Annotated in this window: 34 protein-coding genes (2 of these 34 cut by a window edge); 18 read left to right on the forward strand and 16 right to left on the reverse strand. The window is 42.7% G+C overall.

Annotated elements, in window-relative coordinates:
• On the reverse strand, positions 1 to 1,146 hold the 5' portion of the coding sequence (gene nagB, locus F0361_RS18190; RefSeq protein ID WP_154920824.1) for a glucosamine-6-phosphate deaminase. It extends 780 nt beyond the left edge of the window; only the first 1,146 of its 1,926 coding nucleotides appear in the window; its start codon is at positions 1,144 to 1,146; its stop codon lies beyond the left edge, outside the window.
• A 196-nt stretch (positions 1,147 to 1,342) separates the two neighbouring features.
• On the opposite strand from nagB, the gene F0361_RS18195 reads away from it, so the two are divergent.
• Both F0361_RS18195 and murQ read left to right on the forward strand, forming a co-directional pair.
• Positions 1,343 to 2,092 carry a DeoR/GlpR family DNA-binding transcription regulator gene (locus F0361_RS18195; RefSeq protein WP_138259432.1) on the forward strand — a complete coding sequence of 250 codons (750 nt, stop codon included), beginning with the start codon at positions 1,343 to 1,345 and terminating at the stop codon, positions 2,090 to 2,092.
• 8 nt (positions 2,093 to 2,100) lie between these two features.
• Complete coding sequence (murQ, locus tag F0361_RS18200; protein WP_154920825.1) at positions 2,101 to 2,910, forward strand: N-acetylmuramic acid 6-phosphate etherase; 810 nt, start codon at positions 2,101 to 2,103, stop codon at positions 2,908 to 2,910.
• Positions 2,911 to 3,017: 107 nt separating this feature from the next.
• Here murQ and F0361_RS18205 read toward each other — a convergent pair whose 3' ends face one another.
• Positions 3,018 to 4,139, reverse strand: a complete 1,122-nt coding sequence (locus F0361_RS18205) for a PQQ-dependent sugar dehydrogenase (protein ID WP_154920826.1) — start codon at positions 4,137 to 4,139, stop codon at positions 3,018 to 3,020.
• 138 nt (positions 4,140 to 4,277) lie between these two features.
• On the opposite strand from F0361_RS18205, the gene F0361_RS18210 reads away from it, so the two are divergent.
• The 3 genes from F0361_RS18210 to F0361_RS18220 all read left to right on the forward strand — a co-directional run bounded on the left by F0361_RS18210 (position 4,278) and on the right by F0361_RS18220 (position 15,285).
• The gene (locus F0361_RS18210) at positions 4,278 to 12,875 is read left to right on the forward strand and encodes a T9SS type B sorting domain-containing protein (RefSeq protein ID WP_154920827.1); all 8,598 of its coding nucleotides are present in this window, start codon (positions 4,278 to 4,280) and stop codon (positions 12,873 to 12,875) included.
• A gap of 189 nt (positions 12,876 to 13,064) precedes the next feature.
• Positions 13,065 to 13,784: a carboxylesterase family protein gene (locus F0361_RS18215; protein ID WP_154920828.1), complete on the forward strand. Its 720-nt coding sequence runs from the start codon at positions 13,065 to 13,067 to the stop codon at positions 13,782 to 13,784.
• 28 nt (positions 13,785 to 13,812) lie between these two features.
• The gene (locus tag F0361_RS18220; RefSeq protein ID WP_154920829.1) at positions 13,813 to 15,285 is read left to right on the forward strand and encodes a sulfatase family protein; all 1,473 of its coding nucleotides are present in this window, start codon (positions 13,813 to 13,815) and stop codon (positions 15,283 to 15,285) included.
• A gap of 31 nt (positions 15,286 to 15,316) precedes the next feature.
• Here the strand turns inward: F0361_RS18220 and F0361_RS18225 are convergent, their stop codons facing one another.
• From F0361_RS18225 to tsaD, 9 genes are all read right to left on the reverse strand, one after another.
• Positions 15,317 to 16,828: an FG-GAP repeat domain-containing protein gene (locus F0361_RS18225; RefSeq protein WP_161598260.1), complete on the reverse strand. Its 1,512-nt coding sequence runs from the start codon at positions 16,826 to 16,828 to the stop codon at positions 15,317 to 15,319.
• Between the two features lie 113 nt (positions 16,829 to 16,941).
• Positions 16,942 to 20,259 (reverse strand): VCBS repeat-containing protein, encoded by a 3,318-nt coding sequence (locus F0361_RS18230; protein ID WP_154920831.1) that lies wholly within the window; start codon positions 20,257 to 20,259, stop codon positions 16,942 to 16,944.
• A 212-nt stretch (positions 20,260 to 20,471) separates the two neighbouring features.
• Positions 20,472 to 22,217, reverse strand: coding sequence for a RagB/SusD family nutrient uptake outer membrane protein (locus F0361_RS18235; RefSeq protein WP_205123424.1), 1,746 nt, complete (start codon positions 22,215 to 22,217; stop codon positions 20,472 to 20,474).
• Positions 22,218 to 22,291: 74 nt separating this feature from the next.
• Complete coding sequence (locus tag F0361_RS18240) at positions 22,292 to 25,600, reverse strand: SusC/RagA family TonB-linked outer membrane protein (protein WP_154920832.1); 3,309 nt, start codon at positions 25,598 to 25,600, stop codon at positions 22,292 to 22,294.
• Between the two features lie 377 nt (positions 25,601 to 25,977).
• The gene (locus F0361_RS18245) at positions 25,978 to 27,171 is read right to left on the reverse strand and encodes a class I SAM-dependent methyltransferase (protein WP_154920833.1); all 1,194 of its coding nucleotides are present in this window, start codon (positions 27,169 to 27,171) and stop codon (positions 25,978 to 25,980) included.
• A 6-nt stretch (positions 27,172 to 27,177) separates the two neighbouring features.
• A complete protein-coding gene (locus F0361_RS18250) occupies positions 27,178 to 28,278 on the reverse strand; it encodes an AI-2E family transporter (RefSeq protein WP_154920834.1) in 1,101 nt (366 codons plus the stop codon).
• 3 nt (positions 28,279 to 28,281) lie between these two features.
• Positions 28,282 to 28,929, reverse strand: a complete 648-nt coding sequence (locus tag F0361_RS18255) for a DUF4159 domain-containing protein (RefSeq protein WP_154920835.1) — start codon at positions 28,927 to 28,929, stop codon at positions 28,282 to 28,284.
• 64 nt (positions 28,930 to 28,993) lie between these two features.
• Positions 28,994 to 29,701, reverse strand: coding sequence for a 16S rRNA (uracil(1498)-N(3))-methyltransferase (locus F0361_RS18260; RefSeq protein ID WP_154920836.1), 708 nt, complete (start codon positions 29,699 to 29,701; stop codon positions 28,994 to 28,996).
• A gap of 3 nt (positions 29,702 to 29,704) precedes the next feature.
• Complete coding sequence (gene tsaD, locus F0361_RS18265) at positions 29,705 to 30,772, reverse strand: tRNA (adenosine(37)-N6)-threonylcarbamoyltransferase complex transferase subunit TsaD (RefSeq protein ID WP_394349880.1); 1,068 nt, start codon at positions 30,770 to 30,772, stop codon at positions 29,705 to 29,707.
• 54 nt (positions 30,773 to 30,826) lie between these two features.
• Here tsaD and F0361_RS18270 point away from each other — a divergent pair, with 54 nt between their 5' ends.
• From F0361_RS18270 to F0361_RS18285, 4 genes are all read left to right on the forward strand, one after another.
• Positions 30,827 to 35,251, forward strand: coding sequence for a translocation/assembly module TamB domain-containing protein (locus F0361_RS18270; RefSeq protein ID WP_317131750.1), 4,425 nt, complete (start codon positions 30,827 to 30,829; stop codon positions 35,249 to 35,251).
• A 173-nt stretch (positions 35,252 to 35,424) separates the two neighbouring features.
• Entirely contained in the window at positions 35,425 to 36,411 is a 987-nt protein-coding gene (gene pfkA / locus F0361_RS18275; protein ID WP_154920838.1) for a 6-phosphofructokinase, read from the forward strand.
• Between the two features lie 27 nt (positions 36,412 to 36,438).
• Positions 36,439 to 37,440 (forward strand): type I glyceraldehyde-3-phosphate dehydrogenase, encoded by a 1,002-nt coding sequence (gene gap, locus F0361_RS18280; protein WP_154920839.1) that lies wholly within the window; start codon positions 36,439 to 36,441, stop codon positions 37,438 to 37,440.
• A gap of 82 nt (positions 37,441 to 37,522) precedes the next feature.
• On the forward strand, positions 37,523 to 38,374 hold the full coding sequence (locus F0361_RS18285; protein WP_154920840.1) for an N-acetylglucosamine kinase: 852 nt from the start codon (positions 37,523 to 37,525) through the stop codon (positions 38,372 to 38,374).
• A 1-nt stretch (position 38,375) separates the two neighbouring features.
• On the opposite strand, the gene F0361_RS18290 is transcribed toward F0361_RS18285, so the two are convergent.
• Entirely contained in the window at positions 38,376 to 38,759 is a 384-nt protein-coding gene (locus tag F0361_RS18290; protein WP_154920841.1) for a RidA family protein, read from the reverse strand.
• Positions 38,760 to 38,770: 11 nt separating this feature from the next.
• Positions 38,771 to 41,500 carry a putative LPS assembly protein LptD gene (locus F0361_RS18295; RefSeq protein ID WP_154920842.1) on the reverse strand — a complete coding sequence of 910 codons (2,730 nt, stop codon included), beginning with the start codon at positions 41,498 to 41,500 and terminating at the stop codon, positions 38,771 to 38,773.
• Between the two features lie 144 nt (positions 41,501 to 41,644).
• Here F0361_RS18295 and F0361_RS18300 point away from each other — a divergent pair, with 144 nt between their 5' ends.
• The 9 genes from F0361_RS18300 (at position 41,645) to F0361_RS18340 (ending at position 52,651) form a co-directional block, all read left to right on the forward strand.
• Positions 41,645 to 42,904 carry an N-acetylmuramoyl-L-alanine amidase family protein gene (locus F0361_RS18300; protein ID WP_154920843.1) on the forward strand — a complete coding sequence of 420 codons (1,260 nt, stop codon included), beginning with the start codon at positions 41,645 to 41,647 and terminating at the stop codon, positions 42,902 to 42,904.
• Positions 42,905 to 42,959: 55 nt separating this feature from the next.
• Positions 42,960 to 43,922 carry an MlaD family protein gene (locus tag F0361_RS18305; RefSeq protein ID WP_154920844.1) on the forward strand — a complete coding sequence of 321 codons (963 nt, stop codon included), beginning with the start codon at positions 42,960 to 42,962 and terminating at the stop codon, positions 43,920 to 43,922.
• A gap of 5 nt (positions 43,923 to 43,927) precedes the next feature.
• Positions 43,928 to 45,253 (forward strand): 4Fe-4S dicluster domain-containing protein, encoded by a 1,326-nt coding sequence (locus tag F0361_RS18310; protein WP_154920845.1) that lies wholly within the window; start codon positions 43,928 to 43,930, stop codon positions 45,251 to 45,253.
• Between the two features lie 10 nt (positions 45,254 to 45,263).
• A complete protein-coding gene (locus F0361_RS18315) occupies positions 45,264 to 46,055 on the forward strand; it encodes a (Fe-S)-binding protein (protein ID WP_154920846.1) in 792 nt (263 codons plus the stop codon).
• A gap of 32 nt (positions 46,056 to 46,087) precedes the next feature.
• Positions 46,088 to 46,570 (forward strand): ABC transporter ATPase, encoded by a 483-nt coding sequence (locus F0361_RS18320; protein ID WP_154920847.1) that lies wholly within the window; start codon positions 46,088 to 46,090, stop codon positions 46,568 to 46,570.
• Between the two features lie 95 nt (positions 46,571 to 46,665).
• Positions 46,666 to 49,575, forward strand: coding sequence for a glycoside hydrolase family 3 N-terminal domain-containing protein (locus tag F0361_RS18325; protein ID WP_154920848.1), 2,910 nt, complete (start codon positions 46,666 to 46,668; stop codon positions 49,573 to 49,575).
• Between the two features lie 196 nt (positions 49,576 to 49,771).
• Positions 49,772 to 50,911 (forward strand): N-acetyl-alpha-D-glucosaminyl L-malate synthase BshA, encoded by a 1,140-nt coding sequence (gene bshA / locus F0361_RS18330; protein WP_154920849.1) that lies wholly within the window; start codon positions 49,772 to 49,774, stop codon positions 50,909 to 50,911.
• 61 nt (positions 50,912 to 50,972) lie between these two features.
• Positions 50,973 to 51,344: a hypothetical protein gene (locus F0361_RS18335; RefSeq protein ID WP_154920850.1), complete on the forward strand. Its 372-nt coding sequence runs from the start codon at positions 50,973 to 50,975 to the stop codon at positions 51,342 to 51,344.
• Positions 51,345 to 51,466: 122 nt separating this feature from the next.
• Positions 51,467 to 52,651: an OmpA family protein gene (locus F0361_RS18340; RefSeq protein ID WP_154920851.1), complete on the forward strand. Its 1,185-nt coding sequence runs from the start codon at positions 51,467 to 51,469 to the stop codon at positions 52,649 to 52,651.
• 214 nt (positions 52,652 to 52,865) lie between these two features.
• Here the strand turns inward: F0361_RS18340 and F0361_RS18345 are convergent, their stop codons facing one another.
• The 3 genes from F0361_RS18345 to F0361_RS18355 all read right to left on the reverse strand — a co-directional run.
• Positions 52,866 to 53,552 (reverse strand): hypothetical protein, encoded by a 687-nt coding sequence (locus F0361_RS18345; RefSeq protein WP_154920852.1) that lies wholly within the window; start codon positions 53,550 to 53,552, stop codon positions 52,866 to 52,868.
• The gene (locus F0361_RS18350; RefSeq protein ID WP_154920853.1) at positions 53,549 to 56,653 is read right to left on the reverse strand and encodes a PQQ-dependent sugar dehydrogenase; all 3,105 of its coding nucleotides are present in this window, start codon (positions 56,651 to 56,653) and stop codon (positions 53,549 to 53,551) included. The genes F0361_RS18345 and F0361_RS18350 overlap by 4 nt, the downstream gene beginning before the upstream one ends.
• A 94-nt stretch (positions 56,654 to 56,747) precedes the next feature.
• Positions 56,748 to 57,671: the 3' portion of an FAD/NAD(P)-binding protein gene (locus F0361_RS18355; protein ID WP_154920854.1), read on the reverse strand. 633 nt of this gene lie beyond the right edge of the window; 924 of the gene's 1,557 nt are visible here — the last part of the coding sequence; the start codon falls outside the window, past its right edge — the gene reads right to left on this strand; it ends in the stop codon at positions 56,748 to 56,750.

Consider the following 57,671-nt stretch of genomic DNA (forward strand, 5'->3'; position numbering starts at 1 on the left):
GACGTCATCGTCTGGATGCGGGCTAAAAATAATGACCCGTTTTTTGGCAGGTTCCGCCCGTTCCGGTCTGTAAGTGTCGTCCGCATTCGGTTTTCCGCCGGGCCATCCCGTGATGGTATGTTGTAGTTTGTTGAAGATCTGTATGTTGAGGTCATACGAATCCTCAATGGCGAGTAGATCGGCCATGCCGTTGTCGTTGTAATCCTTATCGGTGAGACTCAGAACGGTCTTGCCTGTCTCTTCGCAAAGCCAGATGATGGCCTTGGCCTTGAGTTCTTCCGTCCACTCGCAGGCATCTACCAGCCACGGGGTTTTGTTTTTTGTCAATTCCGAGGCTGCACCGGTATCCAGGATAAAGGTGCAGTTGGGATGGTTTTGTAGGTAGGTTGCCGGCACCTGCGAGGAAATTTCCCCTTCAATGGTTTTTTTGATGATTTCAGCCTTGTTTTCGCCCCAGCCCAAAAGCACGATCCGTTTGGCCTTGCGAACTGTGGCGATACCCATGGTGATGGCCTTCCTGGGAACGTTGGTTATTCCAAGAAACGCTGGTGCGGCGTCCACACGCGTGATGTGGTCCAAGGTGATCACCCTTGTCCCGGAATTATAATGGGAACCGGGTTCGTTGAAACCAATGTGTCCCGTTCTACCGATACCCAATAACTGAAAATCGAGTCCGCCGTAGTCCTTTATTTTCCGTTCGTAACCCAAACAATAGGCTACCGTATTCTCAGGGGCTACGGTACCGTCCGGAATGTGCACGTTTTCTGGGTCAATGTCGATATGGTTGAAGAGATGTTCGTGCATGAAGTAGTGATAGCTCTGAATATTGCTTTTTTCCATGGGCAAATATTCGTCCAAATTGAAGGTGACTACATTTTGGAAGCTAAGACCTTCCTCTTTGTGCATTCGTACCAGTTCAGAATACACACGAATAGGAGAGGAGCCAGTGGCCAGCCCCAAAACACATGTTCTTCCCTGATTTTGTTTTTTTCGGATGAGTTCCGCAATCTCTTCCGCTACGCGAATGGACGCTTCATTGGAATCCGAAAAAATTACGTTGTGGATTTTTTCAAATCGGGTTTCCTCAAATTGTCCAATGGGTTGGTGGCTTATGTCCCTCTTTTTTTTGACCATGGTGGTTTTCATAGAAAATTGGAATTATACTTTTTAAATTCATGCAAATATAGGCAATAAAAATATATTTTGCTGTTTTTTGCAATTTTAAATTGCTGTTTTTTGCAATAATTAAGATTAAATTAATATTTTAGATACTATAACGGAATAAAACGGCATGTTTAAATTTTAGTTATCTTTGCCCCAATTTCTATTTATTTGAATACCTATGTTAAAGGAAGAACGCCAACAAATCCTATTGAACGAAGTAGAATTGCACAATAGGATTCTATTGACGGATATAGCAGAAAGCTTGGATGTTTCCATTGATACCATCCGTAGGGACGTTAAGGAACTGGATGCCGAGAACAAATTGAAGAAGGTTCATGGTGGTGCCATTTCCTTGGGTTTTACCAATAGTAATAGCAGGAATACAAACATCTATGCTCTGGAGGAAAAAGTAATCATCGCCCAAAAAGCCGTTACTTTGTTAAAGGACGGTGCTGTCATTTTTATCGATGGGGGTACCACTTGTATGGAGTTGGTACGGCTCATTCCGGATAATTTGAATTTGACCTGTTTTACCATCAGTCTACCGGTAGCCATGGAACTGTCCCACAAACCAAATGTAACGGTCATTTCCATTGGGGGACAGATTTCCAAGGAGGCCCAAATATCCATCGGTGCGAACGCCATTCATAATCTTTCTGAAATTAGGGTCGACTATAGCTTTATAGGTACTGGATATGTGGATGCCGTGTATGGGCTTACGGAGTTTGATTGGGATATCGTACAAGTAAAAAAGGCGGTCATAAAGGCGGCAAAAAAAACGGTTTTATTGTCCATTTCGGAAAAGCTAAATTCGCAGCATCGGTATAAAACCTGTGATATCAATACCATTAATACCATGATAACGGAGTTGGAACCGTCCGACCGAATGTTGGAGGTCTTCCGCAACTGTGACATACGCATCTTATAAGAAACTTTATGGAATACAAAAAAATTACGGAGTCCCCCTCCAATCATGATCATTTGGAACAATTGGATACGGTTTCCATCCTCCAAAAAATGAATGAAGAAGATAAGAAGGTTGCCGATGCGGTCGCCTTGGTAATCCCCCAGATTACTCAGTTGGTGGATGCCCTTGCCGAACGTTTCATACAAGGGGGACGTTTATTTTATATTGGTGCGGGAACCAGTGGCCGCTTGGGGATTTTGGATGCTTCCGAAATTCCTCCCACTTTTGGTATGCCCCATGAACGTGTTATTGGACTTATTGCAGGAGGTGATACGGCTATTCGAAAGGCGGTCGAGAATGCAGAGGATGATACCCAACAAGCTTGGCTGGACCTAAATGAACATACAATAAATGAAACCGACGTTGTAGTTGGTATTGCAGCTTCGGGCACTACACCTTACGTAATCGGTGGTCTTGAATCGGCACAAAAAAATAATATCCTCACGGCTTGTATCACTAACAATCCGGGTTCGCCTATTACAAAGGTTTCCGATATTCCTATTGCTGTGAACGTGGGTCCTGAATTCGTTACGGGAAGCACGCGCATGAAAAGTGGTACCTCCCAAAAGCTGGTGCTCAATATGATCTCCACGGCACTGATGATAAAGATCGGACGTGTAAAGGGAAACAAAATGGTCAACATGCAACTCACTAATAACAAATTGGTGGATCGAGGAACGAGATATATTGTAGAGGGTCTTGGTGTAAGTTATGACGAGGCCGAGGCTTTGTTAAAAAAACACGGCTCCGTAAAAAAGGCCTTGGAGGCCGGTAAATAGTAAAAGTGTTTGCTTTCCTGGATTTGAGAATTAAAAAATTCAAAACACTAAAACCAAAATGCCCAATGTCAAAATCCCAGTGAATAAATGGCTTACCCTAAAGGTTTTTATTTTTTGGGGTTTAGCCGATAAATCCCTTTTCCTTCCACTCCCACGTAAATTAGTCCGTCAGGTCCTTCTTCAATGGAACGAACACGTCCTATGCCGTCCATTAATTTTTCCCTTCTGGTAACTTTGGTTCCATTTAGTTCCAAGCGTTCCAGATACTGAAATGCCAGGGAACCTACAAGGACACTGCCTTTCCATCCGTTGTATTTGTCCGTAGTTATAAAGACCATGCCACTTGGGGCGATTGATGGTACCCAGTAATGAATGGGTTGTTCCATGCCTTCCATCTTGTTCTTATCCGTAATGGGCGTACCGCTATAGTTGATTCCATAGGTTATCACCGGCCACCCGTAATTGGCTCCCTTTTTGACGATGTTGATTTCATCACCGCCTCGAGGACCATGTTCGTTGTCCCAAATTTTACCGGTTATAGGGTGTACGGCAAGCCCTTGCGGATTTCTATGTCCGTAGCTATAAATGGCGGTTTTTGCTCCATTTTTTCCAATGAAAGGATTATCCTTTGGTATACTACCATCATCGTTTAACCTATAAATTTTGCCACCGTCCCTAGTGATATCCTGCGGATTGACGTCCCGTTCCCCGCGTTCCCCTATTGAAAAATAAAGAAACCCTTTATCGTCAAATACTATTCTTGATCCAAAATGTTGCCCTTTTGTGGTGTTGGGAACTGCTTTGTAGAGCACTTGGTTTTGGACCAGTTTATCACCCTCCAGTTTGGCCCTCATGATGGCCGTATTTCCACCTTTGCTATCTCCTTCCGGGGAGGCATAGGATATATAGATCCATCCATTTTTTTCATAATCGGGATGCAGTTCAATATCCAAAAGACCACCTTGTCCCCGCTGATAAATTTTGGGTGCGTTATCGATTTTTGTCTTTTTTCCATTTAAAAATCGGATTAAATCACCGTTTTTTTCGGTAATCAGCAAACTTCCATCCGGAAGAAACGTAAAGCCCCATGGAACCTGTAGGTCATCGACGAATAGCTCTGCATCGAACGGAACGGTTTCTGGCGTAGAAACCTTGTTTTCAGTGTTTTGTGCGCAAGAAAAATTGAGCAATACAACGAAAAAACAGAAAAATAATACACTTTTTTTCATCTTGGAACGTTAGAAGAATATTAATGAGTGAAGATAGATTTTTTATCCTAATACCGAGAATATAAGCAAAAAATTTTACACCAAGGAGGGATATTGACACCCAAATCATTGTCCTTCTTACCAAACACTACTTAACCTATGCACCCATCACAACAGCGAAGATCGCTGTATGTACTCCTGCTGATACTGCTATCGGTGGTTGGCTCTACGGCACTTGCGGATTCAAGCATTACCAAGATTTTTAGTGAGGTAACCCTTGCAGTGGAAAGGGTGGTCGAAAATACGGTTTCCAAGAAGAAAGTCGAAACCTCTTCGGATTTTGATATTTCAAAGACCAAAGACTCCAACACTAAGTCGGCCACTGCCATGGCTCCAATGTTCATGACCATCATCCAAGGCGCGGACGAGGAGGTAGGTTGTAGCAGTAACGGATTCACGGTAGCCCGGTTTAACCTTTGTGGGAACAGCGATGATCGGATTATTAGTCTATCCGGTGGACCATACGGTTTTGTCTCGTGGCAGACGTTGGGCGGTTCCTGTTCTCCGGATATCAACAACGACTGTCCCAATACGGGTTCCTGCTACACACAAGTGGCCACGGGGCAAACCTTCAGTTTGGATGCGAGTTCCATCCCATCGACCATTGGTGCCGAATATAGGGTGGTCGCAGACGGACAAATATATTATTTCAAGGTCAAAAAGAGTACCATCAACCAAACCTTCGTTAAGGAGGATTATATCTGTGATGTACCTGGACGGATACAAATAACCAACTTGTCCAGCGCCTACGAATTTAGTATTGATAGTGGAAGCGGTTTTGGGCCATGGCAAGGCGCCATTTTCTCAAATTTGACTCCAGGTACCTATATTGTAAAGGCCAGGCTGAGAAATATCCCAAATACCTGTGAGTATCCTTACGAGCCTATTGAAATATTGGAAAGAAATTTGGATTTGTCCGTAAACTTTACGGATATCAACTGTCCCGGGGAAACGGGCACCATCACCGTAACGCCCACACCCGGCCTTGGACCGTATAAGTACACCCTTCTTAATAATATGGGCGTGGCGCAGGAATTTACCGCCTTTATACCGGATGAGACCTATACCTTTTCCGCCGTGGGTTCCGGTACCTATATCGCCCAAGTTGAGACCCAGCAATGTACGGGTGATCCATTGAACGGAATCAATCCGCCAAGAATTGCGGTTGATACTTTTGGAAACCCCATAACCATTGGATCCGGAATAAGTCCCCTAGATGCCTCCACGGAGGTAAATTCCAGTTTTGGATGTGCGACCATTTCCAGTGTGGATATCACGGTGAATACATCTGGTGGTTCCGCGCCGTATACATTTACGGTTAATGGTGGGCCTGTACAGCCTTCTTATGGGAATGCGGCGACCGATACCGGAACTACGACCTATACCGTAAATTCACCAGGAACCTATGACTTCGTTATTACCGATAGCAACGGTTGTATCATAACGGCCTCGTCCAATGTGGAAGACTTGCTGCCGCCGGATGTTACCGCATCGGGAATTGACGGAACCTGTAGCAATGGGGGAGCCAGAATTAATTTCACTATAAACGATGCCCGGGGATATAACCTTTCCTATAGGGTGAATTCTGGAGATCCTTGGGTGACGGCACCACAGATTTCTGTTCCCGCAGGAACTTATAACAATATTGAAGTACGATATCAGCAAGGTGGTTTTGAATGTACCATTACCCTACCTTCGGTAACGGTGACCACGGTTGGGAACATAAATGGTTCCGCGACCAAAATTTCCGATGTTACCTGTGATGGTAGTGGAGGTACCAATGGTGGTAGGATTGACTTTGTCGGTCCCTTTACCGGTGGTTCGGGTAGCGGATATCAATTCAGTATTGACGGGGTGAATTTTACGGGCATCACTTCGTACACCAACTTATCGGCTGGAACATATATCCCGATTATCCGTGATGGTGGTGGATGCCGATTGGAACTTACTCCGATCGTTATTTTGGATGTAGATCCGCCCACAAATCTGGATTTCGCACAAAGCAATATTAGTTGTGCCGCCGGTACATCGGATGTTACCCTTACACCAACATCCAATGCGGCCATCGTTAACTACTCGGTCGTTAGCCCTGTGACCATCAATAATGGAAGCAACCCAACCTTTGTTGGGTTAAGCACTTCCACATCCTATATCTTTCAAATAACCGATGCAAATAACTGTACCTATACGGAAGGCTTTAGTCCGGCCGTAATAAGTTCCATTCGGGCCCGTGTAAAATCCGGTGGGGACTTACGAGTCTGTAATGGCGCTACGGATGGTACCGGCACTTTTATCATCGACGGATTTGCGAACAACTATACCTATAATATAAACGGAGGTCCCGAAAGTGCCCCGCAAAACAATGTCGAGGTCGACTTGCCGCTATCGGGAATAGGAACCTATACCATCACCGTAACCGATGCCGATACCGGTTGTACGGATACCGCTACTTTCGACATTGTGGACGCTCCCCCCTTGGATATCAGTGGAAGCACCTTCACCCCAATGAGCTGTGCCAATGGAAATATAGGTAGCGTTCGTGCCAATTTTACCGGAGGTTGGGGCGGAAACAGGTATACCTTGACGCCACCTTCAGGGCCAGCAATAGGACCCAGATCGGGGAGGACGTTTAGCAACCTAACGATTCCAGGAACCTATACCTTGACCGCTGAAGATGCGGAGGGTTGTACCGATACTTTTGTTTTTGTTCTTACCCAAATTGACGCACCTACGGTAAGTTTGGACAATGCGGCATCCGATTTTTGTTATGTTCCCGGTACCGGAGCAACCGCAGTGGTAACTTCCACGGCGGGCACAGCGGTATTGGGAACGCATGAATTCCGTATCAATGGTGGAGCTTTGCAACCCACAGGTACCTTCAATGGATTGACTCCCGGTAATTATACCATAGAGGTGGTAGACGGCAACAATTGTAGCGATTCTATAGTAATCACTGTTGCTCCACAACTAAGGGTCAATACTGCGGTCGTCACGGAAATCCCTTGTGGGGGATTGCCCGGCCAGATTCGGGTGGACGTAAGCGGAGGGTATGCTTCGGCTACCGGTCTCTTTGAGGTAAGCTCAGATAATGGGGCAACGTTTAGTGCGCCTGCACCCTATACCTCCAGTACCTTCTTCTACGATACTGCCATTGATGGCACCTATATATTTAGAATAACCGATAACAATACTACCAATGCAGGTTGTGAAGCCACATCGGCACCGCTCATATTGAATCCGCCAGCGAACATTGCCGCTGCTTCGGTAATAACAAGGCCTGTAAGTTGCGGTGCTCCAAATAATGGGGTCGTAACCATTATACCCGACGGAACCAGTGGCGTGCCGCCGTACGAAGTCAACTTCAACGGTATGGGATGGAGTTCGCAAACAGTGTACTCAGATTTACCTGCAGGTACATATCCTTTCTTGGTTAGGGATTCCAGAGGCTGTGAAACCGTACCGGCAAATGCCGTCATAGGTACCGATACCACCTTGCCACCGGATGCATCGGTTACCCAAGATGCGGCTATTTGTGACGGTAGTGGTGTCGTGAGCGGAGGAATCACCATTAACGGCGTTACCGATGGAACCCCAAATTTCGACTTTAGGATCGAGGACGGTACGGGAACGGAAATCACACGTTTGGAAAATCAGTCGGCCTTTCCAATTACCATTAGCGATACCAACTTGATTCCAGGGAACTATACAGTGATTACCTTGGATGCCAATGGTTGTACGGACATAGATACGGTAACTATCACTTCAAATGAAGTTGTGATTACACCTATTTTGCCACCATTGCCACCATCCTGTGACGATAGTAGTTTTACATATGCCGTTAGTGTGAGCGGCGGTTCCGGTTCTTATGAAATCAAGTTGGCGCAACAGCCTTCGTTTTATCCCTTGAACAATACGCCGGGCATTAATGACCATACCTTTAGTAATGCTACGGACGGTATCCAATATGGTATTGCCTATACCGTACAGGTGAGGGATGTAGTAACAGGTTGTTTGTACGAGCAGGAAATTCCACCAGTTGATGCGCCTTCAACACTCGAAATTACGGCATCTTCAACACCTGGAGCCTGTGATGTGAACAGAAACGGGGAGATTGCCTATGAGATCATTGGTTATAATTCTGGGGATGTTTTAAGAATTGAGTTGCTGAACAATGATACAAACACCACAACGTTGATTGTCCCATCATTTTCGGCCCCTGCGCCACCATATACCAACACGTATCCAGAGTTGCCCGGGGATTATCAAATAATCGTGGTGAACGAAACGGATACCTGTAGGGACGCTACGAGTGTTATTATAGATCAGAATCTACCGGCAATTGATGTCATCTCCGATGTTCCCGCGAATTGCAATGCCTTCGGACAGATAACGGTACAGGGCCGTGGTGGATCGGGAGGTCCGTATCAATATGCCTTTGTGCCCGATGGTTCCCCTGAACCGGCCTATCCTGCGGATTATGTAAGTACCACGACTTTTGTGGGCCCTGCTGGAGACTACGATATTTATGTGCGCGATAGTGGTGGCTGTATCTCGTTTGATATTGCCACGGTAATCCAACTGGATCCGGATCTTCCCGTTCCCACATTTACAGTTGTGAACCAGTGTAATCCCAGTTCAACTTCCTTTGATATTACGGTGGCGATGCCAAATTCGGTCAACACACCTCGTTTTACATTGGCAGGAGATGAACAAATTCCAACGGATAATGGAACCAACTGGGTATATACCTTTACGGTTGCCAGTCCGGGGGATTATGTGGTCGATGTGGTCGATGCAAATGGATGTACCAGTCAGGGTACCGCGACGGTATATAACTTCCTTTCGGCTACGGGAACTTTTTCTACGGATTCAACATGTAACGATGCCGATGGCGAGATTACGATTGCGACTTTTGGCGGCAGCGGTGATTTTGGATACATCCTTTCGGGAACCGATTACACAGGTGCTTCGGTGGGACCCATTACCCAAGAGGACGACCCCGTTTTCACCGGATTGGCTCCCGGTACCTATGATGTTTTGGTGGTGGACCGAATTATGTTCGACGGAACCAATTTCTGCGAATATAATGTGGCCGGAATCAATCTGAATCAGGCCGCGCAACCAGTTATCACTTCAGAATTGGCTACCGATATCACTTGTCGTGACAACAACGACGGTACGATTGAAGTGGTCGTGGGACCTGCAAATGCTTTGGTGCCATTTACTTCTCAGGATATGCCCATTACATATATTTTGAATAACCTTACAACTACTTCGGAACACGACCGAAACAATACGGGTACCTTCTCCAATTTACCACAAGGGGATTATCAGGTTCAGGTGGTGACACAACGAGGATGTGAGGTTTTATCGGTTGTTCATACGATAACGAATCCGGCCGACTTTAGCATAACGGCTTCGGCTCCAGATTTTGCCTGCGAGCCTGGGGCAAATCGCTATAGTTCAACCATAATTACCGTGAATGTTGTAGATCCGGGAACCATCGGCTCCGGATATCAGTATAGTATCACCGGTTTTTCCAACTATCAATCGGGCAATACCTTTGAAATTGTGGACAATGGTTCACCGCAGGATATCACGGTATATGCTATTGACGGAAATGGATGTCAGACTACCTTTGACCTGCCAACTATAAATCCGCCCACGGATGTTGTACCAACATTGACAGTTGTGAGTCCATTGGACTGTGCCAATGATGAACGCGTTCGCATCGATGTGGTAGGTACGATGGATTTTACCATTGTCACGAACTCTGTCGTACCGGTAGCCAATGTAACTATTAGTGGTGCTTCCTTTGGGTTTGTAGATTTGCCGGCATCGGGCGATTATATCATGGAAATTGTGGACAATACGGGTGGATGTACTTATCCACTTCCTATCCATACCGTAAACGACCCACAATTGCCGTCGGTATTTATTACGGAAGCCAAACCGGTTAGCTGCTTTGGAACCAATGATGGAGAATTGTTCATAACGGTATCTGATTATGTAGGAACTTATAACTATACGGTCTATATGGCCGATGACATCACCAAGAGTACGCCCATAGCCACCGGAAGTTTTGATACCACCAATTTTCCCGATGTGAATGGGGAGGAGGCTAGGATAACCGGACTGCCAGGAGGTAATCTTATAGTTGAGGTGGTTTCCACGGACGTTCCATTCTGTAGTAATGACAGCAATGTGGCCAATATTCGTACCCCTAATGGACCCCTACAAGTTACGGCCAGTTCGGTCGGTAATGTTGGCTGTGGTAATGACAGTGGCGAGATTCAGGCGACCGGAACCGGTGGTTGGGACGGTACGCCGTATGAATACCGATTATTGTTCAGCACCGATGGTGGTACGAGCTACGCCACTGAAGCAGCGCCTTTTTCCAACAACAATACGTTTTCCGGATTGGAATATGGTTTCTACCGAGTGGAGATTCGGGATGCTGAGCTTTGTACGAACATTTTTGATATTCAATTGGATGAAGTACCACAAATCGATGCGGGGATTAGGCAACCGCAAGGGCTGGATTGTCCCAATGGCAATAATGCCGTTTTGGAAGCTTATGATCCCACAACGGGTGATGCTACCACAGCGACTGCCGGAGCCACGGGAGGATTTCTAGGCGCTGGTTATAACTATCGATTACTGTATTTGAACGGCAACGACAATATGGATATCGCATCTACCAGCGGATTACAGAACACGCCAACTTTTATTGGTGCCAGCGGTGGTTTTATCAGTGCCGGATGGTATGCCATAGAGGTTTCCTCTAGCTTTGGATGTTTGTTCGTTACGGAGCCTTATTTTGTGGATCCGCCACCACCAGTGGCCCCGTTACTGGTTCAGACACGGGTACCCGGTTGCGGCGGTGATGGTGAAATGCGATTGTCAATCCAAAATCCGGAACCTTCTTTTACGTATGAATATGCGCCTGTGGAGAATGGGGTTGTGGTAGGGCCTTATCAAACCATGGTGGGAACTTCCGTTTTGGTACCAGGCGTACAGGGAATCACCTATCAATTTGATGTAAGGAAGACCAATGCGGCCAGCACCTGTTTAGCAATAAGATCTAACGGTATAACCATGACCAATGCCACGGGTATTACGTTATTGCCCAATTTACCGGACGATATTTCCTGTGCTTCGGAGCTGGACGGTAGGATAGAATCTTTCGTAAATGGTGGTGTGGGTGACGATACCTTTTACCTCTATAACGGAGACCCGGTAGACGCGTTTAATCCGTCCGCATCGGCAACCTTATTCAGGGGACCACAGGATAATGGAACTTTCGAAGGCTTGCCCGAAGGTACGGACTACTATATTGCCGTAACCAGCGGGGCCACATGTATGGACATTACAGGGCCTTTCCAAATTGTGAGGCCAGACCCTATCGTATTCGATGCAGCACCTACAACGGTAAGTTGTAACGGGGAGCAGGATGGAACTATTACCGTTGAGGTGTTATCAGGAGGTATCGGTTTGATTCAGTTCGCCATAGGCCCAAATTTCAATGAGTTCTTTAGTGATCCGGCAACTCCGGGAACTTATACCTTCGAGGATTTGGTACAGGGTACCTATGAAATATTGATTCAGGATGAAAACGGCTGTTTTGAACGTGATTTCATCACTGTGGACGAACCCGAGGTGCTCCAGGCCGTCAACATTCAAACTACGCCGGAATTGTGTATAGGTGCAAATGATGGCACTATGACTTTTGAGATAACCGGCGGAACACCCTTTAATGACCCCATGGTAAGTGCTACGCCTTACTATGAGTATAAGGTAGAAATGATCGACCCCATCGACGAATCGGGTACTGGAACTTTTGCTCCATATGTGCCTGGTCAATTGATTGAGAATTTACAGGGCGGTGCCTCCTACGCCATTCATATTAAGGATGCCAATTTATGTACTGGATTGGAATTGTTTAATATCGGCATTGGTGTCGATTTAACTGCCGAACCGTTGGTTGTGTATGGATGTGAGGGAATCTTCCCAAATAGCACGGTAACCATTGACATGTTGGGTAATATAAATATGGATGATTTGATGTTCGCCTTAAATCCCGTAGATGCTACCGACGCCATAACTTCCAATGCGGGAATGGACTATCAATGGGGAGATCTTGCACCAGGCGACCATACAGTTTACATCTACCATCAGAACGGGTGTACCAATTTTGTGGAATTCACGGTCGATGCGTATGATCCATTGACCTTATCAGCAGAAAAAACAGGTCCCAATGAACTTGTGGCCATGGCACAAGGCGGTTATGGCGATTATGAATATTTCTTTAATGGCGTTTCCTATGGAAGTGAAACTACCTTCACCACAAATCGAAGTGGAATGGTAAACATTCGGGTAGTAGATGCCAATGGTTGTGTGGCCGAAGTCGACCTTCCTTTTGAATTTACAGGAATGTTGGAAATTCCCAATTTCTTTACGCCGGACGGAGACAGACAAAATGATGTATGGCAAATACGAAATACGGAATTCTTTGACGATTTGGAGGTAAAAATTTATGATCGTTACGGTAGGGTAGTGGCCGTATTGGACAAGGTGACCGGATGGGATGGAACCTATGAAGGCAAAGAAGTGCCTACAGGCGACTACTGGTATGTGGTCAATGCCCTGGGAGAACGGAAATCCCGTTATGTGGGACACTTCACATTGTACAGATAACATTTAGTAAGGGAAGCTGGGAAAGCTTCCCTTTTTGTTTCATACGTTTAAAATTAAATCAATAGCTTTTAATTTAAACATTTCCTCTTGTAATGGTATTCGACTTCCCGAAACGAATCTCTCGAAAAGGGTTTCACTCATTTTTTAAGCCAAAAAATATGTATCTTCAAAGGATATAATTCGCCTGATTTGTATAAAACCATCTTATTTGTTTTCCTGATACTCTTGGTAAACAGTTGTGCCTCGCAACCTAGTTATACCTTGGTAGATGGAGAGTTGGAGACATCGGTAACGGAAACCTTAAAGTATTACCTGTACTATCCACCGGAATACGAATTGAAACCTGAAAAAAAATTTCCTGTTTTATTGTTCTTGCATGGAGGGGGAGAGGTGGCCGAAGATTTAGGTCCCAATGAAAGAATTCCGCCACCAAACCTCATTTTACAAGGTAGAAAATTTCCATTTCTGATTTTAGCCCCTGAAAATTCATATGCGAAAAGTTGGTGGAACACCCGTGCCGTAAAACAGCTCTTGGATTCCGTGGTTTCAAAAAACCGTATCGATAGGAATAGGATTTACCTATCCGGGATAAGTCGTGGCGGGGGTGCGGCCTGGGAGATGGCGGTCCAATATCCAGAAACTTTTGCTGCCATGGCCGTTGTCTGTGGGATGACACCGTTGCCCTATGCTTCATGGATCAATAAGAAAATGCCCATTTGGGTCTTCCATGGCGAAGACGATGACGTGATTCCGGTCGAAGAATCCGAGTCCATGGTGAATAAACTCAAGGAGTTTGGGTACGATGTCCGGTTCACCAAATATGAAAATGTGGGCCATGAGGCATGGTCAAAAGCATATGCTACGGATGAACTCTATGCGTGGTTTTTAAGGCAACAATTACAGAATTGATGGTACCTCAAACTAAAAAATACATATTATGAAAATAGCACATGCACTAGTTTTTTTGACTTTCTCTTTGTTTTTTCTTGGGAGAGGAAATTCCATGCCCAACAAAAAGCAGCCTAGGAACGTAATTTTCATTCTTACCGATGATCATCGGTATGATTACATGGGTTTTACAGGAAAAGTTCCCTGGTTGGAAACTCCAAATATGGATAAGCTTGCCAGGGAAGGAGCTTATTTGCCCAATGCCTTTGTAACGACTTCCCTGTGCTCACCCAGCAGGGCTTCTATTTTGACGGGTATGTTTTCCCATAGCCACACCATAGTGGACAATCAAGCACCAGATCCGGGCAACCTTACTTATTTTCCCCAGTATTTGGAGAAGGCCGGATATCAAACCAGTTTTTTTGGAAAGTGGCATATGGGCGACCATGGGGATGAACCACAACCCGGATTTACGCATTGGGAGAGTTTTCCTGGCCAGGGTGTGTATTACAATCCCACCTTGAACATAAACGGAGAAAGAATATCCTATAAGGACTCCACGTATATTACCGACCTATTGACAGAACATGCCATTGATTGGCTTGATAGCAGGGATAGGAAAAAGCCCTTTTTTATGTATCTATCCCATAAAGCGGTTCATGCCGGATTTCAGCCGGCCAAAAGACACAAGGGAAAGTACAAAGGAAAACGGATCGACCTCCCAACAACCTATGAGCAGACAAAAACAGGTGCCTATCGTGACCTAAAATGGCCACAATGGGTAGCGGACCAACGGGTAAGCTGGCACGGTGTGGATTATATGTACCATGAAAATAGGGATATCCATGAGATGGTGGTGGATTATTGCGAAACCCTTTTGGGTGTCGATGAGAGCATAGGTACCGTGATGGATTACTTAAAAAAGCAAGGATTGGACGAATCGACCTTGGTTATTTATATGGGGGACAATGGTTTTAGTTGGGGGGAACACGGATTGATAGATAAACGTCATTTTTATGAGGAGTCCGTAAAAGTGCCTTTATTGGTGCGTTGTCCGGAATTGTTTGAGGGTGGAATCCGTCCGAAGCAAATGGTCCAGAATATTGACATTGGACCCACCATTTTGGCCGAAGCGGGAATTAAGCAGCCCGAGCATATGCCGGGTACTTCGTTTATTCCAATTCTTAAGGGGGTGGCCAATGTAAATACCCGAAAAGAGGTGTTTTATGAATATTATTGGGAATATGATTTTCCAATGACACCCACCGTTTTTGGGATGAGGACGGATAAATACAAATACATGAAGTACCATGGCATTTGGGACCGAAATGAATTGTATGACCTGGAAAACGATCCCGATGAAATGTATAACCTAATTGCAGATCCTGACAAACAGGAGATAGCCAAATCCATGTCCGCCGCCATATATGATTGGTTGGAAGAAACAGGAGGCATGCAGATTCCCTTAAAGCGTACTGTAAAGTATAGGTGGGGCGATTTTAAGCATCAGAATGAGCATTGACTTCTAGGGATTCGCAACCCCCTTTAGAAAATCACGGGTTTAAATTGTTTTCAAGAATCAAGAGATCCACTTCAGATTTTCTCCAGGCCTCGTTGAGATAATCCGGAACGGGAGTGAAGGAGTAACTAAAGGCGCTAAGAATAATATCCGTATCTCCGTCCTGATCCACATCTCCCGCATCCATTAACATCCATCGGCCCAGATCGCCAGTGTCCATACGATAGGGTTCAAATTGGAATGAATTGGCATTTTTGTTTTCCAAATAAACAAAGGAGTACGCAGGGGTTCGTTCATAATCAGGAAAAGTGGATAGAATTCCAAAGTCGATGTCCCCGTCTTGGTCATAATCATTGGAAACGACCCTAGTGGCACCGTTCATAGGATAAAAATAAGCTTCGGTAAAATTATTGTGGCCATCGTTGATATGGATTCGTAATCCGTGATACGGCTTGTGAACATAGCTTTTATCGGCATTATCGCCCTGAACTGTTACTATGTCGTTATATCCATCATTATTATAATCAATAATCTCAAACCAACTAGATCCGTACACCGGACTGAACTGTATGGGGGTTTCCATTCTAAATTTTAAATCGGCCTCCTGATAAAAAATGGTAATGCCCTCCCTACCTTGTGAAGTTAGCACCACCAAATCATCTAGGCCATCTTTGTTCATGTCCTTGGCCATAGCCCTTGTACTTCCTGGTTGGTTCAATAATATCTGGTCTTTATAATTAAAATCCCCATTATGGCTTAGAAGGGTAAGTTTCCCTGTCAAATCCCCAAATTCACAGACTACAACTTCGTCATTGCCATCCTTGTCAAAATCATGGACAAGGCTATGAACAGGTCTATGTAACTGAATATTGGCTCGGTTTATTTTTCTTTTGCTGGGTTCGATAACACTTAAACTGCCCTGAGAGAGCTCAGAAGGGTCAAGATAACCAACATAGGTGAAATACTTTAAGGTGTCCCTTTGGGAGTAGGAGGTAAGTACTTGCTCCGTACGTTCTGTTTTGGTGACTTTTTTTAAAATAGGATCATAATGAATTAATCTGCTATTTAAGTTGCCGGTTATTATTTTTTTCTGAACAGAATCAAATTTTAAAAATGTAAATAACGCTCCCTTGATACTATCCAGAACTATTGGTTGCAACTTAAATTGGGACATCCTATTGGTAGGTGTCTTCACAATGCCCAGATCAAGGGAATCACCGGCCATTTTAAGAATATAGTCTTTGAGCAAATTCCAATCCTCTATGGATATACTAGGTTTTTCAGGATACACCCCGGACTGAACAATGGCAAATTGTTCCATGCGTGAAATACCCTCATAGGGATCGTATGCCGTGTCCTTGATTCCCATACGCGCGCCCATATCCGGTAAAATGCCATCTTTCCAAATATGTTTAGGTAAGTTATCGATATCCGGAAGCAGATGGCAACTCGCGCAATACGACTCATAAAGTACTACAGCTTTTTTCTCCTTCGGCTCACATGAAATCAGGGATGTTGTTACAGCAAGCAAAAAAAGGAGTTTCATGTTTGAAGACATTGTCATACTATTTAAAAGAAGAAATCTTTCCTTTGGTTCAATCCTAATTAAGGGGAAGTGCTATCCATACATATTTTCGATAAAGGCGGATAAATTAAATACTACTCATTTTTAAGAAAAACTCTTAGCGGGCCCCTGTTCTGCGAGACCACAATGAATGGATTACTCTCGTTGGCATTATTTACAATGGTAATATCCTTGGTATCACCTTGAGCTACAAACCCACTTTTTTGGATATCGACAACAGAAAAATTACCCTTTCCATCCCCTTCCAACAAAAATCCGTTGGAGGCATCATATTTTCCAATAAATACCTCGTTGCCATAGTCGTTCCCAACCAATAGAACATCGTCATTGCCATCGTTGTTGTAGTCCGTTACCGCGATGCTGTTGATCGGTGCCATTTGTGTTTCCCAAGGTAGTTCCTTATAACTGAACGTGCCATTACCTAAATTTTCCACGTATATACTTCTATCAAAATTTCCTGTCAATGTAAAGGCACCGTCCATTTCCTCTTCCGTGAACAATGTGTTGATATCCGCATTTGCAAAGCTTTTATATGTATTGTATTTAGAACGGAACAAAGGACTCTGACCATTTAGATCGCCCCAAAACTTCAAGGGAAACGACCTGTATTCCGGATTGTCAAAGCTATACTTAAGATAGGTGAACATCACAGGGTCAACGGTACCATTATTGTCGAAGTCTTTGGAGACAAGCTTGGTAGGTCTTTCAGGGGAAGGTTGGTAAAAATTGTTGGCCCCTAAATTCCCAACGATAAAATCCAAATCCCCATCCTTGTCAAAATCATGGGCAACGATGCTTTCCCAGAAACCGTATAAATCATCCATACCGGTCCCCTCCAATTTTGTTAGTTTTTCCCCATTGTTTTTGAAAACGGTAATTGGCATAAATTCCCCAATAACTATCAGGTCATCAATTCCATCGGAATCCACGTCTGCCCAAGTAGCATCGGTGACCATACCTATATCACGTAATTCGGGACACATTGAATCGGTTACATCCACCAATGTACCATTTTCATTTTTTAAAAGATAGCTGCTTTCCGGAATGGGGTATTTCGCAAATGGTGTTCTGCCCCCTACAAATAAATCTATAAAACCATCTTTGTTAAAATCATTTGCGGCAACTACGGAGCCACTCTTTTTGATTTCAGGCAATTTATCCAAGGCAAGGGAAAAATTACCCTTTCCATCGTTAACAAGAATCCTATCCAGATAATAGCTGTCATCCGGTGTAAATTCATTGCTTCCGGACACGAAGTAAATATCAAGATCCCCATCGTTATCCAAATCAAAAAGGGCTATTCCTTCTTCCTCGTATTTTTTGTCTTCTTCTTCCTTGAATAACTCTCGTTGCAAAAATTGTCCATTCGATTCTTGCAAAAATAAAACCGGTGAATACCTGGCGGAACTACCCACAATGAAATCCTCCAGACCATCGCCATTGAGGTCTCCCGATGCCAAGCAAGGACCATTTTGGGTCAATTTATGCGGTAATATTCTTTGAATATTGAAGTCGATTACATCCAACTCCTTATGTTCATAATCCATTCCATATTCTTTTGAAACTTCGGTAAATAACTTTTGGTCCTTTTTGGGATTGAACGGAAATTCCAGGGATTTTACATCTATTGGGGAGGCTTCACTTTGTTTCAGTACCAAGGTTTGTTTAGGCTGAACGCCTTCCAATTTTTGATAGTTGCCATTAGGCCATAATATCTCTAAAGAATTAATTTTTGCCATATCGCCCAGACCAAAATGCACTATACCATCCAAGGAGGACATATAGCCTCTATACAAGTAGTTTTCATGGTATTGAAAAGTGCCATCTTCAAAGCGTACCACTACTTTTGCACCTATGCCGTAGGTGTCCGAGTTTTTAAGGTTGATTCTTACATAGTTGTTTTCTGCCCCTAAGTTGTTTCTAAAGATGAAAGCAGGGTCGTTGATATTGTTAACAACATAGTCCAAGTCACCATCATTATCCAAGTCTGCAAATGCCGCTCCATTTGAGAAGGAAGGTATATTGAGACCCCATTCCTCACCTTTATCCTCAAATGTATCCTTACCGTTATTTACGTAAACATAGTTTGGAATCTTGATAGTAGGTATGGAATCCAAAATTTGACCTGGTTTCAAATACCTACTTACATTAAAATTGAAGTCCCCAAAATCAAGGTCGGTGATATCCCTAGGAAAACCATTCGTTATCAATAGGTCTTTATGGCCATCATTGTTCATATCCGCAAATAATGGAGACCAGCTCCAGTCGGTTTTAGAGACACCAGACATTAAACCGATTTCACTAAAGGGTACACCATTTCCGTTTCCTTTCTGCAACATGTTCCTGGAATATTGATATTCATAATTGTAACGTTCATTAAGGACATAGTTGGTGTAATTATTACTTGCTATGGTCGTCTTCAACCTTTGGTTGGTTTCACCCAACATATCCAGAGTGATGATATCCAAATAACCATCATTGTTAAAATCCGATATATCATTGCCCATGGAGAATTTACTTTGGTGCTTCACAAATTCCGATATTCTATTGGTAAAAGTACCGTCCTGATTATTGATATACAGCAGGTCATTGGTGAGGTAGTCGTTGCTTACATATATATCTGGCCAGGAATCATAATTGATATCCGCAATGGCCAAACCAAGTCCGTAGCCTTCTAAAGTGATGCCGGCTTCAAGGGAAACATCGGTAAAGGTACCATCCCCATTGTTACGATACAGATGGTCCGTGCTCAGCGCAGAGCCGTCCGTTATCTTTTCCCTGTAGTTGGAAGGAAGCACATGAATATCCACGTTATTGAGAACATAAAGATCTAAATCTCCATCTTTATCATAATCGAAGAAGGTGGCTCCCATACTGTTACTGCTATCTGCAATGCCATATTCTTTAGCCACCTCTTTGAAAGTAGGAACACCATTGGCATTGGGTCCTTGATTTACGAATAACATATTGGCCTTTTCTTTATCGGAATCCAACATGGCCGCACATACATAAATATCAAGGTATTTGTCATTATTTATATCTACCAGGGCAATTCCGGTACTCCATTTGTCAATTCCTTCAATCTGTGCCTCTGCGGAAATATCCTTGAATTTAAAGTCGCCTTCATTTAGGTAGAGTTTATTTGAAACTTGGTTTCCCGAGAAAAAAATGTCGGGCCTGTCATCATTATTGAAATCTCCAATGGCAACACCGCCTCCATTAAAAATATATTCACTTGTTAGAATATTAAAGCTGTCCGTTTCTATAATCCTATTGTTAAAATCTACGCCAGAACTTTTAGCTGGTATTTGGGTAAAGAGCTTTTCTTTTTCCTCCTGGCAAGATGTAAAGGCAAGGGCAATAAGAACTGTAATGCAAATTATTTTTTTCATTTTTAGTGCAATAGTTTTAATAATGATATTAGGATATCAAAAAAGCGATGATTTTAAATGGCTATAAACAAAGTTAATTAAACGGTAATGTTATAAAAATTTAGGAGTAGAAAAGCTTGTTGGATTAAACTTTCATTAATCAATTTTAGTTTTTGAATAATAAAAAAAGGGCGTGTGTAACACGCCCTTTTCTATAAATATAGGTTGATTAATTAATAACCTGGGTTTTGGGATAATACATCCGAACCTTGAATGTCTATTTGCGTTTGTGGTATTGGATAATACTCGTTTTTACCAGCGGTAAAACTTGCTCCACCAAACTTTGTCACCAAATATTGGGATTCATAATCCAAGTACGCGTTCAATTCCTCCGCAGCTACGCCCCAACGAACCAAATCGAAGAAACGATGGCCTTCTCCGGAAAGTTCCAATTTACGCTCGAAACGTACAGCTCTTCTCGCGAAATCCTGATTTGGGAAAGAAGTATATTCAGAAATCACATAGTTTGCTGCTGGGCCACTTCCATCATATTCTTGTACCCAGAACTCAGAATTTGCGGCTCTTGCACGTACCCTGTTCACATATTCCAAGGCTTTATCCAAGGAACCTGCTTCTACTTCCGCTTCGGCTGCCATTAAAAGCACATCGGCAAAACGAATTATGGTATAGTTCATAGTTGCATAACCTCTGGTCCACGAGCTTCCATCCGTAAAGCTATTCTCCTGACTCCTATAGTAAATATACTTTTTAGGAGAGTAGGGACCCGCATAGGGGAAGCTACGAATCCAAGCGGAACCTGGATGCTCGATCCAATCCAAATATGGAATTCCTTTTCTACCAATGGAATGGTCAATTCTTGGATCTAATGGGTCTGGATCTTCTACGAAGGTCGATTCATCATTGTCATTTGTGAATACATGTCTGTAGATATTGTCCACTTCATTGGCAGGGTCATTGTATGAGCCATCCAAAAGTGGTAAGCCATCTGCACCGGTTCTAAAGGAGTTGGCCAATTCCATACTCGGTTGGAAGAACCCACAACAGTTCCCAGGACCGTCAGGGCCTGTATTGTAAGGGTAGTTCAAATCATCAAAGTAATTGGCATTTGCTGTACTACCAGTATTATTGGCAGATTCCACATCCATAACGGCTTCTGCATGGTTGTCATTTTCAGCATTGTAAATTTGGGCATAGTCATCCAAAAGGTCATAGGGCAATCCGTTTGACGTAACACCTTGTTCTATGACTGTAGTGAACAAATCTTTGGCGGGACCAAATTTTTGCTGATACAGGTAGGCCTTTGCCAAGTAAGCTCCAGCTGCCCATTTATTAACCCTTCCGGGGCCATTTTCTGCAGGTAGATTGTCATATGCAAACTGAAAATCAGCCTCGATAAAACCCCAAACATCCGGTGTATTTGGAATACTCGGTATATCGGCAGGGAGCACAGTTTCATCAAACAATGGAATACTATTGAAGTGCTTCTTTAAGTCAAAGTAGAAATGACCTCTTAACAAACGTGCTTCCCCAGCAATACGTGCGGCATCGGCGGCTGATACATCAGTGGCCACTGCCAATGCTGCTAACACTTTATTCGCTCGACTAACTCCTTCAAAGCGACCATTCCATAAACTGTTAAAATCTCCAATGGTTGGATCAGCCTCGTATCTTTGAATTGGATTAATGGTCGAATAGTCACCAGCATCCGTTCCTTTGTTGGCTTCACCACCCATGATGGAGCCGGTTACCCAATGGTTGGGTCCTTCAAAACGATTGCCAAATACGCCATTTAATGCGGCATATGTGCCGATAAGTAGACCCTCAATTCCATCTTTCGTACCCACCTGAGCATCCGCTAAGGAGCCGGTAGGAAGTACTTCCAAGAATTCATCGTTACATGACACCCCTATCATAAGAAAGGACATCGCAGCAACGACTGTCTTTTTAAAATTAATCATAGTTTTCATAGTTTATTTTTACTTAAAGATATAATATATTTTGAACATAACTATCACAGTTTTATAACATTGAATTAGATTCCCACCTCAAGTGTTATCAAATATTGTGGTGCGACTGGATAGTTTCCTACATCGATACCAAAGTTGGTATCAGCTCCACCACCAATGCCTGGGTCAAGACCACTATAATTTGTTATAGTCCAAATGTTGTTTGCTGAAAGTCCTAATTTTAACCTGCTCAATCCAAGTCTATCTGTTATATCAGCGAAGTTATAGGCAAACGCCAGTCTTTGTAGTCGAAGATAGGATCCATCCTCAACATACCAAGAGTTACCGACACCACTGGTACTTAAATTAGTAGCACTCTCCCAAATGGGGGCAGCAGCATTGTTTCCTAATTCAGGAGTCCAAGAACGCTTGGCGGCCTGACCTTTTGCAGAGCCTTCAAAAGTACCAAAGAAATCAGTGAACCATTTGGACTGATTAAATATGTCGTTTCCAACAGAAGCAAACCAATAAGTTTCAAATTCCAAATTTTTATAGCGTAAATTGATGGTCGCACCACCAGTATAATCTGGTACAGGACTTCCTATAAAAGTTCTATCATCTGGGGTAATTGCGCCATCCCCGTTAATGTCGGCATATCGGAATCGACCTAGACCCTTTCCATCCTGAGCAGGAGAGTTAGCTACTTCTTCAGCACTGTTGAAATAACCAATTACCTCATAACCAAAGAAGGAGGACAAAGGCTGTCCAACAGCATTTCTGGTAGCTTGAATTCCTCTGTATGTTTGACCGTCAAAAAAGTCAAGTCCCGGAGCCAATGCTGTAATCTCATTTTTAAGAAAGGAATTGTTAAGGGTGACCGTGAAGGAAAGGTCCTCTGTAAAATTACCCCTTCCAATAATTTGAAAATCGAGTCCAGAGTTGCTCATACTTGCAATGTTAACTGACGGTGCTTGTGCAAAATTACCAGTAACCCCAGCTAAAGGCAATTGGTACAATAGGTCATCCGTATCCTTTTTCCACCAATCTAAAACCAATTCTAATTTATTGTTGAAGAAACTAGCATCAAAACCTATATTCAGTGTGGTACTTGTCTCCCATTTTGCATCTGGGTTACCTATTCGACTTTGGGCGAAGCCTTCATCGGCCCCACTGTTCTGACCTTGAATTGGATACCATGTGTTTCCTCTATTGGAGGCAAAAAGGGAGTACTGGTTATTAGGGTCAACGTTGTTCGAGTTACCCATTTGGCCCCATCCACCCCTTATTTTTAGGTCGGACACAACTTCTTGATTTTGCATAAATGGTTCTGAAATAACCCTCCAAGCAGCTGAAAATGCAGGGAAAGTACCATAACGGTTATTGCCACCAAAACGAGAGGCGCCATCCCTTCGTATAACCCCGGATAGATAATATCTCTCATCAAAGTTATATTCTAGAGATCCAAATGTGGAGAAGAAGTTAACCCCGTTGCCTAAGCTACTATTAACTACAGGACTTTGAACCACACTTAAATTTTGAAAATCCAAATCTGTAGAGAAAGGATTGATACCCGATCCAGAAATTGACCTTCCTCTTCCGGTATTCAAGGCTTCTAAACCACCAAGAAGCTTAACTTTGTGTTTACCGAATAATTTTTCATAGGTGGCAGTATTGGTGAAAGTCCATTGGAAACCGTAACCACTACCTTCTGAGAAGGTATTGCTGGCTTCTGGTTCTGAATCACCTAAATACCTGAAACCGTAATTCACAAAATAATTGTTGCTGTATCCTCCCCCTATACTGGTACGGACCACTAATCCATCCAAAGGTTTGATATCAGCATACAGGTTACCAAATCCACCAATGGAGTAATTTTTATCATCGCCAGCGTTAAGTACTTGCTGTCTTACAGGGTTTCTTGGGTTGTTAAAACCTGTGGCCCTCGTACTGGCAAAACTACCAAATTCGTCTCGTACCGGTATAATCGTTGGCATACGATAGGCGGATAAAATAACTGATTCGTCGTCAGCGCCACCAATACCTCCTTCACCTCCAAATCCACCTACTACAGAACGATAGGTAACTTGAAAATTCTCACCTATGCTTAACCATGGGGCTACATCCCACTCTGAGTTAAATCGCGCGGTATATCTAGAAAAATTGTTTTCAATAAGAATACCCGCCTGATTCTGTGCGGAGATTCCCATGTAGAAGCGGCCGTTTTCATTGCCTCCATCAAAACCTAAAGTAACACGACTAAGGGGTGCAATTCTGGTCAACTCCTTGTACCAATTGGTTCCTTGAAGATTTGGACGTATCAAGAACACATTATCAGGATTAGCCTCATAATTTGCGCGTATTTGTGCTAAATTAATATCCGATTCAAACACGCCATTTTGCCCATCTGCATGCAAATAATCAGGAAATCTTGGAGTAGGATTGGTTCCATATTGTGGATGGGTATACTGCGGTGCAGTACCATTCGCCCTTGCATTATTTTCATAGGCCAAATGGGTGAATTCGGCCATTTCCTGTGGACTAAGGTTTTTTGGTGCTCCACCAACATTAGGGTCGCTCACACCGCTCTGAATATTAAGTGAAATTCTAGTTTTTTGACGGCTTCTGGATCCTTGTTTCGTGGTGTATACCACAACACCATTAGCCGCTCTTGCTCCGTAAATCGATGCTGCAGCAGCATCCTTTAAAACAGTTGTTGTTTCAATGTCATCGGGATTAAGAAACTCCGTGTTTTGAACTGGCACACCGTCTACTATATATAATGGTTCGTTACCTCCAAAAGCACCAAAACCACGTACACGAATTTGTGATGAGGTTCCTGGCTGTCCATTGGTCAATACTGTTACACCGGCAACTCTACCCTGTAGTTGCTGCTCTACGTTACCAGAGGGAATTGCAGCTAACTCCTCAGCCTTTACTATGGAAACTGCAGCCGTGGCCTCTCTTCTACTTGTAGTAGAGTAACCCGTTACAACGACCTCGTCTAATGCGGCTGCATCTTCGGATAAAAATACATCGACATTTGATTGGCCATTTACGGCTACTTCCTTCCTTTGAAAACCAATGTAGCTGAAAACCAATGTTGCTCCAGACTCTACATTAATAGTAAAGTTTCCGTCAAAATCTGTTTGGGTACCATTGGTAGTACCTTTTTCGACGACGTTGGCACCAGGTAGCGGCGCGCCATTTTCATCCGTTACCGTACCGGTAACAGTAGACTGTAAAGTTTCGTCCAACACAATTTTGTAGTTGGCAGTTGTCGCATTTGCAGAAGCGAGTTGCACTCCTAAACAAATGACCATCGATAAAATCCCAGCTTTAAAAAAGGTAATACCTCTTTTGGATTTAACCGATTTGAAATCATGTTTTTGATTCATAATCCTTGTTGTTTGTTAGTTTAAATTAATCTCCTTGAACTGGTTTTTAAAGGGCTCTTCCGTGAGTGATGGAAATGTTAAAAAAAACCAAATTCAGCGTAATGATAACAAAATATTATGATATATAAATAATGACCAATTCATTATTTTTTAAAATTAAGTGTCAAAAAATTACTTAAAATCTTGCGTATATAGTATAATTCACCGTTTTTATTGGCTTTGTAGAAATTTTGGTTCGTAAAATTTTAATAAATTGGAAATTTGCTAAATTTAACATTATTGTCTCATGTTGTGTCAATAATTGCCAGTTTTAGCTGATTTCAAACGTTGTAGTCCGTTTGAAATCTGAGTTCAAATTCACACTTTTCAATCGGTTTTTAACTTTTGATTCGAGCTGCTGCAATAGCGGAAATGACTATCAAAGAATTTTTGGTATCCTTAGTAAAAAAAAGATAGTTTTGTCCTCCGTCCTTTAAATTGAATTTCTTTCGAATTTGGACAACGGTTTCGGGAAAATTTCGTGTTGTAATATTGGCTTTTTTTATCCCTAGTTGTTTGAAGCGTTTATTATTATAGGGAATGGTTTTAACAATTTCAAAAACCCTTCCTGGAAAAGGCAATAAAGCTTCAGAGGTATATAGATGAGTATGTTCCTGTAATTTTTTTAGGCCGTATCTTTCGCTCACTAGATTGAATGCCCCAGATTTCATTATTGCGGCATTAGGCTCATAGAGATATTTTAAGGGTTTTGAGAACTCCGCCTGCGCATTTTCTTTTTCATAAAGGCCATATTGAAATGTTTCCGTATTGCCCTTGTTAAAATTGATTGTCCTTACAAGGGGGGCTTTGCCAAAATCAGGTTTTAAATGCCACAACACTTCCTTGACTTCATTTTCAAGACTTACAATATGTATTTCGAATACCTTATCTAATTGTTCCAGCCCCATGGAAAGATCCAACATAGGTCCGGTTTTTATCAATATATTTTGTGATTTTGAGCGCAGTAATTCCAAATGTTTGGTAACATTCGGCTCACAGTCCTCCAAGAAAAACACTTTTTTGTTGCTTTGGTCCCTTCGGGAAGGATCAAGATAGATCCAATCCAAAATTTGCTTATTTTTTTCAAGAAAGGTAATTCCGTCCCCATACAGTACTTCTATGTTGGATACGCCCATTTGGGCAAAATTGTGTTTTGCAATCTCGGATACTTCCCTGTTCTTTTCAATGTGGAAGACCTTATCAATTTTCTTGGAAAAATAATAACTGTCAACACCAAACCCTCCTGTTAAGTCTGCCAGCGAATCTCCTGAAACTAAATCTGCCTTATACTGGGCACAAATCTCGGACGACGTTTGCGATAAATTCAGCTTGTTAGCGTAATAGATATTTTTGGTTTCAAACCAAGTAGGTAATTTCTTTTGGGCTTTTTTTTTGGATTCCAGTTGTTCCACAACTTCCCTGTTTTCAACAGCTGAGAACAGTTTCTTTCCTAAAAGGATTGTATGGATATCAGACCTAAAATTGGTGTCTATAAAATCCTGTACCTCCTTATGTAGTAGGTTTTTGTTCAAAGGACGCTAAAGGTTTTCGGTCAGGGATTTGACGATTTTGTTTTCGGAAAGAAATTCCTTGAGAATTACTTTAATGGCCGTATATCCCGGTACGGCTACGATCATCCCCACGACGCCGAACAAAAGCCCGGCAATGATGATCACCAGAAATATTTCCAAGGGGTGCGATTTTACACTGCTCGAAAATATGAAGGGCTGTGAGAAAAAATTGTCCACCAACTGACCGATCACCAGTCCGATTAAAACATAGCCAGTTTTTGGAAGGATTACCTCGCTAAAATCCGCTCCCAAATTACTGGTCATGGTAAGCGTTATCATCAGGGCGCCACCGATCAAAGGTCCCACATAGGGAATTATATTGAACAGGGCGCAAAGAAAGGCGATGACGATCGCATTTTCGATACCTACGATCAAAAGCACAATGGTGTAGATGACAAAAAGTATAAAAATCTGAAGGAGCAGACCAACAAAATACCTGGAGAGCAAATTGTTTATTTTTTCTATGGAGTTGACCGTGCCTTTTTCCTTTGTTTTGGGAATAAAGATGAGAAGGCCGTTCTGGAATAGCTTGCTATCCTTTAGAAAGAAAAAGGAGATGAACAAAACGGAAAAAAGGCCAATACTGGCAGAGCTTAGAATGTTCAATAGGGAATTGAGGAAATTAGGCACAAAGCCTATGTCCAATCCTTGAATGATATTCCTTTCGATCTCCGAGTCATGGATGACATCTTCCACCATATTCGAAGAAAGGCCAAAATATTGGGTGGTCTTGAGGTATAAGGTATTTATACTTCGCTGTAGTTCCTCTATATTCAGCAAGGAAAGGTTTTTGCTCTGTTCCGTAATCAGCGGAATGAAAAGTGCAAAAATGCCCGCTAAAACCCCTACCATAAAAATCATGGTCAAAATTACTGCCAGCGTATTGGGAAAATTCAATTTTCGTCTTAAAAAAAGAACAACAGGTCTTCCAATAAGGGCGATGACCGCTGCGGCTGCCAAATACGCCAAAACAGAACGTATCATATAGAAGAAATACAGGGTTAGCAGGATTCCTGTTACGATACCCAGGGCCCTTAAAATTCCGTTGGCAATGGTTTTGGAGGTCATTTTTTAGTTTTTAAACACATATGAGACGATATTCGCACCCATTTGTAGCGCTTTTATTCTTATTTCCTCCGGATCGTTGTGTACGGCGGCATCTTCCCAACCATCCCCAAGATCGGATTCCAAGGTCAATAATAAAACTAATCTATTGTTTTCAAATATGCCCAGTGCCTGGGGTCTTTTTCCATCGTGTTCGTGGATTTTGGGCAAACCCTGCGGAAATGCATACTCCTGCGAAAAAATAGGATGGTCCAAGCCAATTTCCTCCAAATTGCTGTTTGGGAATAACTCCTCTATCTCACCAATAATATATTCCCGCATGCCATAATTATCATCGATATGTAAAAAACCACCGGATAATAGGTAGTTCCTTAGGTTTTCCTTTTCTTCCGAAGAGAAGACCACATTACCATGGCCGGTCATATGGAGAAAAGGATACTGATAAATCGTATTACTGCCTACTTCTACGGTTTCTGGTTTTGTAGTTAAACGGGTCCCGATGTTGGAATTGCAAAAATTAATTAAGTTGGGCAGCGCTGTAGGGTTCGCGTACCAATCCCCGCCGCCCTGATATTTCAAAATGGCTATTTCCTGCGCTTTGGCCGATAGACTAAGACCTGCGGCCAAAAGTAACGTGACGATTAGTTTTCGCATCTTCGAAAGGCTATAAAATCAAAAATACACATTAAGTCCAAACAAAGATATTCCAATCCATTATTTAGCCATTATTGATAATGGCCACCGTGGTACAGGCGACAATAGCGGCGGTTTCCGTTCGTAATCGATTTCTGCCCATGGAAACGGGAAGGAAGCCTTTCTGTTTTGCTGCCTTTATTTCCCTGGCCGAAAAGTCACCTTCCGGTCCGATCAATATGGTAATCGGTTTGTCCGGGATGACCCTTCTTTTTAGTTCGTATTTTTCCGATTCTTCACAATGGGCGATGAACAGGCCGCCTTCCCTTGGTTCTTCCAGGACGTCATTAAAATTGGTCAATTCGTTCAATTTGGGCAGAAAGGCCTGATTGGACTGTTTCATGGCCGACTGTATGACTTTCATATAGCGATCCAACTTGATTGTTTTTCGTTCCGAATGTTCGCAAAGAACGGGTGTAATTTCATTAACGCCTATCTCGGTAGCCTTTTCCAAAAACCATTCAAAACGATCGTTCATCTTCGTGGGGGCAACGATCATATGGAGCCAATAATTTTGAGGATGCACCCTCTTCACCCCGGTAATTTCAACCGCGCATTTTTTGGGGTTACTGTCAGTAATTTTGGCACTTAGCATCAACCCCTTTCCGTTGGTAATCAATACTTCATCGTTCACTTTTTTTCGAAGGACACGAACTATGTGCTTGCTCTCTTCCGCGTCAAAGAAAAATTGGGAAGAGGTCTCGTCCAAGTTGGGATTGTAGAACAATTGCATGATTTAGGAATTTAGGTTATATCGGGCTTTGGCGGATGTATCATGTTCCGCGAATTGGCCGGATTTGAATTTGTAATATCCAACAATCCCGATCATACCTGCATTATCCGTACAGAATTCAAAATTAGGCACATAAGTGTTCCATCCCATTTCTTTTTCGGCATCCTTGAGCGCTTTTCTAATATCTGAGTTTGCTGAAACACCACCCCCAATGGCAATATTTTTTATTCCCGTTTTTTTGACCGCCTTCTTTAGTTTTCCCATTAAGATATGTACAATGGTGAACTGGATGGAAGCGCAAATATCCGCAAGGTTTTCAGTAATAAAATCCGGGTTTTGGGAGGTCTGTTTTTGGATAAAGTATAGGATGCTAGTCTTAAGACCGCTAAAGCTAAAATTGAGGTCCTTGACCTTGGGTTTTGGAAATTCAAAGGCATGAGGATTACCCATTGCCGCGTATTGGTCGATCAACGGTCCACCGGGATAAGGCAAACCCAGAATTTTGGCACTCTTATCAAAAGCTTCGCCAACGGCATCGTCCAAGGTTTGGCCCAAGATCTCCATGTCAAAATAGTCTTTCACCTTTACGATCTGGGTATGTCCGCCACTAATAGTGAGGGCTAAAAAGGGAAATTCCGGAGCCTTCATGTTTTCGGCCTTAATGAAATGGGCCAAAATATGGGCCTGCATATGGTTCACTTCGATCAAGGGGATCTCTAAAGCCAAGGATAAGGATTTAGCAAACGAAGTACCTACCAATAGGGAACCCAACAGACCGGGTCCGCGTGTAAATGCTATGGCGGATAATTGTTTTTTATCGATATTTGCTTTGGCTAATGCTTGGTAGGTAACCGGGACAATATTTTGTTGATGTGCACGTGATGCAAGCTCCGGTACGACCCCGCCATATTCTTCGTGAATTTTTTGGGAAGCGACTACATTACTCAGCATGATATCATTTTTTAGGACCGCTACCGAGGTGTCGTCACAGGAAGATTCAATGGCCAAGATGTAAAGAGTTTCGTTTTCCAACGGTTTTGGAATAAAAATTGAAAGACAAAGGTAAAACATAATAGCCCTATCAAAAAACTTAGAAAAATACTGGTTAGAACACTTCTGGTTCTTTTGCTGACCTGTGTTTTGGGGACTATTGTGCTCTCTTTGCCCATCGTTCAAACTACCCTTGCTAAGTATGCCACTGATTCGATAAATGAGGAATTTGGTACTAACATCAATGTAGAGCGATTGCGGGTATCACTGATTTCCTGGGATACTTCCTTGAAGGGTGTTTTTGTGGAGGATTACAAACGGGATACCTTGTTTTATATCAACGAATTAAAAACATCTATCGTAAGCATCGGGAATTTGGCCAAGGGCCGATTGGAGTTTGGAGATATCGAGATCGATGAACTTCATTTTAAACTGAAAACCTATTATGGCGAGCAGGAAACCAATATCAATGTTTTTGTGGACAAATTGGATGATGGAAAGCCCAGGGCCCCTGGAACCCCGCCCTTCTTTTTTTCTTCCTCCTATGTGGATATTCAGAATAGCAGGTTTCAATACATTGACGAAAATCTCGAAAACGAGGAGGCGCTCCAATTTAAGAACCTTAAAATTGAGGCGAACGAATTCCAGATTCTAGGTCCTGAAGTAACGGCAGGTATCGAAGAAATGTCCTTTTTAAGTGAACGTGGAATCCTTGTTGAAAACCTGAAAACCAATTTCAAATATACCAAGGAGCAGATGCGTTTTGATTCGTTGAAGATCAAGACGCCATTGTCCAATCTAGATGGAAATATTGTTTTCAACTATAATAGGGAAGATTTTCAGGATTTTCTGAACAAGGTAAACATCGAGGCCAATTTTGAGGAGTCCACCGTCTCCTTTGATGAAATTAATTTGATATATAATGAATTCGGACAAGGAAAGACCGCTACCCTCAGCACTACCTTGAACGGCGTACTCAACGACCTAAACATTAACAATCTTTTTCTTGTTTCGGACAACACGGGAATCAGGGGCGACTTCAACTTTAAACACCTTTTCAACAAGCAAAAGTCCTTCGTGCTGGATGCCGACATGCGCAATGTGACCAGTAGTTATTATCAATTGAACGCCCTTTTGCCCAACCTGATTGGAAATTCGTTGCCGTCCACTTTCAGTAAACTGGGACAGTTCACTATCCGGGGAGAGGCGCTAATCACGGATTCTTCCATAGACGCCAAAGTAAACCTCAATACCGCTGTGGGCAGCAGTTATTCAGATATCGTGTTGTCTAATTTCAACAATATTGACAATGCCACCTACACGGGCTTTATTTCCCTTATCGATTTTGATTTGGGTGAATTTGTGAACAGTAAAAGTCTGGGGAAGACCAATCTGGACTTTAATGTGGAAGGGCAGGGATTCGTGACCGAAAAGTTGAATACGGAAGTCATCGGACAGATATACTCCATCGAGTTCAATAATTATAACTATCAGGACATCAAGGTTTCCGGTATTTTGAAAGAACAATTGTTCGATGGATCCTTGACCAGCAATGACGAAAATTTAAAGTTCAACTTTAAGGGTCTTGCGGATTTTGGGGAAGAAAGTAACAACTTCAATTTTAAGGCTTCCGTTGATTATGCGGACTTGAAGCGTCTCAACTTTATTAACGACAGTGTATCCATTTTCAAGGGCGATGTGAGCATGAACATCCGGGGAAATACCTTGGATAATATCGTGGGAGATGTAAACTTTACAAAAACAAATTTTCAGAACAAAAACGATACCTACTACTTTGAGGATTTTACGGTTACCTCTTCCTTTGAAAGCGATTCGGTACGCGTAATCGACATCAATTCCCCGGACATCATCACGGGTTTTATGAAAGGAAACTTCCGCGTTAGGGAATTGGGCAAATTGGTGCAGAATTCCATTGGTAGTATCTACACCAATTATAGGCCCTTTAAGATTTCCGGCGGACAGAACCTGAGCTTCAATTTTAAGATATACAATAAGATTGTGGATGTGTTCTTTCCAGAAGTAAGGTTCGACCCCAATACGTTCATCCGAGGGAAAATAGTATCGGACGAAGGTGATTTTAAATTGAACTTTGAATCGCCCAGTATTGTGGCCTTTGGTAACGAGGCCGATAATATAGAGGTGCAAATAGACAATAAGAACCCCTTGTTCAATACCTATGTTTCCGTTGGCGATTTAAAGACGCCCTATTACGATGTAAAGGATTTCAACCTGATCAACACTACCTTAAAGGACACCCTGTTTTTTAGGTCGGAATTTAAGGGAGGTAGTGAATATAACGACAGCTACAACCTTAACTTCTATCATACGTTCAATGCGGACAACAAGTCGGTCATAGGTCTTAAAACCTCTGATGTCAGTTTTAAGGGCAATAAATGGATCCTGAACAAAGATGGGAACAGGAAGAACAAAGTCATCCTGAATAGGGCACTGGACAGTATCTCGATAGAGGAAATCGTAATGAACAATGATGAACAGGAGCAGATTCGATTACGGGGCCAATTGGCCGATTCCACCTATAAAGACCTTCAGCTACAATTTAAGATCGTATCCCTGAACAAAATTACACCGGTGATCGATAGCCTAAAATTACAGGGCGAGGTAAACGGAAATCTGAACATATTACAAAAGGACGGAATCTATCTACCATCGTCGAATTTGAACATTGACCGATTTGGCGTGAATGACATGCCCATGGGAGATCTGGCCATTAGCATAGTGGGCAACAGGGATTTGACTGAGTTTCAGGTCAATTCACAATTGTCTGAAAACGGTATCGAGAAATTTGGGGTAGTTGGAAAAATCGAGAACAAGGAGGAAATGCCCACGGCGAATTTGGTGGCCAATTTCAATAAGTTTCCAATTGATCCATTCAATCCGTTGGGCGAGGGCATTATTGACCATATTAGGGGCGAATTGGACGGAAGGGTCAATATTACGGGTCCTGTGGACAATCCCAATTTTAACGGATTGGTGACTTTGGAAAACGCGGGCATCGCCATACCCTATTTAAATGTGGATTACGCCTTTGCCCCAAGGTCAAGGGTGCGTTTGGAAAATCAGACCTTTGATTTTGACAACATAGCCCTTTCGGACGTTACCATGGGTACACGGGCGAATCTGGACGGGACCATAACCCATAGTTATTTTGATAATTGGGTGCTCAACTTCAATGTCGACACCAACAATAATAGGTTCCTGATTCTAAATACGGAATTCAAGGAAGGGGATTTGTACTATGGCAGGGGCTATCTGAATGGTACGGGTCGAATTTACGGTCCAACCACCGCACTGAACATTACTGTGGATGGGGAAACGGCAAGGGGTACTTCCCTGAAAATACCTTTGAGCGATGTGGCCAGTGTAGGGGACTATTCCTTTATCAATTTCTTGGAAAAGGATACGGTCCAATCCCAGGGCGAGCAGCGGGATTTGAAGGATTATCAAGGTCTGGAGTTGGAATTCAACCTGGATGTGACCCCGGAGGCCGAGGTAGAAATAGTTACGGATACCAGAACGGGTAGTTCCTTGAAAGGAACGGGGGAAGGTATCCTACTGATACAAATTAATACGAACGGCAAGTTTGAAATGTATGGGGATTTTGTGGTGGTTACCGGACAGTTTCGATACAAGTTTGGTGGCATAATAGATAAGACCTTTACCGTGGAGCCCGGAGGGCAAATTAACTGGGACCAAAAGCCCCTGGAGGCCTTGTTGAATATGGAAGCTGTGTATTCGCTGACGGCAAATCCTGCACCATTGCTCCAAAACCAGGCGTATGCCCAAAGAATACCAACGGATGTGATCATTCGCTTGACCGGGGAACTTCAAAATCCCGATATAGAATTCGGCATCGACTTCCCGGGAACCAATTCCATTGTACAGTCAGAACTGGAATACGCTTTGCAAGATCCAACGGTTGCGGAGAAAAATGCCATATTCCTATTGGCCCAAGGAAATTTTGTGAACGACCAAAGTGGTATCAACCAGCAGGCGATTACCGGAAACTTGGTTCAGAGTGCATCGGGTATTTTGAATTCCCTTTTAGGGGGTGGAAATGATAAGTTGAATTTTGGTTTGTCCTACGAACAAGGATATCAAGGAGCCCAATTGGAAACGGACGATAGAATAGGGGTAACGGTCTCTACGCAAATTTCTGATAGGGTATTGTTCAACGGTAAAGTAGGGGTGCCGGTTGGTGGAACAAGCGAAACCTTGGTCGCAGGGGACTTTGAGATTCAGCTCCTATTAAACGAGGAGGGAAGTTTAAGTGCAAAGTTTTTCAGTAGGCAAAGTGAAATCCAGGCATTCCTGCCCGATCAACAAGGCTCTACCCAAGGGGCCGGACTTTCCTACGAAGTTGATTTTGACAGTTTTAAAGAACTTTTCAGGAAAATCCTTAATAAGGAAGTTAAGCAGAAACCTATCAATGCCCAGAAACTTAAACCTCAAGAACCGCCCATTTCGGTCATGGGCAAGGATAGTTTGCTCAACTTTTATGCAAAGCCAAAATCGTTTTGAACGCGTTTATCGATTTCAAATCCATTACCATTGTTAAGTAATCATAGGTTTTCGTTATTTTTTGGTTAAAATATAACAGGCTTCCTATTTTTCTCCGATTCTTGCCAAATGCATGCTAGTCATATTTCGTAATTGAAAGAAGATTTACTAATTTCGTTGGCTTAATTTTTCGAATGTCTTCAAACATAAAAAAAATAGCAGTGCTAACTTCTGGGGGCGATTCTCCCGGGATGAATGCGGCCATACGTTCGGTAGTTAGAACCTGTGCGTATATGAAGGTTGAATGTGTTGGAATTTATAGGGGCTACCAAGGCATGATAGAGGGCGATTTTAAGCCGATGGATGCCAGAAGCGTCAATAATATTATCAACAAGGGCGGAACTATTTTGAAATCGGCAAGATGTACTGAATTTAGAACGCCCGAAGGTAGGAAAAAGGCCCACGAACAATTGGTTTCGGCAGGAATTGATGCCTTTGTGGTTATTGGCGGTGATGGTAGTTTTACCGGTGCCATGATCTTTAACCAAGAATACCAGTTCCCAATTATGGGGATTCCCGGAACCATAGATAATGATATTTTTGGAACCAGTTTTACACTTGGTTTTGATACCGCCTTGAATACTGTAGTCGACTGTATCGATAAAATTCGTGATACAGCTAGTTCCCACAACAGATTGTTCTTCGTAGAAGTTATGGGTCGGGATGTTGGACATATCGCTTTGAACGCCGGAGTTGGTGCGGGCGCCGAGGAAATTTTGATTCCAGAGGAAAATCTTGGACTGGATCGTTTATTGGAATCCTTAAAAAGAAGCAAGGAATCTGGTAAGTCTTCCAGTATCGTTATCGTTGCAGAGGGGGATAAGACCGGGAAAAATGTCTTCGAGCTCAAGGAGTATGTGGAAAAACACCTGCCAATTTACGATGTACGTGTTTCCGTTCTGGGACACATGCAACGTGGCGGTGCGCCATCCTGCTATGACCGTGTATTGGCAAGTAGAATGGGCGTTAAGGCCGTGGAATCCTTATTGGAAGGAAAAACGAACCTTATGGTAGGGGTTCAGGATAACAAGATTACTCTCACGCCGATAAATAAGGCCATAAAAGGACACACAAAAATAGACAAGGAACTTATCCGCGTCTCAGAAATAATGACAACATAAAGTATAATCGATTAAAAACAATAGAAAATGTCAAATTTAAAAATAGGAATTAACGGTTTTGGTAGAATTGGTAGGTTAGTGTTTAGGACTACCGTAAAAAGAGGCGATGTCGATGTAGTTGCCATTAACGATTTATTGGATGTTGAGCACTTGGCGTATTTGTTGAAATATGATTCCGTACATGGAAAATTTGATGGTACCGTAGATGTAAAGGACGGACACTTGGTTGTAAATGGGAAAACGGTTCGAATTACGGCCGAAAGAGATCCCAAAAACTGTAAGTGGGACGAGGTAGGAGCTACCATAGTGGCTGAATGTACCGGTATTTTTACCACCTTGGAGACGGCGCAATACCATATCGATGGTGGAGCTAAAAAAGTGGTAATCTCCGCACCTTCCAAGGATGCACCAATGTTCGTGATGGGCGTAAACCATAAAGAAGTAAAAGCTTCTGATGCTATCGTATCCAATGCTTCTTGTACTACAAACTGTTTGGCACCTATGGCCAAGGTTTTAAATGATGCTTTTGGAATTGAAGAAGCGTTAATGACTACCGTACATGCCACTACTGCTACCCAAATGACCGTTGATGGTCCTTCTAAAAAAGATTGGAGAGGTGGTAGAAGTGCCATGTTGAATATTATTCCTGCTTCTACGGGAGCAGCCGTCGCGGTTACCAAAGTAATTCCAGAATTAAAGGGCAAACTTACAGGGATGGCTTTTAGGGTTCCTACAGCGGATGTATCCGTAGTGGATTTGACTGTTAGGTTGCAGAAGGAAACTTCTTATGAAGAGATTAAAAAAGCGTTCAAAACCGCTTCCGAAGGCGAATTGAACGGTGTGTTGGGCTATACCGAAGAGGCAGTTGTTTCACAAGATTTCATTGGTGAAACAAATACCAGTGTTTTTGATGCCGAAGCTGGTATTGAATTGAACTCCAAATTCTTTAAGTTGGTTTCCTGGTACGATAATGAATCTGGGTTCTCCAACAAAATGGTAGACTTGATACAACATGTGAATAGCCTATAACAGGCATTTAGATTTCATATAATAATCCTGTAAATAAGGTATTTTTTCCTTATTTTCAGGATTATTTTTTAAATACCAAGGTATGATTTTAATTGTTGATAGTGGGGCGACCAAATCTGATTGGATCGCATTGGATGAAAAAGGTGAGCAGCTCTTTTTGACTCAGACTTTGGGTTTGAGTCCAGAGGTTTTGACAAAGGACGTTATCGAAGATAGGTTGGCCAATAACTTTGAGCTCTCCAAGAATAGGGAAGCGGTAAGCCATTTATTTTTTTATGGGGCGGGTTGCGGTACGGATCGAATGAAGAATTTCTTGAAGGATATTTTCAAAGACTTTTTTCCAAATGCTGTTGCGGAAGTGAAGGAGGATACCTATGCGGCCATTTTTGCTACAACCAAGGTAGGGCATCAAGGAATTGTCTGTATTTTGGGTACGGGTTCCAATTGCAGTTATTATGATGGGGAAAAACTACATCAGAAGGTGACTTCCTTGGGCTACATTCCAATGGATGATGGTAGCGGTAATTTTTTCGGGCGGAAATTGATACGGGATTACTACTTCAACAAGATACCCAAGGATTTGGCCGATAAATTTGCCAGCCAGTATAATTTGGATGCGGATGTCATCAAGGATAATTTGTACAAACAACCAAACCCCAATACCTATTTGGCGACTTTTGCCCGATTCCTAATCGAGAACAAAAGCCACCCCTATTCAAAAGGTGTTATTGACAAAGGCTTTCAACAGTTTATCAATAACTATATCATGCAGTTTGATCTGGCCACAAAGGTTCCCATCAATTTTGTGGGAAGCATCGCCCATTATTTACGGGATGAACTAACAACCGTACTGCAAAGAAACGATTTGATCGTGGGGGTGATTCGACAAAAACCTATTGAAGGTTTGGTAGAATTCCATCGGGCGAATATGTAGCCTAGAATTGTACGGCTATCATGGAGATTTCCACGTTCACGAATTTTGGTAGGTTGGCTACTTCCACGGTTTCCCTTGCCGGAGCCGTATCTGAATTGAAATAGGAGCCGTATACTTCGTTTACGTGTGAGAATTGATTCATGTCGCTCAAAAATATAGCCGATTTCACAACATTTTCAAAGGTCATTCCCGCTTCGTGCAGAATGGCCTTTAAATTTTCCATGGATTGCCTGGTCTCTTTTTTTATATCGCCGGAAACCAATTCGCCCGTTTCTGGATCCAAGGGAATCTGTCCGGAAATATAAAGGGTGTTGCCAATTAAAATAGCTTGGTTGTAGGGCCCAATGGGGGCTGGAGCTTTTGAGGTATTTATTATTTTTTTCATTTTTTCTATGATTAATTTCTAAATGGCTGACTTCTATTTTCCCATTTGAGGTCACTTAATATAGAGGCATCGATTCCTATAAAGAAGTACCATCTCCTAAATTCTCCAAAAGGCGTCCAATTGAAGCGCATGGAAAAACTTTTCAGGTCTCTCTGAAAGCGTAACTGCGTTAAGGTAAAACCTTTATTTTTAAAGTCGTATCCAGAGGATCCGCCTACCTTCCAGCGTGGGGATAGTTCTATATCCCCGGAAAACATTAAGGAATGAGCGCTAAACTCGTTTTGTCTGGCACTGTTCAAATAACTTGCCGAATAGGCCAACCTGAAATTCCAGGGTATTTTGGTGCCGTAAATTGGGTTCTCCACATCACCCTTTTCCCGTTCTTCCCTTGGGTTGTCCCTAAAGCTATCGGCGCGGCCAAAGAGATCGTCCGTTCTACCGCCACTTTGGGCCACATAGTCAAAAGGATCTTCGTCTTCTTCGGCTTCGTCTTCCTTTTTCTTTTCAAACATTTTACTGTCAATGGAGTAGGAGATGTTCATATTGGCACGTGTCAGCCTAAAAAGACTTCCTCCATTATCTATATTCCAGGTGTCGATACGTCTTCCATTGTTGTCTATGGCATAGGGGTCCAGGCCTGCCGCGAAGTTTATGGACATTTTATTGTTCAGGATATTGGTTCCCCCATTAATGTTCAATGGACTTAGCCGAAGGGAATCGGCCTCCAGATTATAAGCTGTTGATATATTAAAATTGCTCAACAAGGGAATCTTTTTGGGTTCCGTTTTTGTAGAGTCCTTGTCCCTCACCTTCGCCTCCAAAACGTTGTTCAGGGCCAAGCTAAGGCTATTGGATCGGCCCAGCCTAGGTGCTCCGTTCAATGTTCCGTCAAACCTGCTATATTGCACAACGCGGCCATCTCCGTCTATTCCTTCCACATATTCATCATAATATTGCTCAAAGGATGGTGCATAACCATAACTAATGGTGGGGCGTAACACATGTCTAATAGCCTGGATCTTTTTGTCCTCACCAAAATTGAATGTTCCATAAAGTGTGGTACCTATGCTGGCATTCAAATTATACTGGTTATATCGGTCAAATCCAGAAATGGTATCCACTACTACCCGATTGGCCTCAGGATCAAAACTTCGTTCGAATGTTTGCATGGTCCAAACATCTTCATAGTTTCCACCCATGGTCACGCTAAAGTATTTGGCAATTTTAAAGTTGGTACTTATTGGGATACGGTGTCTAGCCCCGATCCTGGCGTTGTCGAACATACGGCCGGTCAAAAAATCCTCGTCGTTGGTGGTGAGTCGGTTTTGGGCGTTAACATCATATTGAAAGTTAATGTTCTGGATGGCCCCTTTTTTTATCCCGTCCCTTTTTGCAAATGGAAAAATACGCTCCATGCTCGCCTGGAACGTAGGTAATGTCATGTTGATATTGTCTGGATTGGTCGTCGTAGCTGTTGGTGAGGTTAATTGCGAATGTGTCGCCGTAACGCTCATATTTACGGATGGATATGCGGGAAAGGTTTTTGAATATGAGATGGACGAGGATAGGGTATTGTTCTGTGTATTGGGTAGGTTGCGTTGCTGCAAGGAGTTTCGGTAATATTCGCTACTCCCCAAATTCACCGATGCTGAAAACCTGGAATTAGGACTTGCCTTTTGATCCTGCGAGTGTGAAAACTGCAAGTTCCAGTTTTTGGATAAACTATAGTCGCTGAAGCCCTTTTGGCTCGTCACCAGGTTTTCGTACCTAAAATTTACATTGCCCCGGTATTTATACCTTTTGGTGTATATGGAGGCCGTTCGAAAACCCCAACTTCCGTTGGTATAAAAATCACCCGAAAACTCCACATTGGCATAATCTCCCAGCGGAGCGTAATATCCAAAATCCTGTAAAAAATAGCCCCTGTCCGGGTCGTTTCCAAAAGTGGGCATTAAGACACCTGGCGCACTTCCAACGGATAATGGAAAATACGCGAATGGCATAGCGATGGGCGTAGGAACATCGGCGATATAGAGATTGCTATAGCCGGCGATCACTTTTTTCTTGGGCACGAATTTCGCCTTTCGGACCCTAATGTAATAGTCTGGATTAATGGTATCCTCGGCGGTAGTAATTTTCGCTTCGCTCAGAAAATAGACGGAGTCGTTCTCTTTTTTTGTGATTTCGGCATATACCTTCATGGCGTCACTACCCAATTGACCCGCGGCGGCTTGCTGTTCGGTCCTGGAATTCCAGATAATCGCCTTTTGGGTATCGAAATTAAACCGAATGGAATCCGGAATCACCACATTGGACCCCTGTTTGAAGTAGGGAAGTTGGGTGTAATTGCCTACCGAATCCTTTATCCTACCTGCATATACTTCATTTTTGATATAATCCATTATGATGATACCGGCCTTTAGCTCCGTATCCTGATAATAGATTTCAGCTTCGTTGTACAGATAGATTTTGTTCTCCCGTTGGCTCAATTTCACATAGTCCTTGGCCTTGTAGGTAATGTTGTCCAACAGTAGGGGAGGCTTTTGATTTAGGGAGTCCCTTTGCAGGGAATCTCGCTGAATACTATCTCTTTCCACAGGCTTTGGGAAAAGCGGGGCAACAATGGAATATCTTTCAGCCTTAATTTCAAGGGGGACGACCTTGCCCTCTTGTGCCGTTCCCAATAATAGACCAACAAAAAGTAGGAATAGGAAAAGTACGTTCTGTTTATTTGATTGCAAGGCTATAAATCCTATTTTTGTAAAGGTTTGGCAATCGGTAAGCCATTTGATTCAGATGCCAAACTTACATATATTTTTTGTTCTCTTTATAGGGTGTTACCATAAATTTAACCATATAAGGAGGTGGAGAAACCTATTAAGAATATGAAAATAAAACCCCAAATTATCTTCCTTGTTTCCTTGTTATTACTTCCGATGATGGCCAGTGCCTCGGAAACGGGAAAAGGACCTACGGTAGATTCATTCATTGTGGTATTGGACGCCGGCCATGGTGGCCATGACCCGGGAAACCTAGGGAATGGGTATCTGGAAAAGGACATAGCCCTAAAGATAGTTCTGAAGGTTGGGGAACTGCTTTCTGCCAATAAGGACATCAAGGTCATTTACACCAGAAAGGACGATACCTTTGTGGACCTTTTTGTGAGAGGGGAAATCGCCAATAAGGCGAATGCCGATTTGTTTGTTTCTGTCCATTGCGATTCCCATAATTCCGATGCCCACGGGGCCGGAACCTTCGTTTTGGGACTACATGCCAACAAGCAGAATTTTGAAATCGCCAAAAAGGAGAACTCCGTAATCTACCTGGAGGACAATTACGAAACCCGATATGCGGATTATGACATCAATTCGCCGGAATCCGTAATTGGACTCACCATTATGCAGGAAGAGTTTTTGGACCAAAGCATCGCCTTGGCGAAAAACATTCAAGATAACATGTCCGGTAGGTTAAAGCGGGTGGACAGAAAGGTGAAACAGGCCGGTTTTATCGTACTACATCAAACCTTTATGCCCAGTGTTTTGGTGGAAACGGGCTTTTTGACCAATAAGGATGAAGGGGCCTATTTAAATTCTTCAAAAGGACAGGCCGAAATGGGTACCGCCATTGCGGATGCCATTTTAAAATATAAAACGGAGGTACAAGGAATATCCCAAACGGCCCAAGTTTCGAACCCCGCTACACCGGAAAAATCGGTCAAGGACGAAAGTTCCTCCATCGCTGCGGTAGTAGTTTCCAAAGAGGAAACTTCGGAATCCAAAGAAATCAAAGAAATCAAAAAACCGGAATCGGCAGAAAACAAACAGGAAGTATTGGCCGTATCGGAACCAAAAGAAACCCTAGAGGAAAAACCGGATGAAAATGCCATTATCTATAAGGTCCAGTTAATGGCGAGTAGTAAGGATTTGGCATTATCACCCGAAAATTTTAAAGGTCTGCCCCAAATTACAAAGGAAGCTTATAATAATTTATATCGGTATATGTACGGGGCTACCCAATCCTACAGGGAGGCGAAAATGTTACAGTCAAAAGCGGCCAGGACGGGATACCCATCGGCATATATCGTAGCCTACAAAAAGGGCGTAAGGGTTTCCGTGCCCAAGGAGGTGGAGGAGGAATCCCAATAACGGCCATTGGTATGTTATTTATTCCTAATTTTGTTAGAAACATAAAATTGATTGCTTGAAACTATCCAGGGAAATTAAGACGGGAATTATTGTAATTGGAGGAATACTCCTATTTATTTTGGGGTTTAGTTATTTAAAATCGACACCACTTTTTGACAATAGTAAAACCCTGTACGCGGTTTATCCAGATGTGGGCGGACTACAGGCCGGGACCGTTGTGTCCATTAATGGTTTTGGCGTAGGGAAGGTAAACGATATAAAGTTTAAGGATACAAAAGGAAATTTGGTGGTCACCTTTACGGTAAGCAGCGATTTTCAATTTTCCAAAAATAGCACCGTGGAATTGTACGATACGGGAATAATTGGTGGAAAAGGATTGCAGATTACACCCGTTTTCGACGGTGCAGAGACCGTTCGATCCGGTGATACGCTTTCTACCGAAACAAGACCCGGATTAACGGAGCTGGCCCAAGAAAAACTGACCCCTTTGTTCAAAAAATTTGAATCGGCCGTTTCCGATGCGGACTCCGTCCTGATCAACGTGAACCAGGTCTTGGATACTAAAACAAAAAAGGATTTACAGACCGCAATTAACGGGCTTAGTGAACTTATGGCGAGCCTCAATGGAAGTGCCAAGGTATTAAACGATATATTGGCCAACAACGAACAAAAGTTGGATAGTTCGCTTTCCAATTTTGAGACCCTTACCTATAATTTCGCCAAGCTTTCGGATACTTTGAACAATGCAGGTCTGGGAAGGACATTCGCAAGTTTGGAGACCACCATGGCGAATTTGGACAAGGTGATTTCTAAAATCGAGCAGGGTGATGGTACCTTGGGCAAGTTAATGAACGATAAGGAACTTTATTCCAATTTAACTGATGCCTCCAGGGAGTTGGATCTGTTGCTACAGGACTTTAGGTTAAATCCAAAACGCTACGTGAACGTTTCGGTCTTCGGTAAAAAACAAAAGGAATATGAGGTTCCGGAAGATGATCCGGCCGCTAAAATAGAATAGATCCAATGCAGTATATACCCAATATCCTTTTTGTAGCGATTCTTATTGTGGGAATCGGATATTTCGCCAAAAACATTGGTAAACTTAGGCGCAATATTTTATTGGGAAAAGATACCGAAGTTTCCGATGACAAACCCACAAGATGGCGCAACATGCTCCGGATCGCCTTTGGTCAATCCAAGATGGTCGTGCGACCTGTGGCGGGTTTACTCCATGTAATTGTCTATGTTGGTTTTATCATTATCAATATTGAAGTTTTGGAGATCGTCATCGACGGTATTTTTGGGACACATAGAATTTTTGAAGGTCTGGGTCCTGTTTATGATTTTCTGATTGCATCCTTTGAAATCCTGGCGCTCTTGGTCATTATAGCGGTAATCGCTTTTTGGGTAAGAAGGAACATCATTAAGCTCCAGCGATTTTTAAAGCCGGAAATGAAGGGTTGGCCCAAAAAGGACGGTAATCTTATCCTTTACATTGAGTTGGTGCTGATGCTTTTGTTTCTCACTATGAACGCGGCGGATTTCCGTTTGCAGCAATTGGGTGCGGAGCATTACGTCCAGGCCGGTAGTTTTCCGGTAAGTCAGTATATTTCAAATTGGTTCACTGGAATGGACATTTCCAGCTTGATACTTTTGGAGCGAACCGCATGGTGGTTGCACATTGTGGGGATACTGTTCTTTTTGAATTATCTATATTTTTCAAAGCACCTGCACATCCTATTGGCATTTCCCAATACGTTTTACGGAAAATTGGGGCCCAAGGGAAAATTTCAGAATTTGGAGGCTGTAACCAAGGAGGTAAAATTGATGTTGGACCCTAATGCCGACCCGTTTGCCGCTCCCGCAGATACTGGGGATGTGCCATCAAAATTCGGGGCATCGGATGTGATGGATTTAAGTTGGGTGCAATTGCTGAATGCCTATACCTGCACGGAATGTGGTAGATGTACGAGCGAATGTCCAGCCAATCAGACCGGTAAAAAATTGTCCCCAAGAAAGATCATGATGGACACGCGGGACCGATTGGAGGAAGTGGGAAAAATTCTGGATGCCAATAAGGGGGAATTCAAGGAGGACGGGAAACAGTTGTTGGACGATTACATTACTAGGGAAGAGTTGTGGGCCTGTACCTCGTGCAACGCCTGTGTGGAAGCCTGTCCGGTAAGTATCGACCCATTATCCATAATTATGGACATGCGCCAGTATTTGGTAATGGAACAATCCGCCGCACCATCGGATTTGAATAATATGATGGGAAATATCGAAAATAATGGAGCTCCGTGGCCTTTTAACCAAATGGACCGTTTGAATTGGAGTACCGAATCATAAAAGACTAGAAATGGCTGACACCCTTAAAGTTCCTACAATGGCAGAGATGTTCGCTGCCGGTGAAAAACCCGAAGTATTGTTTTGGGTAGGTTGTGCCGGTAGTTTTGACGATCGGGCCAAAAAAATTACAAAAGCCTTTGTGAAAATTCTGAACAAGGCCAATATTTCCTTTGCCGTTTTGGGAACGGAGGAAAGCTGTACAGGGGATCCGGCCAAAAGGGCAGGAAACGAGTTTTTGTTCCAGATGCAGGCCGTCACCAATATAGAGGTGATGAACGCCTATGAAATAAAGAAAATTGTGACCACATGTCCGCATTGTTTCAATACCATCAAGAACGAATACCCCGGTCTTGGAGGTACCTATGAGGTGGTGCACCATACGCAGTTTTTGAAGCAGTTGTTGGAGGAGGGACGTATAACCATGGAGGGAGGAACCTTCAAAGGAAAGCGCATCACCTTTCACGACCCCTGTTATCTGGGTAGGGCCAATGGTGTATATGAAGCGCCAAGGGAGCTAATACGGAAATTGGATGCCGAGTTGGTGGAGATGAAAAGCTGCAAGCAAAGAGGCCTGTGCTGTGGTGCCGGTGGTGCCCAAATGTTCAAGGAACCCGAAAAAGGGAACAAGGATGTGAATATTGAACGTACCGAGCAAGCTTTGGAGACAACGCCCCATATTATTGCCGCTGGATGTCCTTTTTGTAATACCATGATGACCGATGGTGTTAAGAACAAGGAAAAAGAGGGTGAAATTGCCGTTATGGACATTGCGGAACTTATTGCCAAGGCCGAAGATTTATAAGGCGTTGATTTTAAAACTATAAAGAAGGATTCATGCTAGCAGATTTTAATACACTACCCGATAGTTCCAGGGTATGGATTTACCAGGCGAACAGAAGTTTTACGGAACAGGAATTACAGGAAATACAGGACGACCTTACACTTTTTTTGGAAAACTGGACGGCCCACGGTAAGGACCTGAAGGCCGGTTTTGAGATAAAGTACAACAGGTTTTTGGTAATTGCCTTGGACCAAAGTGGGCAGTCGGCCACAGGATGCTCCATTGATGCATCGGTTCATTTTATACAACATTTGGAAAAAAAGTACCAAGTGGAACTGCTGGATAAAATGAACGTATCGTTCAAGCAAGGTGATTTTATAGCCTATAAGAACTTATTGGACTTTAAGGCGATGGCCAAACAGAAGGCCATATCAAGGAGTACCATCGTTTTCAATAACCTTGTGGCGACCAAGGGTGAATATATGGAGCATTGGGAAGTTCCCGCTTCCGAAAGTTGGCACGCGCGTTTTGTCTAGATGCTAGCGGTCGTTAACATCTATTTTTATTAGGTTTTATCGATGAAATGCAATAAATTTCATGGTTTGATGTTATTTCCATACAGTAAAAACACATGAAGATTTTTCTCAAATTTTTCTTTTTTCTTTTTGGCTCTTCTTTTCTTTTTGGACAAAACCCTTTGGTTAGTTCGGATAGTCTGGCCCAGGCCATTTGGGTAACCGAACAATACCAAAAAATGACCTTGGAAGAAAAGGTAGGGCAATTGTTTATGGTCATGGTGACCTCCAACCAAACCGATGGGGAAAAGGAGAAGATAAAGCAGCTCATTCTTGAGCAAAAAATAGGGGGAATCATTTTTTCAAAGGGTGGGCCCGTACGACAGGCCAAACTTTGCAACGAGTTTCAATCCCTATCAAAGATACCGTTATTGGTGGGAATGGATGCGGAATGGGGATTGGCCATGCGATTGGACTCCACCTATGCTTTTCCTTGGAACATGACCTTAGGTGCCATTCAGGACAATAAAATCATAGAAAAGGTAGGGTATAGGGTAGGGCAGCACGCAAAACGCTTGGGGGTGCACATTAATTTTGCACCGGATATCGACATCAACACCAATCCTAAAAATCCGATCATTGGCAATCGTTCCTTTGGGGAAACTAGGGATGTGGTTGCTGATAAGGGCATCGCCTTTATGAAAGGTATGGAAAGTGCGGGTGTGCTATCCAGCGGAAAGCATTTCCCGGGCCATGGCGACACCGACGTGGATTCCCACCATGATCTGCCCGTAATTCCTTTTTCCAGGGAGCGATTGGACAGTCTGGAACTGTATCCCTTTAAAAAGTTGATCAACGAAGGTCTAAGTAGTGTCATGGTAGCCCATTTGGAGGTGCCAGCTATGGAAATCAAGGAAGGTCTGCCATCCTCTTTATCGGAACAGATCATTTCTGGAATACTCAAGGAGGAACTGGGATTTGAAGGTTTGGTCTTTACCGATGCCTTGAATATGCAGGGAGTGACCAAATTCGGTACCGAGGGTGCAGTAGCGTTGGCCGCTTTCAACGCCGGCAACGATATCCTTTTAATGCCCCAGAACGTGGAGGATGCCAAAAATCTATTGATCAAAAACTACAACAGGGGCCGGATCAGTGAGGCAAGACTTGCCCAATCCGTGAAGAAGATTTTAATGGCAAAATTCAAGGTGGGACTCCATAATTATAGACCCATTGCTCTGGACAATCTATACGAGGATTTAAATACCGTTGAGGATGATATCCTTTATGAGGAAGCCATTGAGAACGCCCTGACGGTTGTTAAGAATCGGTTTGACTTGCTTGGCATTAAAAATTTGGAAAACAAGAAAATCGCCTATGTAAAATTTGGGGATGCTCCCAATGATGACTTCATATCGGAACTGAACAAATATACTACGGTGACCCAAGTAAATGCCAATACCATTGAATCGCTCAAAAAGCAGTTGGAGCATTATAACTTGGTAATCATCGGTCACCATAAAAGCAATGAGAGTCCTTGGAAACCCTATAAGTTTACTGACAGGGAACTGGCTTGGCTGCAGGAAATTTCCAATTTAAGGTCTTCAAACCTAATCCTGACCGTATTTGCAAAACCGTATGCACTTTCGGATATCTCCACGTTTCAGAATATTGATGCCGTTGTGGTTTCCTATCAAAATAGCGCCATTGCCCAGAGGAAAACAGCGGAACTTCTGTTTGGTGCGATTCACGCCTCGGGAAAGTTGCCTGTTAGTGGAAGTTTTGAATTTCGGGCCGGAACGGGAATTCAATTATCCTCGCTAAATAGGTTGGGATATAGTCTTCCGGAAAGGGTAGGTCTTAGTTCAAAGGGCCTTTCCAAGGTAGATGAATTGGTGCAGGACGGACTGGATAGTCTCATGTTTCCTGGGGCCCAGGTTTTGGTGGCCAGGCATGGGAAAGTGGTGTACAACAAAAGTTTTGGGAAACCCACGTACGAGTCCGAAGTTGCCGTCGCCGAAGATGATATTTACGACCTAGCTTCGTTGACAAAGATTTTAGCGACCTTGCCCATGGTCATGAAAATGGAGGAAGAAGGAAAGATTGCCTTGAACGATACTTTTGAGGAACTGGTACCCGAATATTCCAATACGGAAATCAAGAACGTAACGGTCTTAAAGGCCTTGTCGCATTATGGACGGTTGCCTGCCTGGATACCCTTTTATGTCCGCACCTTAGACGAAAATAGAAGGCCTTCCAAGGAGTTTTATCGCACCCAACCAACGGATGGCTTTTCGGTCAAGGTTGCAGAAAACCTATATCTCACGGATGCCTATAACGATTCCATTTATAATAGGATTGGAAGACAGGATTTAAAATCCAACAGATATCGCTATAGCGACGTGCCATATTACGTCATGAAAAAGTACGTAGAGGATACGTATGGTGAAAAATTGGATGTACTCGCAAACGATTTTCTATATAATAGAATAGGTGCGAACTACACTACGTACAATCCTTTGGAAAAGATTCCAAAGAACAAGATTGTGCCTTCAGAAGAGGATAATTATTATAGATACCAGACCGTACAGGGCTATGTCCATGACATGGGGGCGGCCATGCAAGGTGGGGTGGGAGGTCACGCGGGCCTGTTCAGCAATGCGAACGACGTGGCCAAGATTATGCAGATGTATTTACAGAACGGATACTACGGTGGGACGAAGTTCTTTGATTCCCGGACCGTAAAGAAGTTCAACACCTGCTATTTTTGTGATAAAAACGTACGAAGGGGCGTTGGCTTTGACAAGCCCCAACTGGAACACAGTGGGCCCACCTGCGGGTGTGTTTCCAGAAAAAGCTTTGGACATAGTGGTTTTACGGGAACGTACACCTGGGCAGATCCGGAAGAGGAGATCGTGTATGTATTTTTATCCAACCGTACCTATCCATCGGCCTCCAACACCCTTTTAGTTAAATCTGGGTTAAGAACTAGGATTCAGCAGGCCATTTACGACTCCATACTAAATTAAAGAGTAGTTTTGTAGTCAAGGGCATCCGTTGGAAGATTCCTTTAAAGCCTGTATGCCTTTGGGATTTCATAACTGACCGATTGCAAAATGGATTTAGACAGAATGAAACCCTCAGAGAGGGATTTGTTGTGTTAAGCTAAATAACAATACAAAAGGAAATGTTTAAGAATCAAGCTATTGACCTAATTTTATACGCATGAAAATTGCTATTGTTTGCTACCCAACGTTTGGTGGTAGCGGTGTTGTTGCCACGGAATTGGGAATTGCCCTTGCGAATAGGGGGCACGAGGTACATTTTGTAACTTATCGTCAACCCGTGCGATTGGAACTTTTAAACAATAGTATTTATTTTCACGAGGTACATGTGCCGGAATATCCTTTGTTCCATTATCAGCCTTATGAGTTGGCATTGTCCAGTAAATTGGTGGACACCATAAAATTGTACAATATAGATTTGTTACATGTCCATTATGCAATACCCCACGCTTATGCCGGTTATATGGCCCAGAAAATGTTGGAGGAACAGGGAATTTATGTTCCGATGGTGACGACCTTGCATGGAACCGATATTACCCTTGTAGGCAAGCATCCGTTTTATAAGCCTGCGGTGAATTTTAGCATCAATCAATCCGATGTGGTAACCTCCGTTTCCGAAAGCCTAAAACAAGGTACTTTGGAGATATTCGATATAAAAAAAGATATAGAGGTTATCCCCAACTTTATAGACAAAAACAAATACAAGCACACGTTTACGGATTGCCAACGATCGGCTATGGCAAAGGATGGCGAGCGTATAATTACGCATATAAGTAACTTTAGGAAAGTGAAGCGCATACCCGACGTAATCAAGGTATTCCAGAAGATTCAGGAAAGAATACCTTCTAAATTGATCATGGTAGGCGAGGGGCCTGAAAAAGAAGGTGCGGAACGATTATGTGAGGATTTGGGCATTGGCAATAAGGTCATCTTTTTGGGAAACAGTAATGAAATAGACAAGATACTTTGCTTTTCAGATCTCTTTTTGCTGCCGTCCCAAACCGAAAGTTTTGGTTTGGCGGCTTTGGAGGCCATGATTAATAAAGTTCCTGTAATTTCGAGCAATACCGGAGGAATTCCAGAAGTGAACGTCCATGGCGTAACAGGGTATTTAAGTGATATTGGGAACATTGAGGAAATGGCACAAAATGCGATATCCATTTTGGAGGATGATGACACCTTGGAGCGATTTAAATTGAACGCCGTAAAGGAAGCCGAAAAGTTCGATATTTTAAAGGTGTTGCCACTGTACGAGAAAGTATATGAACGAGCTTATAATAGCCGATTAAAAAATGTTTAGGCCCTTTATCCTCCTATTTATTCTCGTAGTTTCCTTGGGTTCGTGCAAGAGTCAAGAAAAAATGAAACTCGAAAATACCGATACAGTTGCAATGTACCTGATTATGAGCGGCGATCATAGTGGCTTTGAGCAGGAACATTTGTTAAAAATTGATAGTCGGCTGGAATTTGAGGAGTTTTTTGGAAAAATCAATAGAACCAGAAAACCGGGAATACCAGTTCCGGAGATCGATTTTAAAACAAAGTCGGTCATTGTTCGCTTGAAAGGCACTACTACCAATAATGAACCTGATATTACCCTGCAAAAGTCATCCAAGGAGAGCTTACTCTTAAAGAAGATCCGGACAAACTCAAGAAAAGAAACTACGGCCGTGTTGACACCTTTTTTTATTTACAGTGTTCCCAAAACAAATAAGGACGTAATAATCCAATAGATTACATCGGATAATTATAGGAATACATCTATCAAACGATAAAAAATACCTTACAAAGGACTTTTTTGAAAACGAGCAGTTATTATACTAGTTTTACACATTAATACCCAAATTCAATGGACATGAGAACCAAAATTTTATTTTTAGCTATAGCAATTCTTGCCTTTTCCAATATCTCTTTTGGTCAGGAAGAAGAACTTCAAATCACCTCAAAGGATAGTATCGTCATAAGTTCATGGATGGTAGGCCTCGGTTTCAATGCCGTGGACGATTCCGGGAACGTTTTTGACGGACTTTTCGATGTTGGGGATGAATGGAATATCTTGCCGTATCCTTCCAGGTTAAGTTTAGGAAGATATTTCAAAAGTGGACTAGGTGTGGAGGCCATAGGGACTTTGAACAAGTATAAAGAGGGCAAAATTATTGACGGGCAAGTGAATCCTGAAGATATTGACTATTATGCCATTGATGCTAGGATTACCTATGATTTGAACAAAATTATAGGAGAAACCGGTTGGTTCGATCCATACGTTGGTGTAGGAGCGGGTTATACCGAGGCCAATAATTTGGGAAGGGGAACGTACAATGCCGTGGTAGGATTTAGAACATGGTTTTCGGATAGATGGGGCTTGGATTTTAATTCGTCCGGTAAGTGGGCCATGAGCCAGTCAGACGGCGCTACCAACCATATCCAACATGCCGCTGGGGTAGTTTACCAATTTGGTATCGAAAAGGGGCTATCAAAAAGGGGCGAGGAGAAGAAGGAATTGTTGGCGGCCATTGAAAAGGAAAAACAACGACAGGCAGATTCCATTGCCGAAGTCAATCGATTAAAAGAGGAAGCTTTGTTGGCGGAGCGACTTCAAAAGGAGAAAGAGGCTGCCGAGCTGGCCGCCGCAGAAAAAGCCGCTAGGGATAAAAAAGAGGCAGAACAAAAAGCGATTCAAGATCAAATAGACGGATTAGGGCGTGTTTATTTTAGGTTTAATTCCTCGTATTTGACAAATGAGGATAAGTCATTGCTGGATAAACTTGCAGCCATACTAAAAGAACATGAAACCGTCAAATTGGAGATTTCCGCCCATACGGATGCGAGGGGTCCTGAGGAATTTAACCAATGGCTATCTGAAAGACGATTGGAAAGAACGGTCAACTACTTAAATGAATTGGGAATTACATCCGATCGTTTGGTTGGAAAGGCCCAGGGTGAATCCCAGCTGACCAACGAATGTGGCAATGGGGTAAAATGTCCAGAGATAAAACATCAGGAGAACCGAAGGTCACAGTTTAGTATTATAGAGTTCTAACCTAGTCGTTGTAAAATTTTGAGCCGGATCATTATTTAAAATGATACGGCTCTTTTTTTTGAAATAAATATAATTGAAACTTTATCCATAGAATTATCTAAAACCTAAAGATAAAAGGCGCCTTGTTTTTTGTTATTTGCTGATTATGTCCGGTAGAATTATTTTATAAACAAGAATAAATTTTATGTTACTAAAATCTTACTTATAAGTGGTATTATCCAACGGTAAATGAAAAAATAGGGGAGACGGATTCATTCCCCTGACTGTCCTTAGTAACTACTTTCCAATAATACGTTATACCAGCAGCCACAGGAATACCAAGTAATTGGTCATTTTCTAAATCGGATTCAAATAACGCAGGGTCATTGTCCTCTCCAAAATAAAGATCATATCCTACAATGTCGTCATCTTGATCTTCCGCATTCCATCGTAAGTTTACCGTAGTTGCGGTGGCTGAGATGGAAGCTCCGGAGGCAGGCGAAATCGCCGTGGCCGGCGAAGGAACAAAAGATTCAGATCCAGGTCCTTCGTTGTAAAATGTCCAGGTTTCACTTCGGATTTTATTGGGGCTGGATGCTGATGAAATACTCCATGAATAGGGGGTAGCCCTCTTTAAAATCACGTTAAGTTGCGGTTCGTCACTTTCAAATTCTTCGATATTGGAGGTGTTAAGATTTGTGAGCGTCATTTTATAGGTTTGTACGCGATCAATACCCTCCCAAAGGAATGTCAATTCACTTTCTGTTTCCGAAACCAAAGTTCCTTCCGTACATTCCGAAAGATTTTCAGGAAACGTAAGATTTATGGAAATCGAGGGCCCTAAAATTTCGGCTAGGTCGCTGTCCGCTGAACAATTTCCAAGAAAGAGGGCAATCATCATTAAAGATGCGACTTTCCTCATGATTTTAGTACTTTGATTATCCTTTTTTTCTTACTATTCCCAATTTGAACGACATAAAGCCCATCCGTCCATTGTGCGGCGTCTAATTTAATGGTTTTGTTGTAAACAGGTAGTGTTTCACTGAATACTATTTGTCCTAAAGTATTATAAATCAAAATTTCTTCTTTTTCACCTTCAAAATTGTTGAGAAATAGCTCCAATTGTTCGGTAAATGGACTTGGATAAGCGGTTATGGCATTTTCCATCAGTATGGTCTCCGTATAAGAACCATGACAACCTTCTTCCGATATGATGGTAAGATTGTTTACCTCTTGGGTTAGGGGAAGGGTAATTTCATTTTCTACCTCTTCCCAAAATTCCTGATTTAGTTGAACCCTAAATCGTGATGTGCCTGTGACAGAAACGGAAACTGTATTATCAATAAAGTTCATGGAAGTGGATACCGATAAGGGTTCAGGTTCTCCAATAGTTATGGTGTAGCAACTTTCAAGGAACTGCCCATCAATTGAATTTAGACAAACATTATAGGTTCCCGATGCAAGGTCTGTAAAGGAAATACTTTCATTAAAATTCAAGCTCTCAGAACCTTCTTCATCAGATAAAACGGCCTGATAGTTGCCGCTTGACTTACTTGTTATCGTTATTTTTCCGGTTGCCGTGCCCAAACAGGATACCTTAAAAGTACTTAAGGAGAACTGATCAGAAGGAAAAGCTGCCAATGGACATCCATTTAAAGAGACAAGGGTGTTTTCAGGAGTTTCAGGACATTCATCTTCTGCATCTGGAACACCGTCCCCATCCGTATCCATAAGCGACCATATTGCTATGTTGTTTGTATTGGAATTATTACCGGCACGGCCAAAATTCCCACCCAAAAATAATTCCTTGGTTTCCTCAATAAAATAAAGAGCATTGCCTCTATTGTCGATTCCAACATCCGTTCCGGGCCCAAGTGCTTGCCAGCCAAGAGTAGGGTTCCACCTGGCAATGTTGTTCATTACTTTGTTTTCTGAGATAATGTCGCTTGCAGTTTCAAACGTTCCCGTGGCGTAAAGATGTCCATTATGCCAATTCAAATCATTAACATTACCGCTGATACCAGCACCCAGCGTCTCCCATGTCTGGTTTTGAAGATGAAACCTGGCTATTCTACGTACGGTACTGTTACCTGCATTCACAAAGTTTCCGCCCGCATAGACGAAACCATTGTTAATAATAATAGCCTGAACGAATCCACTTGTACCAGTTCCCAGCGCATCCCAATTGGTGCCATCCCAACTCGCAATTCTATTGGCAGTGCGGCCACCTGCCAAATCAAAGTTTCCGCCAATGTACAGGTTGTTTTCTTCGTCAAACGCAAGGGCCCTAATCTCATTGTTGGTACCTGTTATACCTGTGCTACTATCGGTTAGACTGAGCCAATTTCCGTTTTCCCACTTTGCGATATTATTTACAGTCAATTCTCCCGCATTGCTAAACACACCACCGGCGTATAGAACGGATCCGCTCTTGTCAAAGGAAATTTTGGAAATAGGTCCGTTTGTTCCATTTCCCAATGAATTCCAATTATCCCCATTATAATATGCAATGTTATTTGCGGGTATTCCACCAATTTCACTGAAATCACCTGCTACAAAAAGATTGCCGTTAGCAGATAGGGCCATATCCAATATGGGGCCATTGGAGCCGGATGTATAGGCACTCCAGTTACCGTTGGAATCGTACATGGCTAAATTTCCAACGCTTACACCCCCACCGCTGCTAAAATTACCGCCAATAATCAAATTTCCATTACTGTCGGTTATCAAACACTCAACGGTGCCATTGGTTCCTGCATCCAAAGGAGTCCAATTGCCTACACCATTGACTTGGATAGTTTCCGGTTCTGAAGAATTCCCTGATAATCGATATATTCTGGCGGTATTTGAATAGCCAAGAAAGTAAAGTTCTCCGGATTCGTCTTCGCCAAAAGATGAGATATACGTGCCGTTTGTTTTGAATAGAAGTTCATTGGATACGGTTTTGGAGGCTTCATCGTAACGCAACGCCCAAACTCTTCCCGAAACATAATCCCCATAAACATAGGCATTTTGCAAGCGGGAATCCTGAAGGCCGCCCTTATACCAATAACCACCGGTAATGGAAACGTCCCCAGAATTGTGATCATAATAAAATAGCGGCTTACTATCTGGCGTGGTAACCAATGAAGTTCCTGAGCCATAACTGGGTTGGCTTTCAGCTTCAAATCTGTTCCATCCATAATTTCCGCCTTTTTCTATGAGGTTGATTTCCTCGAATGCATTTTGACCAACATCCGCTCCCCATAGTCTACCTTGTTCATCGAAGGAGAACTTCCAGGTATTTCGTATACCCCAGGCAAAGAGTTCGTCCAATCCTTCTTGTCCTACCCTAGGATTGTCACTTGGGATTTCATAATTTCCATTGGGTAATTCGGGATTAGTTTCCAATGGATTATCGCCATCAATATTTACATCGATTCTTAAAATACTACCAAATACCGTATTTAAGTTTTGACCATTTTTTTGGGGATCTCCGCCCCCTCCGCCATCCCCGATGGAAATGTACAGATATCCGTCCGGGCCAAAGGCGATTTTTCCACCGTTGTGATTGGAGTCGCTCTGGTTTTTTTGGAATTGTGCGATAACAAACTCGGAGGTTTCATCTAAAATGTTTGGATTCTCTTGGGATACGGTGTATCTAACGATATTGATTCTGTAATTATTCGGCCTATCGATATAGTAAACATAAACATATCCATTTGATGTAAATTGAGGATGAAAGGCAAGGCCCAATAGGCCAATTTCTTGCCCTGAACTATAGGCCACTTTGTTGGAAATATCTAAAAATGTAGCCACTTCATTTTGGGAGATGGAAGGACTATTCGGGAATACTTTTATAATTCCGGGCTGTTCTAAAACGCACAATCGGTTACTTCCATCAGGTGGTGCCTTCATTTCCACGGGGAAATTAAAGGAAAGGTTAGTAAAGGCATTTTCATAGGTAACCTGGGCAAAAAATGGGGTGTTTATAAATAGCAGAAGAATGATAAGTCGGAACTTAGAAACAGGTGTTGGGGTCATGAAATATGTTATTTTCACAACCCCAAAAATACAAAGTCTCAAACATTTGACTACTTTAAATCCATGAAATATGGACTCTAAAAGGAAGAATGTTCTATACGGCCACCTTTTCAGTCAAACTGGCCCAAAGATTTTTGGACAGTACATTGCTGGACCAAATGATTCGTACACAATGCTCCAAATGCCAAAATATTTTGTCCTCAATTTGGTTTCCAGCCAATAAGGGTCCTGCTACGAATAGGTTTTTTGACGCCTGCATCTTTTTGTCAATATGGAATCCTATTTGTGAAGGGTTTGGGGTGCAAAGTCCATCTGCTATCAAACCTTTCAAGAAGGGGGAAAGGTCATCTGCCATCAGGTTCACACTTCCTAGACAATTTACCACAATGTTAAAATCCTCCTTGCCTAAATTCTTCTCGGAATTAGTATCGGTACTTGTATAGCTAACTTCCAATCCGTTTTCATTTTCTTGAAGCTGTGCGAATCTGCCTTTTATATGGGAAAATCGGTTCCTTTTGGAAAGCTCATCAACAACTGAAAGGTAGTGGTTTCCGGCACAACGTTGTCTTCGTCCTATTTGATTGCCATAAAAACAAGCGAAATTTGAAAGTTCTCCCTCATCTAGTCTTGGTAATAATGCACCAAAACCTTTTGATATAATTCCAACAGAAGTGGCAGCTCCGATCTCAAGGGATTCTGCTGCATCTATATCCTTATGTGCGGCCTCGGAGATTTCCTTGGCAGTTAATGTTTTTTTATGGGACAAAGCGATCAAATGCTTTGGCTCAAAGGATTTTGCTTTTTCCTGGTCTACCGTTCCGTCGGGCATCACCCCGTGAGAAGACAAGGTCTTAAAGCTTGTTTGGTACTCTTCCAAGGGTAATTTATCACAGATTTTATAGATCATTTCCAGTCCACTGGCATTGGCGCCCAAAACGGCTATTTTTGTGGGAAGATTCTTTTTATTTCTATTTTTGACGAAATTTACGATTTGCGCCATATTTTCTTCCATCCCAAC

Origin of the sequence: Maribacter flavus (assembly GCF_008386635.1) — a bacterium.
Classification (GTDB): domain Bacteria; phylum Bacteroidota; class Bacteroidia; order Flavobacteriales; family Flavobacteriaceae; genus Maribacter; species Maribacter flavus.

Coding starts and splice junctions, on each gene's coding strand:
- F0361_RS18340 (WP_154920851.1), top strand. CDS start 51,467: ATGAGAACCAAAATTTTATTTTTAGCTATAGCAATTCTTGCCTTTTCC.
- F0361_RS18345 (WP_154920852.1), bottom strand. CDS start 53,552: ATGAGGAAAGTCGCATCTTTAATGATGATTGCCCTCTTTCTTGGAAAT.
- murQ (WP_154920825.1), top strand. CDS start 2,101: ATGGAATACAAAAAAATTACGGAGTCCCCCTCCAATCATGATCATTTG.
- bshA (WP_154920849.1), top strand. CDS start 49,772: ATGAAAATTGCTATTGTTTGCTACCCAACGTTTGGTGGTAGCGGTGTT.
- F0361_RS18220 (WP_154920829.1), top strand. CDS start 13,813: ATGAAAATAGCACATGCACTAGTTTTTTTGACTTTCTCTTTGTTTTTT.
- F0361_RS18255 (WP_154920835.1), bottom strand. CDS start 28,929: ATGCGAAAACTAATCGTCACGTTACTTTTGGCCGCAGGTCTTAGTCTA.
- F0361_RS18195 (WP_138259432.1), top strand. CDS start 1,343: ATGTTAAAGGAAGAACGCCAACAAATCCTATTGAACGAAGTAGAATTG.
- F0361_RS18205 (WP_154920826.1), bottom strand. CDS start 4,139: ATGAAAAAAAGTGTATTATTTTTCTGTTTTTTCGTTGTATTGCTCAAT.
- gap (WP_154920839.1), top strand. CDS start 36,439: ATGTCAAATTTAAAAATAGGAATTAACGGTTTTGGTAGAATTGGTAGG.
- F0361_RS18260 (WP_154920836.1), bottom strand. CDS start 29,701: ATGCAATTGTTCTACAATCCCAACTTGGACGAGACCTCTTCCCAATTT.
- F0361_RS18250 (WP_154920834.1), bottom strand. CDS start 28,278: ATGACCTCCAAAACCATTGCCAACGGAATTTTAAGGGCCCTGGGTATC.
- pfkA (WP_154920838.1), top strand. CDS start 35,425: ATGTCTTCAAACATAAAAAAAATAGCAGTGCTAACTTCTGGGGGCGAT.
- F0361_RS18225 (WP_161598260.1), bottom strand. CDS start 16,828: ATGAAACTCCTTTTTTTGCTTGCTGTAACAACATCCCTGATTTCATGT.
- F0361_RS18310 (WP_154920845.1), top strand. CDS start 43,928: ATGCAGTATATACCCAATATCCTTTTTGTAGCGATTCTTATTGTGGGA.
- F0361_RS18315 (WP_154920846.1), top strand. CDS start 45,264: ATGGCTGACACCCTTAAAGTTCCTACAATGGCAGAGATGTTCGCTGCC.
- F0361_RS18350 (WP_154920853.1), bottom strand. CDS start 56,653: ATGACCCCAACACCTGTTTCTAAGTTCCGACTTATCATTCTTCTGCTA.
- F0361_RS18210 (WP_154920827.1), top strand. CDS start 4,278: ATGCACCCATCACAACAGCGAAGATCGCTGTATGTACTCCTGCTGATA.
- F0361_RS18335 (WP_154920850.1), top strand. CDS start 50,973: ATGAAACTCGAAAATACCGATACAGTTGCAATGTACCTGATTATGAGC.
- F0361_RS18285 (WP_154920840.1), top strand. CDS start 37,523: ATGATTTTAATTGTTGATAGTGGGGCGACCAAATCTGATTGGATCGCA.
- F0361_RS18230 (WP_154920831.1), bottom strand. CDS start 20,259: ATGAAAAAAATAATTTGCATTACAGTTCTTATTGCCCTTGCCTTTACA.
- F0361_RS18235 (WP_205123424.1), bottom strand. CDS start 22,217: ATGATTAATTTTAAAAAGACAGTCGTTGCTGCGATGTCCTTTCTTATG.
- F0361_RS18325 (WP_154920848.1), top strand. CDS start 46,666: ATGAAGATTTTTCTCAAATTTTTCTTTTTTCTTTTTGGCTCTTCTTTT.
- tsaD (WP_394349880.1), bottom strand. CDS start 30,772: ATGTTTTACCTTTGTCTTTCAATTTTTATTCCAAAACCGTTGGAAAAC.
- F0361_RS18300 (WP_154920843.1), top strand. CDS start 41,645: ATGAAAATAAAACCCCAAATTATCTTCCTTGTTTCCTTGTTATTACTT.
- F0361_RS18240 (WP_154920832.1), bottom strand. CDS start 25,600: ATGAATCAAAAACATGATTTCAAATCGGTTAAATCCAAAAGAGGTATT.
- F0361_RS18320 (WP_154920847.1), top strand. CDS start 46,088: ATGCTAGCAGATTTTAATACACTACCCGATAGTTCCAGGGTATGGATT.
- F0361_RS18290 (WP_154920841.1), bottom strand. CDS start 38,759: ATGAAAAAAATAATAAATACCTCAAAAGCTCCAGCCCCCATTGGGCCC.